Raw genomic sequence first — 50,168 nt, 5'->3', positions numbered from 1 at the left:
TCGTAGACCTTCATGACTTCCTCGGGCGGAGGAGGCGGCGTCACGGGCCAGGGCCTGACCTCGGGACTCGTCAACGGAAGGGTATCGGCCCGGCTCTTGATTTCCACTTCCCGTTTCTCATTCGCCATCGTTTTACCTCCCATTCTTTCGTCACAGGAGTGATTTTCCTCAATGTGTCCGGATAAGAATCCGCAATGCCCTCCTCTCGAAATCAACCCCTCCGATAAAAAACATCTTCTGTGCCTGCCCCTCCGCATCACCCCCCATTTTCGCCCCGTCACGATTTCCGGTTGATCCGGTTGCCCCGTCTCTTCAGTTGACCGGCTCCACACGGGTCTTCTCCATCGGCAACGGCATGCCGCGGGCGGACCGGGCCGCTTCTATAATGTCGCGGGCGACCAACTCCAGGGCTTCCCCGAGTTCCCAGTAATCGTTCCGTAGGCAATTGATATAGAAGTTGTAAAGCATTTTTCCCAACCTCTCGCTGCTCCCGTAAGCCAGAAAATGTCCTTCCGCGACATTTCTCCGGTGGGTTATCAGCAGAAAAGCATCGATATCCATTCCTTCCTGCCCGTCGAAATGGATATCGTCCACTTTCCCGTCGACGATATGGATCGTGGCCTCTCTCATCGGGAATCCTCCTCATGCCATGCGACAAGTGCGCAACATTACTACCCACACGGATGCACCAGTGGTATTTTTAAAAGACAAGATCCGTGCCAGGTAAAAAAAAATGGCGGGACACTCCTGGTGCATGTCGGCATTTTCGTTTTTTTATCCGCCGTTTATCGACCAGGCAGATCGGAATGGCTGAAGGGAATAACCTTTACGAAGGGAAACGACGACGTTCGGAATCGGACCCCTGGTTTCCGGAGACCATTGAAAAAACGGGGAATTACAGATTCAGGCGAATGTACGGATCAGGACCCGGCGATTCCCCCTTTTCTACCGCTCTCCGGGATTATCCAACAAACCATGGCGGCGGATCTTGCTGTACAAGGTGCTCCGGCTCACCTTGAGTCGGCGGGCGGTTTCATGCTTGTTCCAGGACGACTCTTCCAACGCCCTCAGGATCATCCTCCGCTCCATCTCGCCGAGGGAGATTTCGGCGGAGCCTCCTTCGGTTTCCTTCAAGAAAGGCGGCATATGCCGGAGAGAGATCTCTTCCCCCTGGCAGAGAATTACGGCGTAGCTCAGGGCGTTCTCCAGCTGGCGGACATTCCCGGGCCAGTGGTATTCCATCAACGCCTGCATGGCGTCGGAACCAAGCCTCGGGAGTTCCCTCCCTTCCTTCGCCCCGAACCTGGCGAGGAAATGCCGGGCAAGGAGTGGAATGTCCTCCTTTCGTTCGCGCAAGGAAGGAAGGTTGATGGAAAACACATTCAAACGGTAATAGAGGTCGTCACGGAACCGACCTTCATCAGCCTCACGGCGCAGGTCCCGGTTGGTCGCCGCAAGCACACGTACATCGACCTCGATCGTCTGTTCTCCGCCGACCCGCTCGAAGCAACGGTCCTGCAGGAACCGCAGCAGGAGGACCTGGGTGGCCAGGGAGATGTCCCCGATCTCGTCGAGGAAGAGGGTCCCTCCCTGGGCCCGCTCGATTCTCCCCTTTTTCTGGCGGATTGCGCCGGTGAAGGCGCCCTTTTCATGGCCGAACAGCTCGCTCTCCAAAAGGCTGGGGGAGTAGGCCGAGCAGTTGGCGACCACGAACGGTCCGCTGCGGCGATAATTCTGCCTGTGGATCGCCTGGGCCACAAGTTCCTTTCCGGTGCCGTTTTCCCCCGTGATGAGAACGGTGGCGTCGGACGTGGCAACGAGGTCGATAAGATCGTAGATTTCCCGTATCTTCTTGCTTTGGCCGACGATTTCCCCCCGGGATGGGGGTTCCCCGGGATCTTTTCGAAAGCGTCCTGTTTCCGATTCGTGGAGAACGAGGCTCCGGATGTGCCCTGCGGTCTGCGCGAACAGCTCCTGGAAGAAGCGCAGATCTTCAGGGAGGTATCCCGTCGCGGTTTTCGAACCGAGCAGGAAATACCCGATGCATTCCTGGCGGACAATGACGGGGAGGCCGAACCAGCTCGGATAGGGCTCCGCTATTCTTTCGAGAAGGGGGTGTAAATCCCGGTCGTCCGCCGAGGTGACGACACGGGGATCCTTCATCGCCCGGAGATGATGGGCGAACTCGGCCGCTTCCCTCCCCCTTTCCGGATCCTGCTGCAGGACCGACAAGGGGTTGATCGCCTCGGGGCAGCATTTCTCATGAGAAAAGAACCGTTCGCCGCTTGTCTCGAGAAGCAGGAAGATCGAATCGGAATCGGGGAAGATCTCCTCCGCGAAGCGCTGGAGAAAAAGGATGAGCCCGCGCAGGGAGCTTTCGGCACCCACGCGCCGCGAAACCTCGAATAGCGTTTCCAGCTGGTGCTGCGTCTTCTGAAGTTCCTTGGAACGGAACGCCAGCGCCTCCTCCATTTTCCTCTTTTCGGTGACGTCGCGCTCCATCCGAATGACGAGTTCCGCCTCGCCCGTATCGCCGATGAGGGGATAAGTATGGATGTGCAGCATCCTTTCCTGGCCGTCGGAATTGAGATACACCTTGTCGCACTGGGCGGGACGCTTGCTGGCCGCCGCGATCCTGACGGGGCAGACGATTCCATCCTCCCAGCATGGAGACTTACGGTTCAGTATGACCTCGTAGCACGGCCTGTCGAGCGTCTCGTCGAGTGCGTGTCCCGTCCGCGAGAGAAAGGAGGTGTTGGCCTGAACGATACGATGCGTCGCGGGATTTACGACGACGAGATTGTCGGTGATGTTATTGATTATTTTTTCGCTGAATTCCTTGGCCGAACGGAGTTCGGACTCCACCTGTTTCATGCGCGAGATGTCGGTCACTATGCCTACCGATCCCAGGAAGGAATCGTCGACCATCAGCGGGGCGGCCGATACCAGGCCCACGAGATATTTCCCGTTCCGGCTGCGGAAGTTGAGCTCGTAAATGTCCGACGTATCCTTGCGGCGACGGTCGAGCTGCTCCTGCATCGCGGTTTTCGATCCTTCGTCCATCAGATCGAACAGCGACCGGCCGATGATTTCATCAGGCCCGAACCCCAGCATGCCTGCTAGCCGGCGGTTCGCGAATGTCACCCTTGCTTCCCCGTCGGTGATGAATATCCCTTCGCGGGCGGCCTCCACGATGGCGTGATATTTCTCCTCGGAGGTCTTGATACGATTTTCCAGCGCCTTCCTGTCGGAAACGTCCCTGCCGTGCTCGATCGCCTGGAAGACCGTCCCCTCCGCATTTCTCACGGGATAGGCATGGATTTCGAAATGTCTCCGGCGACCGTCGGGCAGCTGGAGGATTTTTTCCCGAAACTGCGGCTCTCCCGTGTCGAAGAGATCCCTGACATGGCATTCTTCGCAGGCGGAATCACGGCCGTAGAAAACCCCGTAACATCGCATGCCGATCGTGCTCTCGGGGATTCGTCGATGGATTGCCATCAGCGCCCGGTTGGCCATCACGATCCGGTAATCCCGGTCGTAAACGACCAGCGGGTCGGTGATGCTGTCCAGAATCCTTGCCAGAGACACTTCATGCGGGGGAGCGACGGGCATTCCCGGTCTCCGTGGATCGAACGCGAAGGTTCCTGCGATAGTTGCTGTTGGTTGGGTGAACGCCCGGCTATATCGATAATATTATATTGACCCCGGCCAATATGCCACCGTTCCTTCCCTCTTTGTATACGAATCGTGATAAAGGCGGGCTACCTGATCCGGACTCCGATGTCGTCTCCACCGGGAGAGGTCACGTTTGAATCGATGTTCGTCTCCAGTATCCCGTTCGGCCCTGCCGACAGGACCCAGACGGGGATCGGCGGATCGGACGGAAGCGTGAAGTACAGCGAGTTTATGACGTACGGTCTTCCCCAAGGGTCCGTCGGGAGCCGGGCTGCGTACGGCCCTTTCCAACGATTTTCTCCCGCGTCCGGGTACCCGTGCCCGTTCCGGAGCAGGTGCGTGTCCAGCCGGCTCCAGGCATCGCCGGCCCGGGCCCAGCCGGCCGCGATACGCAGGAAGGCGTCCGTCGGAGGCACCGCCCCCGTGTAGAGGCCGCCGTAACTCGATGTGTTGTCCAGCCGATTGGGCCAGCGCCCCAGGTCCTTGTAGGCGGCGGTCACGGCGTCGGCGATCGCCTTCCCCTCGTTCCGCGCCCGGACCGCCTGGGAGTCACGGACGTACCCGGAGAACAGGGGTATCAGGGCCGCCGCAAGGACGGCGATGCCGGCGAGAGCCAGGATCGTTTCCCTGCGGCCAAGCCCGCTATCGGCGGCCGGCCCGCGATCCCGGCTCCGGAGAGTATCGATCATCCGCCTGCTGCGCGCGTTTGCCGAATCGGGGGGAAGCGACTTCACGGGCGGTGCCGGGAGAGCTTCAATAAGAGCGGGAAACTATGAAATCCGAAAGCGACATGAGGGCCGCGCGGGCGTTCGTCGGCGGGAGGGTCGATAGAAGCCGTTTCCCCCGGTCCACGTAGGCCCGGGCCGACCGGACGGTATATTCAAGCCCTCCGTTCCGCTCGACGAATCGCGCAAGCAATGATATCTCCCGCTCAGTTCGCTTCTTCTTCGCAAGGAGCGCCGTCACGCCCTTGCGATCCCCCGGGGTTGCCGTGCGGAGGGCGTGGATCAGGGGCAACGTCACTTTACCCTCGCGAAGGTCCTGGCGGGGCCGTTTTCCCAATTCCTTCTCGGTGCCGGTGTAATCGAGGATGTCGTCCATCAACTGGAATGCAATGCCTACCGCCTTGCCGTAATCGAACAGCCGCCTGCGGTATTCGTCTCCGGCCCCGGCAAGAACAGCGCCCGTTTCGCTCGCCGCCGCGATAAGCGAGGCCGTCTTGTTGAATACTACCCTGAGGTAATCCTTCTCGGCGATCCCGGGATCGCCGGATTTCATGAGTTGGAGGACCTCCCCCTCGGATAGGGAAACCAGCGTCCGCGCGTAGATTCCCAGCACGTCGATGTCGCCGTCATCCGTCATCAACTGCGAGGCGCGCGCGAACAGGAAATCCCCCACCAGTATGCTGACCGAATTTCCGAAAACTATGTTGGCGGAGGGCCGGCCCCGGCGCACCTTTCCAAGGTCGACCACGTCGTCGTGCAGAAGGGTCGCCGCGTGCATGTATTCGGTGACCACAGCCATGACGGTCCGGCGGTGGCCGGTGTAGCCGCAAGCCTCGGCGGAAAGCAGAAGTACCGCCGGCCGGAACCTCTTGCCGCCGGAAAGGGTGATGTGCTCGCCGACGATCGGTATCAGGGAAACGGGGGACTTCAGGTTGGATAGCAGCGCCCGTTCGACCCGGCGCAAGTCACCGCGCAGGTAACGGAAGACCCCGTCGATGTCGAACGGCTTGTCCCCCATGGGCAAAAATGAATCTACTCCACGGGGTTTCCCGCTGTCAACCGCACCAGGCTTCGGGTAGCATTGATGGCATGTACAAGCGGAAGGATGCGTATTATCTTCAGGCCAAGAAAGAGGGATACCGGTCCCGGGCCGCCTACAAACTCGTGGAGATCGCCCGGAAGGAACCGGTCGTCCGACCGGGAGATTTCGTAGTCGACGCCGGGGCAGCGCCCGGCGGATGGAGCCAGGTGCTGCTGCCGCTCGTGGGGAAGAAGGGCAAGGTGGCGGCCGTCGACATCCTGCCGATGGAGCCACTGCCGGGAGAAAATTACCGCTTTTTCCAGGAGGACCTCTCCCTTCCATCCCTGCCCGGCCGTATCCTCGAATTCTTCGGGCGGAAGGCGGACGCCGTCGTCTCCGATGCGGCCCCGAACACATCCGGAATCGCCTTCACCGACCAGGCCAGGTCGGCCGAACTGGTGCGGGTCGTGCTGTCACTTGCGTGCCATGTACTGAGGGAGGGCGGCTCCTTCCTCGCCAAGATATTCGAGGGCAGTGAAGCCGATGAAGTGTTCAGGGAGCTTCAGGCGGAGTTCGAGAAGGTCCGCAGGATCCGCCCCGCCGCGACCCGAAAAGAATCGTTCGAGCTATACCTGCTCGCCAGGGGATTCCGGGGACCTACTTAAAAACAGGGACGTACTTAAAAACAGGGACGTTCCTGAACTTTTTCCTCCTTACAAAACAAAAAAAGTTCAGGAACGTCCCTGTTTTTAAGTACGTCCCTGTTTTTAAGTACCTCCCCGGTTCCCCGCATCCGTCTCCCCGTCGTCCATCGCATCCGTTCGCGAGTGTTCCTTCAGGCAGGTGGAAAGCCTGCGGTGGGCGTCCCGCAGCTCTTCCAGGCGCTTTGCGTTCAGAAGCGCCAGGGCGCATTGCTGGGCGAAGATTTCAAGGTCCCGGATTTCCTCCGGCCCGAAACACTCTTCCCGTTCGCAGTACACATGGAGCACCCCTATCGAACCGTTTCCTCCGGATCTCAAGGGAAACGTCGCCGAGGAACGATATCCCCTGCGGTGCGCTTCCTCGCTACATGGAGTGAAATTGGAATCTTCGTATATGCACCGGCTGATATACGGTTTTCCCGTCAGGATGGAAATTCCCGAAGGACTCCTGCCTTCCGGGGTGACGTCCCAACGATCCGCGATCGTATCCAGGTAGCCGTCATCGAAGCCCCGCGAAGCGACAGGGCGTATCGTGAAGTCGTCCTGCGCCAGTCCTACCCAGCACATGCGGTATCCCGTCTCCACGATGGCGTCGCAGGCGATTTCAAGCACATCCCTGTAATTCGCGCCGGCGAGAATCCCTTCGTTCATCCTGCGCAGCGCCATCTCCCTCCTCAATCCCATCCGAAGCTTCGATTCGATTTCCCGCAGCGAAAGGTTGGCCTCCGTCAGTTCCAGGGTCCTCTCCACCACGCGCAACTCCAGTTCGTCGTGCGACCTGCGAAGCTCCGCCTCGATCCGCCTTCGTTCGGAGAAATCGCGCGCGATTCCCACAGTTCCGACGATACGTCCGCTATCGTCCCGAATCGGAACCTTGATCGTTTCAAGCCAGAACGACCTTCCCCTGGAGTCCAAAAGGGGTTCTTCCAACCGCGTCATACGCCCGGACCTCATAACCTGCCTGTCGTCGGCCCGATACCTTTCGGCCAGGTCCTTCGGCCAGAGGTCGAAGTCCGTTTTCCCCACAAGGTCGTCGGGATTCTTTCCGCAGGCTAACGCGAACGGCCGATTGACGGCGATGTAACGGCTTTCCACGTCCTTGAACCACGCTATGTCGGGGATGCTGTCCAGCAATGCCTTATTACGCTTATGGATTTCGACAAGCCGCCGGTTCGTGCCAAGCAGCTCGGCGGCGCACTTGCCCAGTTCCGCGTCCAACCTGAAGTCGGCGTCGTCGTTTCGGATCTGTCCCGGCGATTGCGGCGATCCGTATTTACCTGAATATCCCATGGATATTCCTATCGTGAATTTCCCTCATATCGCCTTAAATATACAAAATAATTTCAGATATCAATAGGGGATATTATTACCCATGCAGATAAATGGCGACTGTCACATATAAAAAACGGCATTTTTTGACTTTTTATCTCTCGGGTGGAAAAAAACTCAGGAACGTCCCCGTTTTTAAGTACGTCCCCGTTTTCAGGGCTGGCCCTTATAAACGCATGAAAGGGCTTCCTTGATGTGGCGGACGGGGAGGAGAGTGAACGGGTATTTCGCCGGAAGGCGTTCGGCGTTGGATGCAGGGAGAATGACTCGCGTAAATCCCATCCGTGCGGCCTCGTTCAGGCGGGGCTCAGCCATCGGGACCGCGCGGACCTCGCCTCCCAACCCCACCTCTCCGAAGGCGACGGTGCCGGCGGGGATTACCTTGTCCTTGAAACTCGCCGCAACGGTGCAAAGAATCGCAAGGTCGGCCGCGGTTTCGTCCAGCTCGATTCCCCCCGCGACGTTCACGAAGATGTCCTGGTTGTAGAGGGAGAATCCCGCCTTACGCTCCAGGATGGCGCAGAGAAGGATAACGCGATTCGTATCGGCCCCGAGGGTCGTCCGCCTGGGCATGGCAAGGAAGGACTGCGAAGCGAGCGCCTGGACTTCCACCAGGAGCGGCCGCGTCCCCTCGATCGCCGGGAACACGATCGTGCCCGACGCTTCCTCGCTGCGCTCGGAGAGGAACAGCCCCGACGGGTCCGCCACTTCGGCCAATCCCGTCGAGCGCATCTCGAACACGCCTATCTCGTTCGTGGATCCGAACCGGTTCTTGACGGCCTTCAGGATGCGGTACGGATGTCCCTTCTCCCCCTCGAAGTACAGGACAGTATCCACCAGGTGTTCGAGGACACGCGGACCCGCGATCGTCCCTTCCTTGGTCACATGTCCCACGAGGAAGACGGACATCCCCGACTTCTTTCCGAAGAAGACCAGCCGCCCCGCGCACTCGCGGACCTGGCCGACCGACCCGGGCGCCCCCGGCAGGTCCGAAGTGAACATCGTCTGAATGGAATCGATCAGTAGCGCAACGGGCGAAAGCTCCGCGGCGATCGCCATCACCCGCTCGACGGAGGTTTCGGACAGGAGGAATATCTCTTTTTCGTCGACGCCGAGCCGGGCCGCCCGCAGTTTCACCTGCGCTTCCGACTCTTCGCCCGAGACGTACAGGACCGGCTTCCCCTCGCGGGCGATTCCTTTCGCCGCCTGGAGCAGGATCGTGGACTTGCCGATCCCGGGGTCTCCGCCGATCAGGGTGGCGGACGATGGGACGACTCCTCCGCCCATCGCCCGGTCGAACTCTCCGATCCCGGTCATGATGCGGATTGCCGCCGAACCGGAAACCTCCGTCAGACGCACCGGCTTCGACGCCGGAAACGCGTCGACGTCCACCCGGTACTTCGGCTCCGCCGGGGCAACCTCCTCGACGATCGAACCCCACTTCCCGCAGTCGGGGCAGCGGCCGAGCCACTTCGGCGATGCGAACCCGCAGGATGTGCAGGCGTAATCCACCTTCACCTTCGCCATTTCGCCGCCACCTCGCGCGCCACTTCGTCGAAAGTCGCCTTCCCCGACCGAACGATGCGTTTCACGTCGTCGTACTCCGGCACAGGCCGCACGGTCCCGTCGGGAAGCTCCGATTCCTTTACCCGGACCCGCCCGAACCTGGTTTCCACCGTCCCGATCTTCCGCGCCAGCTTCAGCCGGTCGCAGGCGTGATACCGAAGGCCGATGGCAGTAGACAGCGAGAAGACCGCCGCGGAGACCAGTTCGAGCCTCTCCTCCGGGCACAGGATGCGCAGGACCCAGCCGGGACGATTCTTTTTCATTGTCGCGGGAAGGATGGCGACGTCCAGCGCACCGGCTGCGAACGACCGCTCCATAAGCAATTCGAAACGCTGCGGGTTCATGTCGTCGATGTTCGCTTCCACTTCGAGCACGCGGTCCCGCCCTTTTACCCCTCCCGCCGCTTCTCCTTCCACGACGCGCAGAATGTTCGGCCGCCCGGGGATCTCGCGGTGGCCCAGCCCGATGCCGACCCCGCCCACCGTCATCTCCGGCGGACGCGCGAAGGAAACCTCGAAAGCGCGAAGCAGCGCGGCGCCCGTCGGGGTGACCATTTCGCCGTCTCCTTCGCCGAACCTCCATGGGGCGCCGGTCAGCAGCTCCAGTGTCGCGGGGCCGGGAACGGGAAGCTTGCCGTGCGACGACCACGCCTCGCCCGATCCTCCGGGCAAAGCCGAACAGTATGCAGCGGACGGTCCGGCGAGGTCGAACAGAAAACAGGCTGCGGCGATGTCCACGATCGCGTCGACCGCCCCCACCTCGTGGAAGTGCACCTTCTCCTTTTTCGTTCCATGCACCTTCGCCTCCGCATCGCCCAGCAGGTCGAAGCAGGCGACGGCGCGGGACATCGCGCCTTCGGGAAGGGACGATCTCTTAAGCAAGGAGACGATATCCGGAAGATGCCTCGGCGTGACCTTGCGGGAGGACAATTTCACGCCGAACCGCGTTCCGGCAACACCGGCGGAAGAAGCGTGCTCGACGGAAACGCGATATCCGCCGACCGGCAGCCCCCGCAACGCGCGGCGCAACTCCTTCTCCGCGCCTGAAAGGGAAAGCAGGGCCGCGCACGTCATGTCGCCCGCGATCCCGGAGAAGCAGTCGAAGTAGAGGATTTTTTTCATCTCTTTTTACCCGCTGAATCGAAAATACCATTTCGCGCGGAAAATGTCTTTTTCCCAAGGATCCACCAACTCTCCTCTCGCCGATACTTGCACCGGGTAATTTCGGTTTTTAAATTTGGATTGCCGGCCATAATATGTTATACATGTATTACAAATGGAGGCCCGGAGATGATAGCCGTCCGCTTGAGCCCCGAAATCGAAGCCCGGTTGGAGAAACTCGCCAAGGCGACACGGAGGACCAAGTCGCACTACATAAGGGAAGCGCTCGTTCGATACCTCGGAGAACGAGAGGAGACATTGCTCGCCCTTGCCCGCATCGAGACCGGCGAAAGCGCATCATCCGGCGAAGCCGCCTGGAGCACATTATCCGGCCATGCGAGGATCGACCGGCGCAGCCTGGCCATGCATCGGGCCATCGCGGAAAAGCTGCTGTTAAATCCGGGCATCCTGGAAAAAGCGAAGGAGAACATCCGGCGATGGCGCCGGCAGGGCGTGAACGAGTACTGCATGGAGGAGTGGGAGGTAATCCTGGCCAAGGGGGTGGACGAAGTCATTCGTTTCATCCGCAGCGAATCCGAAGACGCGACCCGCCTGCGCCACTCCACACCGTTTGCCGGAGTGTTGACGCCGCGGGAGAGATGGAAATTCTATGAAAAGATCCGAGCTTGAACACATTATCCGGGCGGCTTCGGTCATCGCGGACGACCCGGAAATAATCGTGATCGGCAGCCAGGCGATTCTGGGGCAGTTTCCGGACGCCCCCGCCCCACTGTTGATCTCCATGGAAGCGGACGTGATCCCCAGGAACAGGCCTGAACGGTCGGAGCTGATCGAAGGATCCATCGGCGAAGGCTCTCCGTTTCACGAAACCTTCGGCTATTACGGAAATGGAGTCGACTTCAACACCGCCGTTCTTCCGAAAGGATGGAAAAACCGGCTGGTACGGATTCAAAACAACAACACCCGGGGCGCCGTCGGGTGGTGCCTCGAAGTTCACGACCTTGTCATGTCGAAATATGCCGCCGCGCGTGAAAAGGACCTTCAATTCAACGGCGAAGTCATACGCGCAGGCTACGTCGACAGGAATCGGCTGATGAAGAGGCTGAAGGAGATGCCTTTGCCTTCGTCCGGCAAGAACCGCATTTCCGGTCTCGTCGAGCGGGCTTTCGCCCGGTAAGCCAACTGTTCCCTACCGCCGGCCCGCGGAATTTCGTCCCCCACGCCCGACGGATACCTTGCAACCGTTCGAACGCCGGTCCTGAGCGCGCACTTCCGCGAGGACCTCAAGCATACTACCTAAAATTGTTTGATAACCGGAAACGGTTGCGATAGACTCCTGCCAGCATAGCATCGATCATATACATTCATTCTATTGCCGGGTACGGGTTCGATGAAAAGGAATCGCTTTCCTTTCAGTTGCAATCCCCCTGTAAATACAGCTCCAACTCGTAAACCAACATGAAATGTCGACCACTTATCAATCATGCAAAAAGAAATCGTCACAGCGGAGGCGCGGCATGAACCATGGGAGATACCGGTCCTCGTTAACTTTCCTGATTTCGATAATTCTGTCGTTCGTTACCCTCACCGGCTGCACTACGTCGAAAATCATGCCCCGTTACAACGGAGTTATGTATGAATCTCCTGATCTCGCACTCGCCGCCCGCCAGAAAGATCTCGATTCATGGCTCAAGCAAATAAACAGGACGGAAAAACCGAAGATCGGGTCGGCTTTGATCGTAATCCCTTCGGGGCCGTACATCGAAAAACAACTTGTATTGCAGACGCTGCATGGCCCTATGACGGAAGGGCAAAGAGAAAACATGATGAAATACTTCGTAACGACGGAGCTTCAATTCGCAAATTTCTTCAAGGCCGCTATCGCGAAAAGACAGATCTTTGAAATTTTCAATGCCATAACCAGCGAAAACCCCGACAAGGAATCATTTACGGAAGATTGCCTGATCTCGGCAGGGCGGCTGGAGCCGGACGACAAATCCGGATGGTACATCGTGAAAAAGGGGGATGCTTCCCGGGTGAAACATCCCATCGGTTACCTTACGCACGATCTGCCCCCGATTCCCAGGGTAGTCCGCTGGCTGGATTCCGTCGAAAAAATATCAAGGGGGAAATGATGCGGACGCGCCTCGAAAACGCGCCTGCCCTCCGGAACGCCATAAGGGGGGCGCTGCTTGTTCTCCTTCTTTTCACGATGACCCCGGCATGCGCGTCGAGGCAGTTTGCCGAAGCGCCGGCGCGAACTTTGGCCGAATACCGGCACCGGCAAGTGCGGGAAGGGATTACGGTCGCAATCGATCCGGTCGCGGAAGAAGCCCGGGCGAAGGATTTCTTCGGATTTAATCTCATTCAATACGGGGTATTCCCGGTTTACGTGACGATCACCAACAATAGCGGGCAACCCGTCCGGCAGAGCAGGGACATGTTTTTCCTTCGGAACATGGACGGTACAAGGCTTAAACCCCTGTACGACCACGAAGTGGCGCTGCCCGAACTCAAGAAGAGGGTGGAATCGGCAAGGGTTGCAAATGTCGTAAGTTTCGGGTTGATGGGATTGCTGGCGCCTCCGAACATGGATCACGCCGACATGAACGAAATCGACTTGAACATCCGGAAAAAAGCGCTGAAAGACAGGATGGTATTCCCGGGCGAAACCAACTCGGGCTTCATCTTCTTCTACACGACGTATCCGAAAAACATCGAGCGAGTCGAATTGCTCGCGCTATCTCTCGCGAGAATCGGATCGGGAGAGTTGACGAACCGGATCGAATACGATTTCCCTCTGCAAGGGATAAAAACAAAACTGGAGGTACCCCGGCATGAGCCGGAAAATTGAACACCCTGCTGATTGTCGGCCGTCCCTTCGATCCCTCGAATCGAAACTGCTGGCTGCGGCGTGTACTTTAATGGTGGTGGCAGCGCTCGGACTTCCCGGATGCGTCGTTCATCACAACGTGAGAGAGAACCTCAAAATAACGAAACCTTCTTCAGGAAAGATCCCCTTGCGGGCGGGACTGTACGTCAGCGGCGCGTTGAAAAACCTTAAACCGCCCTCCGGAAACAGGTTCCACGAGATCAACCTGGGGGAAGGATTGGCGCGGGGGGCCGAGAAGGCGTATCGTTCCGCATTCGCCGAGGTATCGATCATCGACGATTCCGTGACGGACATCGGCCGATTGAACGTCGACGTCATTGCATCAGGACAGGTGATGGAAGCGCGTTACCGTGACATGAAAGACTTGCGGCGGGTGTGCACGACGACGATCAAGTGGACCATCGCCGATAGAAAAGGGAATGTCATCTACGAAAACACGATCACCGGAGAAGGAGCGACAGATGACACGTTCAAGGCTCATTTCGGGGAGTGCTTTTCGATATCCCTGGAAGATCATTTCAACCAGTTGCTCGCGCACCTGACCTCGGTGACTTGGTGGCAGGGGCTGAAGAAGGATTAACCGGGACCGACGGACTTCTTTCCCTCGCCTCGTTGCGCTAAGATACGGCGGTGAACACCTTGAAAGCGAACAATAAGGAAAATCGAATCCGGGGCGCGGAGGCGTTATGAACGGGAAAATGAGATTCCTGGCACTATTGCCGTTGGCGATGTTCCTGCTGTGCATTACGCCGGGTTACGGGCTTTGCGCGGATGCGGCTCCGCCGGTGCTGGACCACGCGGGGTTGCAGGCTCTCGTCAAGGAAACGCAGCGGGAAAACCAGTCGCCGAGGGAGCTCGGGCTCGTATGGTGGATCCCCACGCTGTACTGGCGCGCATCCATTGCCGCCTCCGATCCTAACGCCAGCAAGGACCAGTTGGAGCAGTTCGACAAGGTTCTCTCGCCGTACACCCTGGTCGCGGCGGTACAGGGGGAGATGGGGCCCCTGGGAGGCGTCATGTGGAAATCCGAGGACATCCTGCGCTCCAACCTGGCCCTGGTCGACCGCAACGGGAAGGAATACCGCCCCATCGCGATCAGCGCCGTCACGCCGGATGCGAGGAACCTCATCTCAATCCTCAGGCCCGTGATCGCGAACATGCTCGGCCCGATGGGCGAACATCTCTATTTCGTGTACTTCCCGAGCCTCACGGACGGGAAAACGCCGATCGCCGATCCGCTGGCGGAGGGTTCCTTCGCGATCCGGCTGGGCAAGGAAACGCACAAGTGGCGCCTTCCGCTCGGGGCGCTGCTTCCCAAAAAACAGTGCCCGGTGGACGGCGAGACATTCAGCGGCGCGTTCAAATATTGCCCCTTCCACGGGAAAGAGCTGGTCCTCGCGCCGGCGAACCGATGAGATATCGTCAGTCCCGGCCGATTTTTTCGAGCAGGTTCCTCGCCGCCGCGGCGAAAAATCCCCTTAGTTCCTCAACGTTCAACGGCCGGACCATCCGCGGAAGGATGGAAATGCTTTCGACCTTGGAGAAGGCCACCGCGAGCCAATAGTCGTCCAACCCGACGTGCTTCTTCTTTGCCGTCCCGATCAGTAGCGGAAGCGGGACGAGATCGCGATCCATGAAAAAAACGTCGACGAAGTCTGTGAGGATCTCCATTAAGAACTACGCAGCCATGCGAAAATAAAGTTCCCAAAGCCGACGAACGTCGGACCGCAGGGAAAGACGCGGCAGGTATTCGCGGATTAACCGGAATGGAACGGTACCCACCTCCTTTGCCGTTCCCTCGTTAAGGAGACGGGATAGGTAAAGCACGAAAAAATCCTCCGTGGCCCAGCGATCCTTTGGAACGTCGTAGTCCCACAGAAGATGCGGGAGCACTTCGATGTCGAACAATGTCTTGCCCATAACGCAATTCCACACAGGGAAATCTCTCATACAAATCATGTATGATTCGATATCCCATCGAGCGCGACCAAACGTTGGACTGTCGGGGCAATGCGTCCGGGCAAAAAGCAGCCGACCCGGGTGGATTTACAGCCGGTTGATCACAGAGGAAAGGACGCCTGCGCCGAAGCCGTTGTCGATTAATGCCCGGCCGGATCGGCTCGGAGTGAGCGGCATTCAGGACTCGAGGTCCTTGAACTGCCGGAAGAAGGCGCGTGCGTAGAAGCGCGCCCGGTGCGGCCACACGGGCAGGAAACGGGCGGTGGGCATCAGGCGATCTTCCGGAGGATCAGCTCGTTCAGCGAGACCCCTCTCCTTTTCGCTTCCAGCTCGAGTCTGCGACGAAGATCCTCCGGGATGCGAAGCGGGAACCGCCCCTTGAACTTCTTTTCGACGATAGGCTTGGGGATCGGACGCCCCGCCTTTTTTGCAGCGGAGAGCCAGAGGGAGGCAGCGATCTTCACTTCCTTGATAGCTTCTTCCTCTGTCTCTCCGAACGCAGAGCAGCCCGGGAGTTCCGGCGCAGTGGCAATGTACCCCCGATCCTCGTCGCTGTAAGCAACGACAATCGCGTACTTCATCCTTCTTCTCCCAACTGCTATTTCTCGATCACTGTCAAGAGCTGCCTAACCTGGTACGGCTTGGCCATCCCCTTCCGATCCTGGAAGGTGTCGATGACCCCTGACGCCGGTTTTAAGGAATGTGGGACGATCGCACGGAGGGGCTTCTCTCTTTAGCTGCCCCGGTATGCATACTTTTGAATCGTATCAGGGGCAAGCGGCTAAAGGAAGAAGCGGGACGCAGGGAACGAAGATGAGGTTCTAAGATGCGGCTCTGAACGGCCGGACGCGGGCCTCGATCTCCTTTCCCGCAACCCGCCTGGCCACGCGCAATTCGTAGTCCGCCTGCAGAGTCAGCCAGATCTCCGGCGAGACGCCGAAGTAGCGGCCCAGCCGCAGCGCCGTATCCGCCGTGACGGCCCGCTTGCCGTTGACGATCTCGCTGATCCGCCCCGGCGGCACGTCGATGTCCCGGGCCAGCTTGTTGATGCTGACCCCCAGCGGTTTCATGAACTCTTCGAGGAGGATTTCTCCAGGGGGAATGGGTTCCAGCAGTTTCTTGGGCACAACGGCCTCCTTCTCGGTCTTCCGGTTTGCTCGTCTTCCGGGATCAGTGGTAATCCACGATCTCCACGTCGTAGGCGTCGCCTTCATGCCAGCGGAAGCAGATACGCCACTGGTCGTTGATCCGGATACTGTGCTGCCCTTTCCGGTCCCTCTTCAGCGATTCCAACTGATTCGCAGGCGGGACGGCCAAGTCGTGCAACGTCTTCGCCCGGTGCAGATAGAGGAGCTTGCGGCGCGCCGGACGTTCGAAGGCCCGGAAGCGGATCACCGGTCGATCGTTGAAGAGCATTTCCGTTTCCTTGCTCTTGAAGGACTTGATCACGGTTTCCGCCTATTCTCCTTCGAGTATTACGTATCGCAGTATAGCCCAGCGCGGCAATTGCGGCAAGGGCTCCGCGCGCAGGTGCGGAGGCCCCACAAGAGGGCCGAAGGCTGAGCACGGAGACCGGCGCTCACGCGCCTTCCATCGCGCACGGCGTGATGCTCCGGCTCTTGACCTTGATCGTCGGGGAGCCCTCTGGAGGGGGCGGCGGGCCGTACGGGCGGCCCACGAGCGGCGTCCCCCGTGCCCGGTGTACACTTCCTTGGCAAAGTCCTTCTGCACAGGACCCGCCGGATCGGGATCTCCAGGTACACCCGCGTGTCGCCGCAGGGAAGATCCCGGACCCGACGGACGTTGTGGTCGTAGAAGGAAAAAAGTATCTGTCAATATTTTTCAGAAAAACGCACGATTTGCCGGTAGAAATACGTCCTGAAATAACGTTGTCGGGTGGGTCGTTCTATACGAACGGGGTGGAAAACGCGTGCTGCTTCGGGTCGGGATTACAGCCGGTTGATCACAGAGGAAAGGACGCCTGCGCCGAAGCCGTTGTCGATGTTCACGACGGCGACGGTCGGGGAACAGGAGTTGAGCATCCCCAGCAGGGCCGAGACACCGCCGAAGCTCGCTCCGTAGCCGACGCTGGTGGGGACGGCGATGACGGGCTTGTCGGTAAGGCCACCGACTACCGAGGCGAGCGCGCCTTCCATGCCGGCGACCACGACGAGGACCCGGGCGGAGAGGAGCGCCTCTTTCTGAAGAAGAAGCCGGTGGATCCCCGCGACGCCGACGTCGAAGAGCCGGTCGACCCGGTTGCCCAGGAATTCCGCCGTGACCGCCGCCTCTTCGGCGACGGGGATGTCGGATGTTCCGGCGGTAACGACAAGGATCGTCCCATTACCGATAATCTTCGGTTTGCCGGAACGGATCACCGCGCAGCGCGCCTCCGGGTGCAGGACCGCCTCGCGGAAGCTCTTCCGTATCGCCTTCTGCTTTGCAGGGTCAAGGCGCGTGACGAGGACGCCCGCGCCGGAGCGCCGCATCGCCCGCGCGATGGCGACGATCTGCGCGGCGGTCTTCCCTTCGCCGAGGATCACCTCGGGCACACCCTGGCGGATCGACCGGTGATGGTCGACATGCGCCATGCCGAGGATCTCGAAAGGAAGGGAGCGCATCTCCCGGAAGGCGGCTTCCGCCGACGTCTTCCCTTCCGAGACTTCCTTGAGCAACCTGCGCAACCGTTCCGCCGTCATTCCTTATCCTTCCCCGGCTCCGCCGCCTGCTTCTCGCCGATCTTCTCCAGCGCCTCTTCCCCTTCCCGCTCCGTCTTTAGATGCACGCGGATTTCCTTGATCGCGCGGTCGGAGGAGTGCACGACCGTGAATTCCGCGCCCGGGACGGCGAACGTGTCCCCCACGGCAGGAATCTTTTCCGCCAGCGAGATCAGCATCCCGCCCACCGTCGAGTAGTCGCCCGCGGGGAGGGGAACGCCGATCTCCTCCTCGAAGCGCCGGATCTCCATGCTTCCGCGCACGAGGAATTCGACCGGCGATATTTTCTTATGATATTCCGTCCCCCTGTCGTATTCGTCCTCGATCTCCCCGACGATTTCCTCCACGACGTCTTCCGCCGTCAAGACCCCCGTCACGCCGCCGAATTCGTCGACGGCCACGGCGAAGGACGTCTTCTCCGACTGGAAGTTCCGCATAAGCTCGTCGATCGGCATCAACTCCGGGACGAAGAGCGCCTTGCGGAGCAAGGGCAGGACCGGCGCGTCGGGGGAGCTCCCCACCAGGTCGAAAATGTGGACGTATCCGACTACCCTGTCGATCCGGTCCTTGTACACGGGATAACGCGAGTATCCGCTGCGCGAGGCAAGCTGCGCCGCCTCGCGGCAGACCGCGTCCTCAGGCAGGGCCACGACCTGGGCCAGCGGGCGGAAGATATCGGCGACCTTCTTTTCCCCGAAACGGAAGGCGCGGCGCACCATCACCCGCTCGTGGGGCTCCACGTCCGACCCCGCCCGGCTCGTCTGGAGGATCAGCCGGAGCTCCTCACGGGTAACCATGCCGCGTATAGGCGGAACCCCGCCGAACGGGCTGGACAGGAGGCGCGCGAAGAAGGAGGCGGCGGCGACGAACGGATAAAGCGCGATCCCCGCGTACCGCACGAACCTCGCCGCGCCCCCGGCCAGAGCGTCGGCGCGGGGCTGGACGAAACTTTTAGGAACGATCTCCCCGAACAGGATCACCAGCGGCGTGACCGCTGCGACCGCCAGCAGCTCCGCGCGGTCCCCGAAACCGGGCAGGAAATGCGACGTCGCGATGATGGTGGAAAGGACCACGAACAGGTTCGTCCCCGTGAGCGTCGTGGAGATTGCCTGTTCGGGGCGGGAAAGGAGATCCAGCGCGATCTGCGCACCGCGTTCCCCCCGCCTCGCCCGCTCGGTGAGCTTGTGGGGATCGGCGCAGACGAGGACCATCTCCGCGCCGGTGAACAATCCCTCCATCAGGAGGCAGAAGGCGATCGCAGCGGCGAACTCGATCATATCTTCTCCTCCCCGGCCGCTTTACGCACCCCGACCTCGACGATGCGGATCCCTTTCAGCCGCTCCACGGTGAATCGATGGGTTCCCAGTACGATCGAGTCCCCCCTGCCGGGCAACCTGCCGAACTCGTGAAGCAGCAGGCCGGCTACGGTGTCCCATTCCTCGTCCGAAAACTCCGCGCCGAACTCCTTGTTGAGCCGGCGGACCGAGGTTTTTCCCAGCACCCGGAAGGCGCCGTCCGGAAGGGAGACGATCTCCTTCTCCTCCCGATCGTGCTCCTCGCGAATGTCGCCGAACAGCTCTTCAAGGACGTCTTCCAGCGTGACGATCCCTTCCAGTTCCCCGAATTCGTCCACCACCAGCGCGAGGTGAACTTTCAACTTCTGGAAATCCCGCAGCAGGTACGGCAGCTTCTTCGACGCCGGCACGACCAACGGGGGTTTCACGAGCGTCCGCCAGTCGACCTCTTCCTTCCCTTCTCCCATCGATTTGAGGAGCTCCTTGAAATGCAGGACGCCGGTGACGTTCCGGCGCTCGCCTTCGTAGACGGGGATACGGGACCGTCGATACCTGCGGAACTGGGCAAGGAGTTCCGGGTAGGGCAGGGATACCGGGACCATGAACACGTCCGCGAAGGGGGTCATGATCTCCCCCGCCCTCTGCTCGGTCAATTCGAAGATGTTGTGTATGAGTTCCTTCTCTCCGGGGTCGATCGTGCCGGTTTCCTCCCCGACGTCCACCAAGGCGCGGAATTCCCTTTCCGAAAGTCCCGGGCGGTCCCCGGCGAGCGTCCCTCCCCCGAACAGGCGCAGGATGGCGGAGGCCGCGTTTTCCAGGAGGTAGCGGACGGGAGAAACGATCCGCGAGAAGACCCCGAACGGGCGGACGGCCAGGAGCGACCAGGACTTCGCGCGCGGCCAGGCGATACACTTCGGGGCGATGTCCCCGAGGATGAGAATCCCCGCCGTGCCCAGGAAAAGCGCCAATACCTCCCCGTGCGCGGGGAACTGCCGGATGAGGAACGCCGCGATCAGCGTGGAGATCGCCACGTTGGCGATCTCGTTGCCGATGAAAATCGTCGCGATGAGCTTCCCCGGCGCCTCGAGCATCTTCTCGATGGCCCCCGCCCTCCGGTTGCCTTCCTCCTTCCATTTCAGGAAATCCACGCGCCGCAGCGCGAAGAACGCCGTCTCCACCGAGGAGAAGAAGGCGGAAGCGCCGAACAGGAAGATCAGAAGCATGAGTTTCATGGCAGGGATCAGTTGCGGCTGCGCCGGGAACGCTTGATGCCCGGAGCGATCGGCCTGGATAAGGAGGGAAAGTGGGTGAAGCCGCGCGGAAGCCACGCGCCCGCCATCCACGTTCCGTCGGCGCGGCGCACCCGGACGCCTCCGCCCTTCGTCACCACTCCGATCGGGAAGACGCCCGCCGGAAAATTGCGCGCGGCCCGCCTGAAGGACTCGTACTTGTGAGGACGCACCGCCATGAGCAGCTCGTAGTCCTCCCCGCCGGCGAGAAAAGACGCGAGCGGATTTTCCTTGAGTTCCGCCGCGGCTTTTCGGAATTGCGTAGAGAGGTGAAAGGACTTCTCGTCCAGGACGGCGCCCATCCCTTCCGGTTTCAGCAGGTGCGACAGGTCCTGAAGCAAACCGTCGGAAAGATCGATCATCGCCGACACGGCTCCGCACCCGGCGGCCGCCGTCCCCTCCCTCCAACGAGCCGAAGGCATCAGGTGGCGGCGCATCGCCGTCCGCTTCCAACCGGATGGATTGCGGGGACGCCCACCGGAGAGAAGCTTAAATCCCAGGCGCGACCAGCCCGGCTCACCGGTGACGAAGAGGATATCCCCGGGCCGCGCCCCGCGGCGGGCGGCCGTTTTCCCGGCGGCGGCTTTTCCCATGACGGTCAGAGACAACACGATCTTCTCCCCCCGGCAGGTGTCGCCGCCCATAAGGCGGATCCCCGAAGGACGGGCGGCCCGGGCCATCCCGCGAAAAACGGATGCGAGGAATTTTACGGAAGCGTCGGGCGGCGCAGCCAGCGCGGCAAGGTAGCAGACCGGTGAAGCTCCCATCGCCGCGAGGTCGGAAAGATTGGCGGAGAGCGCCCGCCAGCCGATTTCCTCGGGGAGGAAGTACCGGAGATCGAAATGCGTCCCTTCCAACAGCAGGTCGGTCGAGAGGACCACTTTCCCCCGAGGCGAAAGCAGCACCGCGCCGTCGTCCCCGATGCCGATTTCACCCGGACGGGCCTTCCCGCCGTACCGCCGTCTTACCAGGTCGATGAACCCGAACTCGCCGAGGTCCCGCAGGTTCCCCGGGGAGGGGTCGTCGCGTTTCACTTGGTTTTCCGATCCCCCGCCTTCCGGAAGGGATTTCTGCGAAGCGCCTTCTCGACAACGTCGTCCATGCTGCCGACCAGAGTGAACGTGAATTGCCGCGCCTCGTGCTTCGGGATCTCTTCGAGGTCCTTCCTGTTCTGCTCGGGAACGATGATACTGGTGATGCCTGCGCGCAAGGCCGCCAGCGATTTTTCCTTCAAGCCCCCTATCGGCAGGACTCTCCCCCGCAGGGTGATCTCCCCCGTCATCGCCACGTCCCGCCGCACGGGGATCCCGGTGAGAGACGAGATCAGGGCCGTGGCTATCGTGATACCCGCGGACGGGCCGTCCTTCGGGATCGCCCCCGCCGGTACGTGGATGTGTATGTCGTAATTGGAATGGAAGTCCCTGGCCAGCCCCAGCCGGGACGCCCGCGACCGGGTGTACGTGATCGCCGCCTGCGCGCTCTCCTTCATGACGTCGCCCAGGGAGCCGGTTATGGTGACCGCCCCTTTCCCCCTGACGAGCGACACCTCGATGAAGAGGATATCGCCGCCTGTGGGCGTCCACGCCAACCCCGTGGCCACGCCGACCTCGTCCTTCTCCCCTTCCGTTTCGGGAAGGAACTTCGGCACGCCCAGGAATTTCGACAGGTTCTTCGGCGTTATGGAAAACGGCCCCTTCCCCCCTTCGGCGATCTTCCGCGCGGTCTTCCGGCATACCTGGGAAATCTCTCTCTCCAGGTTCCTCAGGCCCGCTTCCCGCGTGTACTGGTGGATGATCGCCAGGATGGCCTTGTCGGTCATCTTAAGCTGCCCGTCCTTGACGCCGTTATCCTCCCTCTGCCGCGGGAGGAGGAAGCGCTTGGCGATGGCCAGCTTGTCGACGTCCGTGTACCCCGACAGGTGGATGATCTCCATCCGGTCCTTCAGGGCCGGAGGAACGGGATCGATGATATTCGCGGTGCCGATGAACAGCACCTTGGAAAGGTCGAACGGCACGTTCAGGTAGTTGTCACTGAAGGCGAAGTTCTGCTCGGGGTCGAGCACCTCCAGCAGCGCAGCGGAGGGGTCACCGCGGAAGTCGGCCCCGAGTTTGTCGATTTCGTCCAGCATGAACACGGGGTTCCGGGTCCCCGCCTGTTTCATCCCCTGGATTATACGGCCTGGAAGCGCGCCTACGTAGGTGCGGCGGTGTCCGCGGATTTCGGCCTCGTCCCTGATGCCTCCCAGCGACATCCGGATGAACTTGCGGCCCATGGATCTCGCGATCGACTTCCCCAGGGAAGTCTTCCCCACGCCCGGCGGACCCACGAAGCAAAGGATCGGCCCTTTCATTTTGTCCTTGAGCTTCCGGACGGCGAGGTACTCCAGTATCCGCTCCTTGACCTTCTCGAGGTCGTGGTGGTCCTCGTCCAGGATCTTCTTCGCCTTACCGATGAGGATGTTGTCCTTCGTTTCCTTCTTCCACGGAAGTTCGACCATCCAGTCGAGATAGGTCCGCACCACGGAAGACTCCGCCGAGTCCGGGTGCATCCCTTCCAGGCGCCGGAGCTGCTTTTCGGCCTCCTTCTGCACTTCCTCGGGCATCCCCGCCGTTTTGACCTTCTCACGAAGCTCGTCGATCTCCTCCGTCTTGCCGTCGAGGTCGCCCAGCTCGGTCTTGATCGCCTTGAGCTGCTCCCGAAGGAAATACTCACGCTGGCTCTTCGACATCTCCTCCTTGGCCTGGCTCTGGATCTTGGCCTGCATGTCGGCAAGCTGGAGCTCGCGCGAAAGGAGGTTGTTCACAAGCGTCAGGCGGGCGAAGGGGTCGGTTTCCTCGAGGACGCCCTGGGCCTCCTCGATCTTGAGCCGAAGGTTGGAAGCCACGAGGTCCGCAAGGACGCCGGGGTTGCCGATGTTCTCGGTGACCATCAGGATCTCCACCGGCATGTTCTTCAGGGAGAGGATCTTCTCGATCTTCTCGCGGGAAGCGCGCATCAGCGCTTCCACCTCGAGCGGCCCTTCCTTCACGGGCGGCTCGACGATCCGGTCGATGCGGACGCGGACCGTGGGCCTGGTCTCGAGGAATTCCAGGATACTCCCCTTCACGACCCCCTGGATAAGGATCTTCAGCCGGCCGTCCGGAAGCTTGAGCATCCGCATTATCATCGCGACGGTGCCGGTGCGGTAGAGATCTTCCACCTTGGGTTCCTCGACCGCGGGATCCTTCTGGGTCGCAAGGAAGATGTGACGGTCCCGCGACAACGCCTCCTCCACCGCCGCGATCGAACCCTCCCGTCCGACAAATAGAGGCAGGGTCATGTACGGGAAGATGACGATGTCCCGCACCGGGAGCAGCGGCAGCACCGAGGGAATCTCGGGAGCAGCCTCCTTCGGTTCGCTTCCCTCTTCGATCGGCCGGGGAAGCGTCGGCTTCTCTCCTTCCGGCTTCTCGGCGGGCAGGATTTCCGGCTCTTCGCGCCTGGTCGGTTCATCCGCCATGTCGGTCGCTCCCCCTCACTGGATTCACTTCTCTTCCTCGGATGCGATCGGGATCCGCAGCTCCCGCCCGCGCCGGTCGGGCACTTTTGGCAGGGACAGGACCAGGACCCCCTCCTTCAGGACCGCCGTCATTCGGTTGAGATTCACGGAGCCCGCCACGTCGAACGCCCGGTGGAACCTGCCGAAGATCCGCTCCAGGCACAGGTAGGAGGCGTCCTCCCCCGCATTGTCCGGCGGTTTCTCCCCGCAAACTTCGATGCGGGAGCCGCGCACACGTACCTCCACATTTTCACGGGACACACCCGGCAGCTCCATCCGGATGACCACCTCCTCCGCCGTTTCATGCACGTCGGAGGGCGGGCTTTGTGCGGTTTCGTCGGAAATGTCGACGACCGAAACCTGGCCCAACGCGCAGGCGCTGGCCCGGATTTCCGTTTCGCCCACGATCCTTTTTTTCGTGATTCGGCTCAACTGATCCTCTCCTTCTTCAGAAAAGCGCGCAACCCCGGCCCGATTTCCGGGTCCTTGAGCGCGAAGGCTATGTTGGCCATGAGGAACCCGAGCTTGGTGCCCGCGTCGTACCGCACCCCCTCGAATGCGTACCCGAGGACCCGCTCCTCGGAAAGCAGCGCGCGTATGGCGTCGGTGAGCTGGAGTTCCCCCCCCGACCCGGGTTTCGTCGCCTGCAGGGCGGGAAAGATCAGCGGCGGAAGGATGTAGCGGCCTATGATCGCCAGGTCCGACGGGGCCTTTTCGGGCCTGGGCTTTTCGACCATGTCCGTGATTTCGTACACGCCTTCGCCGATCTTCCTGCCTTCTATGATGCCGTAGCGCGAGACATGTTCCCGGGGTACTTTCTGGATGGCAAGGACCGCCCCGGCGCTGTACTTCATATAAATATCGATCATCTGCCGGAGAACCGGCACCTTGGAGTCGATGACGTCGTCCGACAGTATCACCGCGAACGGCTCCTCCCCGACCAGGTCCATCGTTCGCAGGACGGCGTGGCCAAGGCCCAGGGGAAGGTTCTGCCGGACGTAGAAGAAGTCGCCCATGTCGGATATGGAGCGGATGAGGGAATGCAGTTTCCCGTCCCCTTTCTTCGCCAGCGTCGCCTCCAGTTCGAAAGAAACGTCGAAGTGGTCCTCGATGGCGTTCTTCCCCCGGCCGGTGACGACGATCATGTCCCGGATCCCCGAGGCCCTCGCCTCCTCGACGCCGTGCTGGATGAGGGGCTTGTCCACGAGCGGGAGCATTTCCTTGGGTGAAGCCTTCGTCGCCGGAAGGAACCGGGTTCCGAAACCGGCAGCCGGAAAAACCGCCTTTCGTATCATCCGCTTCCCTCCTTGCCCGGCGAAGATTTATTCCCGCGAAACCGGAGGAAGAACGACTTTACCGCCTCACGATCCCGGGTCCAAGTCATTTCAGGAAGGTTCCTCCTGAAGGTCTCTCCGTAGCTTCTCGAAAACACCCGTCGGTCGAGGATAGCCACCGCACCGAAATCGTCTCCCCGCCGTAGAAGGCGGCCGACCCCCTGCCGCAGCGCCAGAACGGCTTCGGGGACCTGGTAATCGGCGAACGGGTCACCGCCGCGCTCCCGGACGGCCCGGATGCGGGCCGACACCACGGGATCGGCAGGCGGAGCGAAAGGGAGCTTGTCGATGATGACGCACCGCAGCGACTCGCCCGGCACGTCGATCCCCTCCCAGAATGTTCCCGTCCCGATCAGTACCGCGTCTTCCTCCTCGCGGAACGCCCGCAGCAGGTGCGTACGCGGGGCCTCTCCCTGCACGTACAGCGTGAACGGAAGGTCTTCACGCAACGCCTCATCCAGCGCACCCAAAGTGCGGTAGCTGGTGCACAGGATCAACGCCCCCCCGCCGGAAGCCGAAAGGATCGCGGCGACCTCCCCGGCGGCGGCTGCGGGAAACCCTTCCTCGCCCGGGTCCGGAAGTCCGGAAGGCACGTACGCCAGAGCCCTGCGCGCAAAGTCAAACTCATTATCCACGATGAGTTCCTTCGCATCAACAGCGCCCAGGCCCACCCGTTCCCGGAAATAGGAGAGGTTACGGGAAACGGAGAGCGTGGCGGACGTCAGAAGGAACGGGACCGATTCGCGCCACATGGTCGCGGCGAGCACGCCGGATACTTCGACGGGGGTGCGGCAGAAAGCGACGGAATGCCCTTTCCGCTCCCCCCATGCCACGGTGCCGCCGGGATCGGGGGAGCGCAGCGCGGAAAAATCCTCCACGAAGGAGCGCGCCCGACGGGCCAGCAGATCCGCGTCCCCCGAGGGAAGACCGACGGAATTTCCCCCGGCGTCCCGGCCTGCCTGGCACGCCGCCAGCGCCAGGCAAAGCTCCTGCCCTGCGCGGGAAAGGTCCTCCGAGCGCCGGTCGAAGGATGCATCTGCGGAAGGCTCGGGCAGGAAGAACCTCCCTTGCGCCTCTCCGGCGGAACCGAACAGCATCTCCGCTGCGCGCCGAAGCGCTTCCGCGGCGGGAAGCGCGGGACGCCAACCTTCTCCCGCCTTGCCGCAGGACCGCACGATGTCGCGGCAAAGCTCCTGCGCCCTCCACAGGGAAACAGTCACGCCGAAGAAAGAGGAGGCGACTTCTTCCATGCCGTGAGCTTCGTCGATGACGACGGCGTCGGGCAGCGGGAGGATGTCCGGGGCGCCTTCCGCCTTCGAGCGGAGCGCCAGGTCCGCGAAGAACAGGTGATGGTTGACGACCACGAGGTCCGCCTCGGCGGCCCGCCGGCGGACTTCCATGAGGTAGCACCGGTCCGACTCCGCGCACGCGGAGGCGTCGCACATCTCGGAGCGGGCGTTGACCTCGTTCCATGCCCTGAAGTCTTCGGGGATCCCCGGGCACTCGGAGAGATCCCCCGTGCGCGTGGTTTCGGCGAAAGCGCGCATCCGGTCGAAGAGGCTCGCCTCCCGGGCGAATTCGAAGAGCGGCTGGACGGAGAACCGCTTCCATCGCCTGCGGCAGAGGTAGTTGGCGCGCCCCTTGACCAGGACGCAGGAGAACGGGACGCGCAGCGCTTCCCGCACGACGGGGATATCGTTTTCGACCAATTGCTGCTGAAGCGTTTTCGTGCCGGTTGACACGATCGCCTTGCGGCCGGAAAGCACGACCGGAACGAGGTAAGCGAGGGTCTTTCCGATCCCCGTGGCCGCCTCCGCCACAAGGATCCCGCCGCGGGCGATCGCCTCCGCCCACGCTGCGGCAAGCCGCACCTGCCCGGGTCTCGGCTCGAACCCCGGAAGCGCCCGCGAAATCCCCCCCCCGGGATCAAACGCCCCCCGCACCTCTTTCGCCAGAACTGAAGTCACCGGCGCCAATTGCCAACCGAGTAATTATGGAAAGAAGGTGAATTTGCGTGAGTGCCACCGATCCGGGGTGCCCTCAACACCCAGGAACGCCGGTGATCGGATGCCTGACGGGCGAGCCGCCGAGGCGGGGTGCCCCTCGCGGGGGCCTGTAGCAACGAAGCGGGAGCCAGGGAGGGCGGGCCGCTCCTGCGCATCCATGCGCTCGCGGCACGCTGCCGTCCATGGCAGCGAGCGAGGATGCTACGGAGCCGTAGTCCGGCCATGGACGGCCGGGCAAGGCGTCCCCCGCGAGGGGCACCCCGTGAGGCGTGCGTAGCCCAGCCGGCGCTTTTCACGCTCACGATTCGGGCACCGGGACGAAGTTCCCAAGCTCGACCTGAAGCAGGAACACCTTCCTGCGCATGTCCCCCGCGGTCCCGAACTGGAAGGTCCCGGTAACGCCGCGGAAGGTTTTCAGGCGCGGGATCCTGTCGCGCGAAGCTTCAGCGCCCGTGCGGGCCTCTTTTCCGGTCTCGAGGCGGTACGCTTCCGACAGGAGCGCGGCCCCGTCGTATCCCATCGCCTCGAAGCGGGACGGAGCGGAGCGGAGCGCCTCCTGGAAATTCGCCCGGAACCTTTCCCCCTGCGTGCCCGGAATAGCGTCGGCGTAATCGACGGAAAACACAGATCCCGCCACGGCGTCCCCTGCCTTCCGGATCAGCTCTTCGTCGTTCCATCCCGAGAACCCGGCCAGCGGCAGGTAGACGTTGTAGTAGCGAAGCTGCGACGCGACGAGGAAAACCCGGTCCCACCGGTCGGCCACCACGACCGCTTCCTGCTTGAGCCTCATCGCCTTTCCTTTTTCCTTCGCCCTCGCGTCGCGGTGGAACGCGGATGCCCCAACCGCTTTCTTGATAACATCGGTGAAATCCTTCAGGTCGGGAGCATAGGAGACGCTGCGGCTCACCCGGATGCCGGTTTCCTTCGCCGCCGCCGCCACCGCCTCCGAGAAACCTTTCCCGTAACCGTTCTCCGGGTAGAGAAGAAGCAGGTTCGACATGCCGTTTCTCTGAAGATGGGCAAGCACCGCACGCGCCTCTTGTATCGGGGAAAGGCCGAAGCCGTAGAGGAACGGCTTCTCGGGAATCGCCTTCTGCCCGAGATAGAGAACCGGGGGAGATTTCGGCCCGACGGCGACACCGACGGAGCGGCCTTCCTCGCCCGTCAGCGGGCCGAGAAAGCCGATCACGTGCTTGTCCCCCGCCCCCGCGAGGAACTCCCTGCGCGCTCGCTCCGGATGTCCGCCGGTATCCACCCAGCGCAGACTCGGCATGGTTGATTCCGTCCCTTTTTCCCGCGCATGTTTGAGGGCGACTTCCGCCCCCGAGAGGACGGCGAATCCCAGGTCGCCGAGTTTTCCGCTCAACGGGAGGAGCCCGACGATTTTCGGACGGGTTGCGACGATCTTTTCCAGGCGGTAGAGCTGCTCCGCCGCCTCGGACCCCCTGGCGCCGCCGAGGCGCGCCGACTTTTCGAGGGCGAACGCCCCCATCCCGGTGAATCCTTTCCGCGCGGCCAGTTTTCCAAGGGTCAGGAACAGGTGGGCCTTTACCTGCGCTTCTTCCTCGCCTTCGGCCGCCTCCCGGAGGGCGGGGATGTCCGTGAACCCGTCGATCAACGTGTCCCTTTCGGCGCGGATATTCGCCGCATCTTCCGGCGTGCGCGCCGCCGCGACGGCGCGGCGATAGAGGCCCAGGGACTGGGCGATCCTGCCGTCTTCCGCGTCCGCGCGGGCCATGAACGCGAGCAGCTTCGGGGGATCGGCGTATATGTATCTCTGCTCCAGCAGGTAAGCGGCCACCTGGCGCGCCTCGGACCGCCACTGCATCCGGCGGTAGACACGGAACTTGAGGTCCATGGCGGAAAGAGAAAGGAACCGCGCGCGGGAAAAGAGGATGGCCTTGTCGGCGGCGGAGAGTGCGGGCTCCAGGTCGCCCCGGGCGAGCAGCAGTTCACCCACCCGCATCCATACGAATCCCTTGCGCTCGTCGTCGGGATAGTTGTATGCGAGATCCAGAAAGAGGGACAGGGCTTCCTCCGGCTTCCCGGCCTGGAACTCCCGTTCCGCGCGCCAGAACGGAAGGATGGGCATCGAACGGGCGGCGGCGGCGACCGCGGGACGCGGGACGGGAACGGTATCGGAAGAGGAAGCGGCGTACGGCGCCTGCCCGTGCGCCGCCGCACACCATAAAGCCAGGTTGAGGATGAACAGGGCGCCCGCCAAACGGCGCTTCAACCGAAGATCTCCTTGACCTTCTCGAAGAAGGAACGGGACATGGGGCCGGGCGGCTCGCCCGATACCTGCTGGAATTCGAGGAGCAACTCCCTCTGCCGCTTGTTGAGTTTCTTCGGGACCTCGATAACCGCGCGGATCACGAGGTTGCCGCGGCGATGGCCGTTAAGGACCGCGACCCCTTCCCCTTTCATGACGAACTGCTGCCCGGACTGAGTGCCTTGAGGAATCGTCAGCTTCTTCTTCGCGGACAGCGTCGGGACATCGATCTCATCCCCCAGGGCGGCTTGCGAAAAGGTGATCGGCACTTCGCAAAGCAGATGCTCCCCCTCGCGCACGAAAATCGGATGCTCGCGTACGGAAATCACCACGTAAAGGTCCCCGGGCGATCCGCCGCCGGGAACGGCGTCTCCCTCCCCCCTGAGCTTGAGCCTCGTGCCGTTGTCGACCCCCGCGGGGATCCTCACCTTGAGCGTGCGGCTTTCCTTCACCGTCCCGCTGCCCGAGCAGCGGGGGCAATACTCCTTGATGACCTGTCCGGTCCCGCGGCATCGGCCGCAAGTGCGGGTCATCGTAAAGAATCCCTGCTGGACGGAAACCTGCCCCCGCCCGTTGCACGCCGCGCACCTCTCGGGACGCGTGCCTTTCCTCGCTCCGCTCCCCGCGCACTCCTGGCAGCCCGCGGTCCGGGGGACGACGATCTCCTTCTCCGTTCCGAAAGCCGCTTCCTCGAAGGCGACCTCCAGGTTGTAACGCAGGTCCGCGCCGCGCCGCGTTCCCGGGCGGCCTCCGCCGAAGATCGAGCCGAAACCGAAGAAATCGTTCAGGATGTCTTCCACGCCGCCGAAATGGAAGTTCCCGAAGTCCCCGAAGCCCTGCCCGGCAGGTCCGGCGTGCCCGTACGCGTCGTACTGTTCCCGCTTGGCCGGGTCGGACAGGACGGAGTACGCCTCGTTGATCTCCTTGAACTTCTCCTCGGCGGACTTGTCCCCGGGATTGCGATCGGGATGGAACTTGAGCGCAAGCTGGCGGAAGGCTTTTTTCAGGTCCTCGGGACCGCTGTCGCGTGTGACTCCAAGGACTTCATAGTAGTCGCGCCTGGCCACTTCAGTTATCCGTATCCGGGCTGTCGGGATCCCGGCCGTTTCCCCGTCCCGCGGCCGGCGGCGCCTGCGCCACGATCACCTGGGCAGGCCGAAGAAGGCGGCCGTTCAGCAGGTATCCTTTCCGGGCCTCGGACAGGACCGTCCCCTCCTCTTTCCCCTCGCACGCGGTCTGCGCGATCGCTTCGTGCCTGGCAGGATCGAACGCCTCGCCTTCCGCGGAGAGCTGTTCCAACCCGAATTTTTTCAGATCGGAAAGCGCCTGGTCGTATGTCAGCCGGACGCCGGCCTGGAGCCCGTCTATCGACCCCGACGCGGCGGCCTGGGCCATGGCGCGCTCCAGGTTGTCGAGGAACGGCAGAATGGCGCGAAGCAGTTTCTCGTTGCCGAAGGCGACGAGAGATTCCTTTTCCCGCGCCGCGCGTTTCCTGTAATTGTCGAATTCCGCGGCAAGGTACGCCAGGCGTGTTTTCAGCTCCTCGAGCTCCCCGGATGCTTCGGGAGCGGGAGCGGCTTCCTCGCCTTCCGCCTCTCCGGTGACGGGCGCTTCATCATCCGCGCGCGATTCCGTCGGACTATCCTTCTTCCTATTGTCGTTCTTCATGACGCTTTCCTCTCCTCTCGATACCATAAAAAAATCCGCAAGGGGGGGAAGAACCGGTTTTTCTTTTACCGATGCTCGAAGGTCGAGCTCAACAGTCTTGCCGAGTATTCCACGAGGGGGATGATCCGCGAGTAATCCATGCGGACGGGGCCGATCAGCCCTATACTGCCCGTCATCGATTCCCCCAGCCGGTAGCCGGAGGCGACCACCGAGATGTCGGGGAGGCCCTCCACCGGATTTTCCGAACCGATCGATACCTGAATGGCGTCGCCCTCGAGCGTGCGGTCGAGCAGACGGACGATGACGCTTTTCTCCTCGAATGCGCGAAGAATGCGCTTGAGCTTCTGGACGTCCTCGGCGAACTCGGGCTGTTCAAGGATGTTCGCCCTTCCCTCCACGTACACCTCGGTCGGGCTGCCCTCTTCGAGCGCCCTTGCGCCGAGACGCAACGCACGTTGCATAAGGCGGTCGTACCGGGCCTTTTCCCGCTTCATCTCCTGAAGGATCTTTCCGCGGAGCTCATGGAGGGAGATGCCGTCGGCGAGCTCGTTCAGGTAAGCGTTGATTTTCGCGATATCGTCGCCCGACAGGCCCGCTTCGCCTTCGATGAGCCTGTGCTCGACCCAGCCTCCCCTGGTTACGATGACCAGCAGGACCTTGTCGGCTCCCGCCCGCAGCAGGCTAAGGGACCGGAGCGGCTGGCTCGAAAGCCGGGCGACTACGACCACGCACGCCTGGCGGGAAAGGGTCGAAACGAGGCGGCTCACCTGCCGCACCAGCTCGTCGGCGGACCCTCCCGCTTCGCCGGCCATCCGCTGGAGCTGGTCGCGCTGCGGCCTCGCCAACTGGCGCCGCGCCAGGAGATAATCGACGTAGTACCGGAATCCCGTCCCCGTGGGCACGCGTCCCGCCGAGGTATGCGGCTGGACGAGGTAGCCCATCTCTTCCAGGTCCGACATGATGTTTCGGATCGTCGCCGGGGAGAGATGCTGCTCCATCCTCTTGGAAATCGTGCGTGATCCTACCGGCTCGGCGGTTTCTATGTAGTCTTCCACCACGTAGCGCAGCACCTGCGCCCCGCGGTCGTCCAAAACTCCGGTCACCTTCGCCTACCGTTCCAACGGATTAGCACTCCGCCCTGCCGAGTGCTAATCCCAATGTAACAGCGCGGAATCCGGGGTGTCAAGGAGGGCGGCGGCGGGAGGTCAGCGGTAATCGCTGACCAACCCGATGGCGATGTCGGCGACGTTCGTGCCGGTGGCACCGGTGACCGCCAGGTCGGACAGAGCGGCGAAAAACGGATACGCGTCGTTGTTTTCCAGTTTTTCGGCCGGTGAAAGCCCGATGGACGCGGCCCGGGCGCAGGTCTTCCCGTCCGCATACGCTCCCGCGGCGCCTGTCGGCCCGTCGATCCCGTCGGTCCCTGCGCACAGGACGGCCAATGCACTCTCCCCTGCCATTTCGATCGCCGCCGAGAGGGCGAATTCCTGGCAGCGCCCTCCTTTTCCCCCTCCTCGAACCGTCACCGCCGTCTCTCCTCCCGCGATCAGGACAATTTCCCTCCCTGGAGGGGCGGACGCGGATGCCCGCTTGAGTTCGGACACGAAGTCGCGGGCGCACAGGCGCGCTTCACCCCGGAGGAATCCGGGAAGGACTCGCACATCCGCGGACCCAGGACGTTTCGCCGCCGCACAAGCCGCCTCAAGAGCGGCCCGGTTCGAACCGACCACGGCGCAGGAGACCCGGTCGAACGCCCGATCGCCCGGTTTCGGCGCATCAGGAAGGTTCCCCGCCGCTCCCGATTCAAGGCGCGAGCGAACCGGATTGGGCAGCATCGCGAGGATGCCGCGCCGGGCGACGATCTCCAACGCATTTCCGGAAATCGTCGTATCGGGCGAAAACGGTCCCGAGGCGATGACGGATGGGTCGTCGCCGGGCACATCGGACAGCAGGAGCGCGAAGACCCTCGCGGGAACCGCCGCGAGCGCCATGCGCCCGCCTTTGACGCGGGACAGGAGCTTCCGTACCGTGTTGATCTCCGATATGTCCGCCCCCGCGTTCATCAGTAGCCGGGACGTCTCATCCTTGTCCGCGGGTGATATCCCATCCGCAGGGAGCGAGATCATGGAGGAGCCGCCGCCGGAAAGCAGCGCGACGACGAGATCTTCCTCACCGGCCACGGCGAGAATGCGAAGCATCTCCTCCGCCGCTTCCCGGCTCCCCCCGTCCGGAAACGGATGGCCCGCTTCGACAAACCGAACGGGCCCCGATTCGCCTCCCTTACCGCGTGGAACGGCAAGGACGCCGGCCTTGATCTTCTCCCCCAGTATCCCGATCGCGGCCTCGCCCATCGGGCGTCCGGCTTTCCCTCCGCCCACGAGGCAGATGTTCCGGATCGCGTTCCACCGCACGAAAGACGATTGCTCGCTCCCGCGGAGGGAGATCCCTTCAGCGGACCGCTCCAGCGTCTGCCGCACGAGCCGCCCCGGCTCGACGGCCTCCACCGCCGCCCTGAATATCTCCTCCAAAAAACATTTCGCCGAGGCGGTCATGCGTCCGTGAGGATCATTGTCGTTCGAACTGGTTCGCTACATGTATCAAAGTTGTATGGACGTGCGACAGCCGGAACACATGTAAGCCGAAAGGGGGAACTTATCGATGGGGCGGGTGAACGTGAGGGACGGGCAGCCGGAGTCTGGATGTCTCCACGCGGCGGCGTGCGCTCCGAGTGAAGCCATGGAGGGCTTGGCCGCTCCTGCGCATCCATGCGCCCGCGGCACGCTGCCGTCCATGGCAGCGAACGAGGAGCCAGCCGCAGCGCAGGCGGACATGGAGGTCCGCCAAGCGTAAGCCGCGGGGAGAGCATCCAACTCCGGCAGGGACCCGTCCTCATGGAGATTCGATAATATTGGTAAATTTCAAGGCCCCCTCGAGGCATAGCGAAATCCAGATGAGGTGCGGATATTCGAACGTACTTTAGCATCAACGGACGCGGTCGCCGTCGAGGCGGGACATGCCTTTTTGGAGGGCGTACTCCCTGGCAGCGGCCCATTCCGCGCGGGTGGTCCGCCGCGCGATTTCCGGAAATGAGAACGCCCGGCCGCACGGCCTATATTGGTCCATGAGGTTAAGGTACGTGTCGGTACCGATTTCGCCGGCGAGGAAATCCATCACGCCTCGGGTCGTCGAGGCATCGGCCGGCATCACAAGGTGCCGTACGAGGAGGCCTTTCCGCGCGATCCCGTGCCGGTCGAGGATCAGCGGCCCCACCTGCCGGGCCATCTCCCGAACCGCCGACCGCACCGCATCGGGGTAGTCGGGAGCCTCGCAGTACCGGTCTGCCGCCTCTGTGGAAAGAAACTTGACGTCGGGCATGTAGACGTCGATCAAGCCTTCGAGCTCCCGAAGCGTCTCGACCTTCTCATATCCGCCGCAGTTGTAAACCACCGGCATTGACAGCCCGATGGCCTTCGCTGCGGCAAGCGCTTCGACGATCTGCGGAGTCACGTGGGTGGGCGTGACAAGGTTAAGATTATGACAACCGGATTTCTGAAGGGAAAGAAAGACCGCCGCCAGGGATTCGGCGTCGACCTCCCTGCCCTCTTCATGATGGCTTATGTCGAAATTCTGGCAGAAGGCGCAATGGAGATTGCACTGGGAAAAGAAGACGGTCCCCGAACCGCGTATGCCCGACAAGGGCGCTTCTTCGCCGAAATGAGGGCCGAATGAAGTCACCCTTGCGAACCTCCCCGTCCGGCAGACGCCCCTTTCGTCCGCAATCCGGTCGACCCGGCAAATTCTCGGGCACAGATCGCACGATGAAAGCCGGGCCGTCAGCCGCCGCGCCCGCTCCGAAATTTCAACGCGATCCACAGGAATTCCCGCCGGCGGATCCGCCCGCCAAAACCGCCTTCACCGTTGCAACACCTCGGTGAGCTCCACGATGTCGCCCGCCGCTGCGCCCGTCCGCCCGATGACTCCCGAGGGCAGCTCCAGCGCTCCGGCTGCCTTCCGATAATACCGCGTGATCCGCGCCTGCGGCATCTCCGGATGCAGTCCGAGGATCCGCCCCTCATTGTCGATGAAGATGACGTCGATGGAAAAGGACATTCCGAACGTGTGGACGATGCGACAGGGGGCTATCCACAATCCTTCCCCTTCCTCCAGCGCAGGCCGCCCGAGCAGGCCGCGTCCCCTCGACAGGAACGTAATCGCGCCCGCAATCCGCTCTCCCAGGACATTGCCGCGGCTGCGGTTGAATGCGATCACGCGGAACCGTCACCCCCGTTTCGCATTGTCGAGAACTTCCCGGACCTTCCGAAGGAGGGAATGGGGCGTAAACGGCTTCTGGAGGAAGGCGATGCCGGCCTCCAGCACTCCGTGGCTCACGATGGCATCGTCCGTATAGCCCGAAATGTAAAGGACCTTGATCCCGGGCCGGTGGGGAGCGAGCGAATCCGCAGCCTGGCGGCCGCCCATGTTGGGCATAACGACATCCGTGAGGATCAGGTCGATGGGGCCGCTGTATTCCCTGCCGATCTTCAGGGCTTCGGCGCCGTCGGCCGCCGCGAGCACGGTGTAGCCGTGTTCAGTTAGAACCGTCTTGATCAGGGATCGCACCACATCCTCGTCTTCCACCAACAACACGCACTCGCTTCCGGGCTGAAGTTTCGACTCCCGCTTATCCTTTTTCGTATCGGCAGGCATGCATACGCGGGGGAAATATACCTTGAAGGCGGTCCCCTTCCCGAGCTCGCTGTCGACACGGATGTACCCGCCGCTCTGCTTGACGATGCCGTAGACGGTGGACAGCCCCAGGCCCGTTCCCTTCCCCTTCTCCTTCGTGGTGAAAAAGGGCTCGAAGAGACGCTTTTTCACGACGTCGCTCATCCCTTCTCCCGTGTCGCTGATGGCCAGTATGGCGTACTCTCCCGCCTTGAAAAACGGGTGCCGTTTCACGTACGCGTCGTCCAGCGTAACGTTATCCGTTTCTATTGTGACCTTTCCGCCCCTGGGCATCGCGTCTCTCGCGTTGACGGCGAGGTTCATGATGACCTGCTCGATCTGGCCCGGGTCCACTTTCACGCTCCAGAGGGCGGGACGAAGTCCCGTCACCAGGTCGATGTCCTCGCCGATCAGGCGCCGCAGCATCCCGTTCATGTTGTCGACGACCGCGTTAAGGTCGAGCACTTTCGGTTGCAGGACCTGTTTTCTGCTGAAAGCCAGCAACTGACGCGTCAGCGACGACGCGCGTTCGCCCGCCTTCTGTATTTCCTCCACCTCCCCCCGCAGGTTGGAACCGGCTTCGAGCTTCATGAGCAGCAGGTCGGAATACCCCCGGATCGCCGTGAGGAGATTGTTGAAGTCGTGCGCCACGCCTCCCGCCAGCCGCCCCACGGCCTCGATCTTCTGCGACTGCCGAAGCTGCTCCTCGCTCTCGTGGAGCGCCTGCTCCATTCTTTTCCGCCCGGAGATGTCCTCCAGGATTCCGACCATGCCGACGATGTTCCCCAGGGAATCCCTCATCGGAGCCGTGGAAAGACGGACGTCGACCAGGGTTCCGTCTTTCCGAAGGCGCCGGGTTTCCACACCCGAGATCCCGCCTTCCCTGACGGTTCGGCCCTGGAATTCGCGGAATTCCTCCTTCTTGTCTTCCGGAATGATCGGAAGGAACCGGCCCATCGCTTCCTCGCGGCTCCAGCCGAAGACCTTCTCGGCCATCGGGTTCCACATCGTCGTGATCCCGTCCTTGCTCACGGCGGTGATGGAAACGGGAGAAGCCTCCACCAGCGAGTGAAGCTTGCTGTACGTCGCATGGATCTCCTCCTCCGCGGTTTTTCTCGCCGTTATGTCCCGGATGATCCCGGTGAAAAAAACCCCTTCCCCCGTATTCCAGGTAGCAAGCGACAGTTCGAGGGGAAATTCCGTTCCGTCCTTGCGAAGCCCGTGCAATTCGATCGTTCTGCCGATGACCCGTGGCTCGCCGGTGGCCAGGAACCTCGCCATCCCTTTCTCATGGGCGGAACGATACCGTTCGGGAATCAGCAGGGTAAGCTCCCTTCCCGCCAGGGATTCGCCGTCGTATCCGAACATATTCAGGCCGCCTGGATTGACGAAGACGATACGGCCCCGGGAATCGGCCGAAATGATCGCATCGGGTGCGGTGTCGGCGATCACCTTGAAACGCCGCTCGATTTCCCGCTGCTTCTCCTCGGCCTCCTTCCGCTCGGTTACGTCGAGCAGCAGTCCGTCCACGTAGGAGAAGTTTCCTTCCTCGTCGTAGATCAACTGGCGCCGGTCGGCGACCCACCGGGCGATTCCGTCCCTGTGTAAAACCCTGTACTCGACTCTCAGGACCTTCCGCCGTTGGCGCACCGCTTCACGGAATACCTGCTTGACGCGCTCGAAATCGTCGGGGTGGATCAGGTTGCGCCAGCTGACGGAGCCCATCATCAGTTCTTCCGGAAGATACCCCGTCATGCGTTTCACGTCGGCGCCGATGAAGATCAGGGACCAGTCGCGCAGCCCCCTGTAGACGACGCCGGGAAGGTTGTTCATCAGGGATACCAGACGGCTGGATATCTCCTTCTGCTTGCCGGCCACTTTCGAATGGTGTACGGCTACCGTAATACCACGGGCGACAGCTTCCGCGACTGCGACCTCGGAGGTGGTCCAGGCGTGCGGCCGTTCCAGGCAAAGATAGAGATATCCCCCCAGGTCCTGCCCGTTGCGCAACGGGACGCCGAGAAACGCTCCCAGGCGCAGCCGATCCGTCTTTTCCCTCCGGACTCCGTTATAAGTAACGGCACGGATGTCGTTTACCACGACGTTTCCCCCGAAGGAGCTCAAACTCAAATCGGCGATGCACCGGTAGACGGATATATCGGGATCGGAGGGAGGGAAACCGGGTTCGCAGTATTCGTCCACCCATTCGGGCTCGCCGAAGATCCGGACCGCTACACGGCACAGCCCGAGGGTCCCGCAGATGTCCCGCATGGCTTCTTTCAGCATCGCCTCGATATTCGGCTCCCGTAGCACCAGCATGCCGATCCGGCTCAATAACCCGAGCCGCCTTTCGTCGAGATCCCTCTCTTCCTCCAGCCTTTTCGCCGCGGTGATGTCCGATATGTAATGGATAGCTCCCGCCAGGTTCCCGTCCCCGTCGAACACGGGATCGACGGTCACCCTGAGCCACTTCTTTTTTTCCGGCACCTCCATCTCGGCGGATTCCCGCCTATGGCTGCTTTTAACGCGCTCGAAAAGACAACCCTCTATCGGGTGGTCGGTATTGTGGATAAGCTTGTGGCAGATGTGCCCGATGATCTTCTCCCTGGGGGCTCCGACCAGGTCCTCCATCGCGGCGTTGACCCAGGCGAACCGGAATTCACGGTCTACGACGGCGACCGCCTCCGGCATGGAGAAGAATATTTTTTCCCACTCGAAATCTTTTGACGTCACTCCCTTACCTGACGAATCACGGATTCGCTTTCCTTGTAGATAATCGGTGGCACCTATCGTAAAGGCATCCTTTTATTTTTAGCACATTGCTTGAAACGACGTAGACAAAATTGCAAAAAAAATTTGGATACGGACCCGTTCGCAAGCAGGATATGTCCTTGCCTTACATGAAAAAAGCAGACATAATTTCGGGACCCAGCAAATCCGGCAAGCGCCGTTGCATGCTCCATGCGAGGTACCCGTTCTTCCGGCCATGCTGCATCCGCCGACCTTCGGAGCAAACCGAAAAGACCTTGCCGTAACGGGCAATCGCGATTTCAACATGGGCATTCAAGATCATTAAAAGGAGGTTTTACCATGCGAGCAAGGCAGATCCTCCCGCTCGGAATTGCGCTTCTGTTCGCCGTGACGGTATTTGCGCCCGCTCCCGTACTGTCCGCGGACCCGATCAAGCTCACGTATGCCAACTTTCCCCCCGCCCCGACTTTCCCATGCGTGCAGATGGAGCATTGGGTGAAGGAGGTGGAGAAACGGACCGGTGGCAAGGTGAAGGTGCAGACCTTCCCCGGAGGGACGCTGCTGCCCGCCAAGAACATCTTCGACGGGGTGATCTCGGGCCTGGCGGACATCGGCAACTTCGCCATGAGCTACCAGCCGGGGCGTTTTCCGGTATCCGAGGCCGTCGATCTCCCACTGGGCTTCACGAACGCCCGGGTCGCAAGCCTCACCCTTTACGACCTGATCGAGAAGTACAAGCCGAAGGAGTTCGAGAAGGTCAAGATCCTCACCCTCTTCACATGCCCGCCGATGAACATCATGACGAAGACGCCGGTCAGGTCGCTTGCGGATCTCAAGGGAATGGAGCTTCGCGTCGCAGGCACGAGCGCGGAGATAATCAAGCGCCTGGGCGGCATCCCGGTGGCCATGCCGCAGTCCGATACCCCCGAGGCTCTCCAGAAAGGAGTCGTCAAGGGGCACGTGTCGTCCATGGAAATCCTCAAGGACTTCAAATTCGCGGCGTACACTCCCAACGCAACCGTCGCGAACCTGTCCGTCGTCACCTTCGCGGTGGTCATGAACAAGGAGAAGTGGAACTCCCTCCCCGCGGACGTGAAGAAGGTGCTCGACGACATGCGGCGCGACCATGCGATGTGGACGGGGAACTATGTGGACAATCACGTCGCGGAATCGCTCGATTGGTCGAAGAAGAACCATAACCTGCAGCTGTTCAGCCTGTCGGCGTCGGATACGGCGACCGTGAAGGGTCTTCTCCAGCCGATGGTCGACGACTACGTAAAACGGATTTCCGCCCAGGGCCTCGACGGGAAAAAGATCGTCGCAGACGTAACTGCGCTGAAGAAGAAGAACGAGCAGAAGAAAAAGTAGCCCGGCGCCGGACGGCATGGAACGTTTCGCCGCGGAGCTGCGGAAATACCTTATGGTCGCCGGGGGCGTGGCGCTCATCGCGCTCACGCTCCTGGCGACGTTGAACGTGGCGCTGAGGATCTTCCGGGCCCCGGTGAGCGGCACGTACGAGATCGTTTCCTTCCTCGGGGCGATCGTCACCGCCGGGGCACTTGGCTATACCCAGAAGCGGAAGGACCATATCGTCGTCGACATCCTGTCGGAAAAATTCCCTGCCCCTGTCCGGCGCGTACTGGACGCCATCAGCTTCGCCCTCATGCTGGTCCTGTTCTCCATAGTCTCCTGGCAGACCTTCGTGCTCGGAAAGCGCCTGATGCAGACGGGAGAGCTTTCCGAGACGCTGAAGGTCGCCTATCACCCGTTCGTTTTCCTGGCCGCCCTGGGGTTCGCCGTGCTTGCGCTTACCCTGCTGCTCGACCTGCTCGAGACATTTTTCGCAGGCAAGGATGACCGGAGGTGAGCGGCCCCGTCGCCGGCTTGTACGGCATAGCCGCCATGTTCTTCATCCTGTTCTTCCTGCGGATCCCCGCAGCATTCACCATGGCGCTCGTGGGATTCGTCGGCATCGCGCTCATCACGTCCATCGATGCCGCCTTTTCCATGGTCGGCGCCGAGATGTGGAACATATTCTCCAATTACGGGCTGACCGTTATCCCCCTCTTCATACTCGTGGGTGAGATCGTCCACTACGCCGGCTACAACTTCAGCCTCTACGACGCGACCTACAAGTGGTTCGGCCACTACCGCGGCGGCCTGGCCATGACGACTATCATGGCGTCCGCCGCCTTCTCGGCGATTTCCGGCTCCAACACGGCCACCGCCGCCACGATGAGCGCCGTCGCGATCCCCGCCATGAAGGAGTACAATTACCACCCGAAGCTGAACGCGGGGGCCGTAGCGGCCGGCGCGACGCTGGGCGTACTCATCCCTCCCTCCATCGTGCTCGTCGTGTACGGCCTCTACACCGGGCAGTCCATCGGCAAACTCTTCTTCGGCAACGTCATTCCGAGCGCCATCCTCACCGTCGCGATCCTGGGCACGGTGGTCTGGATCTGCCGGATGCACCCCGACTGGGGGACGGCCGGACCGCGGTTCAGCTGGAAGGAGAGGATGAAGGCGCTTCCGGAAGCGATCGACATCCTGGTGCTGTTCGGGATCATCATGTACGCCCTTTTCACCGGGGTCGTGACCGCCACGGAAGCCGCGGCGGTAAGCTGCTTTTTCGGCCTGGTCATCTGCCTCGCGCGCCGCAAGCTGACCTGGAAGAAGTTCCTCGACTCCATGACCGACACCCTGCGCATTTCCTGCATGGTCTTCATGATCGTGGCGGGGGCCGTGATATTCGCGAGGTTCCTGACGCTCACCCGCCTCCCCTTCGAAGCCGCGGACTGGATCCAGACGCTCGCGCTGCCCAAATGGATGGTGCTCTGGGTGATCCTGCTCTGCTACATCGTCGGCGGGTGCGTGATGGACGCGCTGGCATTCCTGCTCGTGTCGCTGCCGATTTTCTATCCCCTCGTGATCCAGCTGGGATACGATCCGATCTGGTTCGGCCAGGTGATAACGATCGTCACGACGATGGGATCCATCATGCCGCCGATCGGCATATGCTGCTACGTCGTCTCCGGGATGTCGGGCATCCCCCTGGCCACCGTATTCCGTGGTAGTTTCTATTACATGCCTTCGTACATCGTCTCCATAATCATCCTGATGATTTCCCCCTACTGGACGGTCCTGGTGTTGTCCGACCTCGTTAAGTAGCCTCCGGAGCATCCGGTGAGCGCCAAGGCTCGCATCCTGATGCTGGGAAACGAGGCGATCGCCCGCGCCCTGGTGGAGAACGGCTGCTCCGTCGCCGCCTCCTACCCGGGAACTCCCGCATCCGAGATCCTCTCCGCGGCCGTGCGGTGGCGGAAGGAATGCGACGTCCCCATGCACATCCAGTGGGCCGTTAACGAAAAAGTCGCCCTGGAAATCGCCTACACCGCCAGCATCGCCGGGCTGCGTTCCGCCGTCAGCATGAAGCAGGTGGGGCTGAACGTCGCATCCGATCCCCTGATGAGCGCCGCCTACACCGGCGTGGAAGGAGGTTTCCTGGTTATCAGCGCCGACGATCCGGGGCCCCATTCCTCCCAGACGGAACAGGACAGCCGCCTGCTGGCGATGGCTGCGAAGGTCCCCGTGCTCGACCCGTCCTCCCCGGCGCACGCCATGGAACTTGTCGGGATCGGCTACGAACTTTCGGAGACGTTCCGCATACCGGCGATGCTGCGCCCGACCACCAGGGTGTGCCACGCATGCCAGGACATCCTCCCGGGGATACCGGGGCCGCTGCGGCGCAACGCCGATTTTCACAAGTCCCCTGAACGCTGGGCGGCCACCCCCGCCTACCGGTACGAGCTTCACAGGAAACTTTCGGAAACGCTTTCTTCAGTCGCCGCCTGGCCGCGCACCGCGCCGTTGCGCCTGAACCCCGGCGCGACAGGCCCGCTCGCGGTGGTGGCTTCGGGAGTCGCTTCGGCTCATGCCGAGGAGATCCTTCGCGAATCCGGGCTTTGGGACCGCCTGCCGTTCTACCGGGTGGTCCAGCCGTACCCGCTCCACACGGCGTTCGTCATCCACCTCCTCGGCGCCCACGATGAGATCCTGGTGCTCGAGGAAACCGAGCCCGTGATCGAGATGCAGCTTGCGGACAGGCGCCGGGTCAGGGGCAGGATGACGGGCGCGGTGTCCGAGGCGGGGGAGCTTCTCCCTGAAATAGTCGAGCGCGCGATCGCGCGGTTCGCGGGGCTTACCGAAAAGCCGGAAACGCCCGCCGAAAAGGGCGTAGGACGCCGGCCCACCCTATGCGCGGGGTGCCCCCACCGCTCGAGTTTCTACGCCATAAAGAAGGCTGCGCCGCGGGGGATCTATCCCAGCGACATCGGTTGTTACACGCTCGGCCTTAACCTCGGAGGGGTCGACACGGTACTCTGCATGGGCGCCGCGGTGAGCCAGGCCGCGGGGTTCTACCAGGCGTACCGCCTGTCGGGGAAGAAGGTCGACATCGTCGCCACCATCGGCGACTCCACCTTCTTCCATGCCGGGATACCGCCGCTCGTCGACGCGGTCGTCCAGGGCGCCCGTTTCGTGCTGGTGATACTCGACAACTCCACGACGGCGATGACGGGATACCAGGCCACCCCTGCAACAGGCGAGGGAGCGGCCGGCGAACCGACGGTTCCCGTCGACATGGAGGCGATGGTCCGCGGGTGCGGGGTGGAATTCTGCAAGGTGGGGATTCCGGGCCGCATGCCGGAATTCACGAAGCTCCTGAAGGAAGCTATCGCGTTCAGCCACGAGCGAGGACCGGCGGTGGTCATCGCCCGCGAGCCGTGCGTGATGGACCGGAAACAGGCCGGTATCCCGAAGCCGCGGCGGAAGGTTCGCGTCAACGAGGAATGCGACGGCTGCCGCCATTGCACTGAGCAGTTCGAGTGCCCCGCCCTCGTCTACGACGACGGGGGGCAAAGGGTGTTCGTCGATACCCTGCAATGCACGGGGTGCGGCGTATGCCTCCACGTATGTCCCCGCGGCGCGATCGTGGAAGAAGGACCGATGGGAGAAAATGCATGAGCGGCGGGGCGGTCCGGGGAAATTTCGGCGGGCAGCAGATAGTCGTTAGCGGCGTAGGCGGCCAGGGGGTTCTCTTTGTCACCCGGCTGCTGGCGGACGCTGCGATCCTGCGGGGGGAGCCCGTCCTCACGTCGGAAACCCACGGCATGGCGCAGCGCGGAGGGATCGTCGTCTCGCACCTGAAAGCGGGCGCCTTCGCGAGCCCGCTGGTGCGGCCGGGGAGTGCCGACGGGCTTATCGCGCTGAAGGATGAGTACTTCTCGCTGCACAGGGGATTCCTGAAGCCCGGCGGCTGGATCGTGGTCAATTCCGCGCGGGGGGGCGCGCCTGAAGGAGGCGAGAATGCCCACGCAGTGGATGCCGACGGACTGGCGCGGGAGTCGGGCGCTTTCCGGTCGGCCAACCTTGTCCTCCTCGGCTTCGCGCTTTCACGTCTCGGCGCGGCCGATCATGGAGGGCGGCTCTTCTGCTCGCCGGATGATATCCGGGAAGCGCTCCGACACAGGGCCGGTGGAAAGGAGAGCCTCGTCGCGGCGTCGATCTCGGCCCTTGCCCTTGGAATCCTGCACGGAAAGCGATAAAGTCTTTCACCGGCATGCTGAAACGGTTCCCACCGAAATACGGTTCCCCCGAAGAGCTGGCGCCCCATCAATTGAAGGGCCTGCAGTGGACGGTGTCCCACGCCTGGAGGAATTCCACTTTCTATCGGAAGAAGCTGGAAGAAGCGGGCATGACTCCGGAAAGCATAAGGGCGCTCGAGGACTTGTCGCGCCTCCCCTTCACCACCTCCGAGGACCTGCGGGATGGATACCCCTTGCCTCTGTTGTCCGTGGAACCGCGGGAGATCGTCCGTATCCATTCTTCCTCCGGCACGACCGGAAAGCGGAAGATTCTCGCCTACACGCAGAAGGACATCGACGACTGGCTCTACATGTTCGCGCGCTGCTACGAAATGGCGGGGCTCTCCAGGGAAGACCGGGTGCAAATATGCGTCGGGTACGGACTGTGGACGGCCGGTGTGGGGTTCCAGCTTGGGGCCGAGCGGTACGGCGCCATGACGATCCCGGCGGGGCCGGGAAACCTCGACCTCCAATGCACGTTTCTCCAGGACCTTGGAACGACCGCGCTTTGCTGCACCGCCTCGATGGGGCTGCTACTCGCCGAGGAAGTCCACAAACGCGGAATCCGGGACCGCATCCGCCTGCGCAAGATAATCCTGGGAGCGGAGCGAACCAGCGACGCCATGATCGCCACGATCAAGGAACTGCTCGGCGTGGAAGAGGTGTACGACATTCCCGGGCTTACCGAGCTGTACGGGCCGGGCACCGGGCTCTCCTGCCGCCACGAGACGGGGATCCACTACTGGGCCGACTTCTACATTCTGGAAATCCTCGACCCCGAGACCCTTCTCCCCGTCGCTCCCGGGGAAATCGGGGAGATGGTCTACACGACGCTGGGGAAAGAAGCGGCGCCCCTGATCAGGTACCGCTCGCGCGACCTGACCCGTCTCGTCGACGGGACGTGTCCGTGCGCCTGCATCCTCCCCCGCCACGACAAGATCCTCGGGCGGTCCGACGACATGGTCGTCTTCCGGGGCGTCAACATCTACCCGGGCCAGGCGGACGAGGTGCTTTCGAAATTGGAGGGCATCGGGAGCGAGTACCAGATACTGTTCGACCACGGGGAAGACGGAAAGGACTACATGACCGTCAAGGTCGAACGGGCCGGCAACCTTGACGAAGGGTATGACGCCGCCCTCTCCCGCGCGATCACCGGCGGCATGAAGCGCAACCTCATGGTGTCCTGCACGGTGGAAATCCTGCCGTACGGATCCCTCCCGCGGTCCGATAGAAAGACCAAGCGGATCTTCGACAACCGCCGCTACTGAAACCGGGAATTTCAATTTGAGAAGACCACGTATTCCCGCCGGAACCGCCCGCTTCGCCGCAGCGGCGGTATCGGGCCTTGCATGGATCCTGTCCGCGGCGGTATCGCATTCCCTGGAAGGCCCGCTCGCGGTGAAGAATTCCTTCCCTCTCGTTTCCGTCCTGGACGCCCCCTATCCGGAACAGGCCGGGTACCGTGATTCCCTGTCCATCGGCCTGACTCACTCCAGCGTGGACTTCATCGAATCCGATGGCGGGTTCGAATTCCTTATCGACGCGGAGGTGACCGAGCTGGAGTTCAGATACAAAAAAACCGTGTCGGGGTCGTTCGAATTCGGCGTCGAAATTCCCCTGCGCACCTTCGGCAGCGGGTTCCTGGACAAGGGGATCGACAATTTCCACCGCGCTTTCGGCATCGAATCGGGGAAAGCCGGCGAATCGGCGAACCGGTTTTTCTTCGAAGCGAAGAAGGACGGGCAAACGGCGGTCCGGGGGGAAAGCGGCGGGATCGGGCCGGGAGATATAAGGGTAACCGTGAAACGGTCCCTTTTTTCATCCGGCGGATTCGCGGCGGCATTGATGGCGGACGTGGAATTACCCACCGGAAACGCGAAGAAGGGATACGGGAACGGAAGCCTCGATGGAAAAATCGCCTTCCTTGCGGACTGGAAGGCCGGCGACAGGATCGTCATCCACGCAAACGCGGGCAAGGTTTTCGCCGGGGACATCAGGGGTTACGTTCGCCTGCCTGTAGACGATTACCGATACGCCGCGCTGGCGCTCGAAGCAGCGCTCTCGGCGAGGAGCAGCGTCGTGGCCCAATATTACATCCAGGACACTCCGCTCCCGCAGGAAGGCCTGATCTTTCCCTCCCTCAGGAAAAAGCCGGCGCTCGCGTCCCTCGGTTACCGGTACGCTTCGGAAAGGTACCTTTACGAATTCTCCGTCACCGAAAACATCAAGCCCGCCTTCGCGCCGGACCTGATGCTCAACCTGACGATCCGCCGGAACCTGTCGAGGTAGAGTTGCACGGAGGGATTCAACCCCCCGCGCCGCGATCCCTCCGAAGGGCGACAACCTTGTAAAGGAACGCTTCCATCGCTTGCGGGTCGCGAAGCCGGCCCTCCTCCTCCACGGGCACGCGCGGGAAACGTTCCATGAACGCCTTCGTGAAAATGCCCGTGCCCGCTCCCGTCGCATTCCCCGCATCGTCGAACACGTCGATCCGTCCCATACCCGAACAACTCGGAGAATTTTTCTTGCACACGTAACCGCAGAGACCGAGAGGTTCCATCTCCAGCAGGCGCACCTTCAACCATTCCGACATTCGTTCCGTGTAGTCAGTTCCGGTTTTCACGCCGGCGAGCCGCGGGGTTGCCGGATCCCCCTTGAGATTCATGGGCTCCCTGGGAACGGATAGCCCGCACCCGACTTCCGGGCAGACAGGAACCCACCGGGCGATCTTTTTTAGTTTTTCAAGCAGAAACGGGTCCAGCTTGTGCCTGCCGTCGTAGCGTACCCTTTCCCCGAGCAGGCAGGCGCTGATCAATATCGGCACTTGTTTCGGCATCGGATTTTACCCGTTGCGCTCCTTTCTCCGGGAATCCACCTTCCCTCCATGCCGGTTCAGACATATAAAACACATTCTCTCTTATATTCCCATCTCCCTAATAACATGGACAAACTTAATATTTTTTCGTTATAGCCGATAAGAGAGTATGAAAATCCCGTCAGGGGGGTGGGATACCGATGTTTTTCCGTAAAAACAGCAAACCGGCGGACCAGGGGGCGGAACGGGTTGCGGCGCTCGAAGGGGAAGTGACAGCCCTTAAGGGGGAATTGAACGCCCGCGACGACGATATCGGGCACCTCAACCAGAAGCTGCAGGAGAAAGATGCGGACCTGGCCAAACAAGCGAAAAATATCGTACTGGAGGGGCAGCGCGCTGTTGCCCTGCGAAAGCACATCGAGGAGCTTCACAAGCTCGCGAAAAGGCTGACATCGCTCAAGAGCCTCGACGAGATATACAAGTTCGTTGCGGACGCCTGCGCCAACGTATTCGAGTTCGACAGGGTGAACATCCTAATCGCCGACGAATCGGGAGAGTGGCTGCGGTGCGTCGAGACGCGCGGCAACCTGGGCGAGCCTATCGAAAGCATCAAGGTCCCGATCCACCCCGACGCGGGGGCCCTCTACTGGTCCTATGCCGACAGCGCCGTCATCATTCTCGACCTGGGAACGAAGGAAGCTCCCAAGGAAGTCCCTCCCAAGTACTACATCAAGAAGCCTTGGTCGGAGATCAAGGCTTTCCGGTCGCAGTCCTGCATAGTCGGAGCGCTGCTGGGACGTGAAAAGCCCGTCGGAATTTTCGCCATCGACAAGAAGCTTAAGAAAATGCGCGTGACCGAGGACGACATCGGTCTCGTGAAACTGCTGCGGGACATCGCTTCCTACGCGATCCAGAACCTGCAGACGGTGGCGGAGCTGAAAGTCCACCAGGAGGAGATATACGACCTGATACAGAACGCGATCGGCCAGGCGACCAACGGAAGGGAAAAAGCGGGCAGGATGGGCGAGGTCAACAAGGAGCTTATGGAATCCTCCAAGAAGATCGCGGGGATCACCGCGACGATCGGAGACATCGCCGACCGGACGAACCTGCTGTCCCTCAACGCGGCCATTGAAGCGGCGAGGGCGGGCGAGGCCGGGCGCGGGTTCGGCGTCGTGGCCTCGGAGGTGAAGAAACTCGCCGAGCAGACGCACCATTCGACACGGGAGATCGGCGTAATCATCCAGCAGATCACTTCCGAGATCAAGGATTCGGGCACCACGATGCATGACGTGGTCGCCGCCCAGAAGGAGCTGATCACGTCCATCGAGACGCTCAACTGCAAGGCGAAGAGCCTGGTCTGAGTACCGCGCTTCCTACGTCCCAAGCACCCTGCCGTAGAGGGATACATCTTGCGGGCTACGCACGCCTCACGGGGTGCCCCTCGCGGGGGACGCCTTGCCCGGCCCGCTTCTGCCCGGACATCGTGTCCGGTCCGAAGCGGTCCGCCTCGGCAAGCTTTCGGCGCCATCCATGGCGCCTCAACCTCGCTATCCGCTCGGCGCTTGCCTCGGAGCTCGAACCCTTTGCATGTATACAACTCGTTGGGTTCTCGCTCCATGTCCGGCTGCGGCTCTTACTGCTCCTCGCTCGCTGCCATGGACGGCAGCGTGCCGCGAGCGCATGGATGCGCAGGAGCGGCCCGCCCTCCCTGGCTACCGCTTCGTCGCTGTAGGCCCCCGCGAGAGGCACCCCGTATCGGCGGCTCGCCCGCGGATCGCACCGCGATGGCTGACGACCCTGCATACAAACCTGCGCGCTTGATGGAAGACAGCCCGGATGGTGCGTAACGCCGAGTGGGGGGGCGGAGCAACGAGGAGCCGCGGCGGAACCGACTGTATCAGGCGTACCAAGCGAATTGATAAACCTGCTTTGCATATCGATCAGGGCGGAAGACAACTGGGAGATAACCGCTGGGCACGTGCTGCATTGGGCAGGGGAGCCGCAGGCGACGAGTGCGCACGGCCCCCCCGAGGCGTAGCGCCTGCGGGCGTCACGATGACGGACAACCGTAATTCGGGCAGGGATGCCGGGGCGCGAGCCGGCCGGGCATAGCCCGCATTTCTCACCAAACTTCTACTGCGGGCTAGCGTGTGCTTCGCGCGGCTTACCTGGGGGGGGCGTCGAAGCGCAGGATGATGCTGATTCGCCGGTTCCGCGGATCGTTCGGATCCTCCCTGATCAGCGGCTCCGTCGCCGCATAACCGGAAACCCGCGCAAGCCGGTCGGGATCCAGCCCGTTCGCTTCGAGCTCCTTACGGGCAGCGGAGGCCCGCTCGGTCGAAAGCTCCCAGTTCGTGAACCGGTTCGACGCGTAGCTGCTCGCGTCGGTGTGCCCTTCGATGAATATCTTGTTCGGCACTTCCTGGATGCTTTCGGCGATGACCTTGAAGATCTGCCGGGCGACCGGAGTGGGCGCGGAACTGCCGCGATCGAAGATCTGCCCCCCCGCCATGTCGACGAGCTGGATCCGCACCCCGCCCTCGAACACCTCCACCATGACGTGGTTCTTCACGCCGGCGAGCCGCTCTTCCGTATCCCTGCGAAGCTTGTCGCCCAGTTGCTCCCGCGTCACCTTTTTCTTCCCCCCGGGGCCGTAAGGATCATTCGGCACCGAGATCTCGCCGCCGGTTTCCTTCAGGATAGCGGCATTCTTTTCCATGAACGAGATTCCGCTCTTCTCGAACAGGCTGAAGTGCTTGAAGTAGGTTGCGACACGCGCCCGCTTTTCGGGCGCCGCCATCGTGATCAGCCACAAAAGGAGGAAGAACGCCATCATCGCCGTCACGAAATCGGCGTAGGCGACCTTCCAGCTTCCCCCGTGTCCGCCATCTCCCCGGGACCGCTTCTTGACGGTCTTGATGATGATCTTGCTCTTCGCGCTCACTTCGGCACCGACCGGATCGCTTTTTCGAGCTCGCCGAAGGTGGGCTTGTCGTCCCCGGGTATCGCACGCCGGCCGAATTCCACCGCCATCTGCGGCGCCGAGCCGCCCACGAACGCGACGAGGGCGACCTTTACGACTTGGAAAAAGACCTCGTTTTCCTTCGCCTTGTGCTCCAGGTT

The 50,168-nt window shown here is 61.9% G+C and carries 47 protein-coding genes (1 of these 47 only partly in view); 15 read left to right on the top strand and 32 right to left on the bottom strand.

Going from position 1 to position 50,168, the window contains the following annotated elements; genetic code table 11:
* Positions 1–312 precede the first annotated feature (312 nt).
* The 4 genes from HY896_03430 to HY896_03415 all read right to left on the bottom strand — a co-directional run bounded on the left by HY896_03430 (position 313) and on the right by HY896_03415 (position 5,418).
* Positions 313–630, bottom strand: coding sequence for a hypothetical protein (locus HY896_03430; GenBank protein MBI5575399.1), 318 nt, complete (start codon positions 628–630; stop codon positions 313–315).
* Between the two features lie 315 nt (positions 631–945).
* The gene (locus tag HY896_03425) at positions 946–3,612 is read right to left on the bottom strand and encodes a sigma 54-interacting transcriptional regulator (GenBank protein ID MBI5575398.1); all 2,667 of its coding nucleotides are present in this window, start codon (positions 3,610–3,612) and stop codon (positions 946–948) included.
* A 149-nt stretch (positions 3,613–3,761) separates the two neighbouring features.
* Complete coding sequence (locus HY896_03420) at positions 3,762–4,364, bottom strand: type II secretion system protein GspG (protein MBI5575397.1); 603 nt, start codon at positions 4,362–4,364, stop codon at positions 3,762–3,764.
* 64 nt (positions 4,365–4,428) lie between these two features.
* Positions 4,429–5,418: a polyprenyl synthetase family protein gene (locus tag HY896_03415; GenBank protein MBI5575396.1), complete on the bottom strand. Its 990-nt coding sequence runs from the start codon at positions 5,416–5,418 to the stop codon at positions 4,429–4,431.
* A 71-nt stretch (positions 5,419–5,489) separates the two neighbouring features.
* Between HY896_03415 and HY896_03410 the strand changes: the two genes are divergently transcribed.
* A complete protein-coding gene (locus HY896_03410) occupies positions 5,490–6,086 on the top strand; it encodes an RlmE family RNA methyltransferase (protein MBI5575395.1) in 597 nt (198 codons plus the stop codon).
* A 102-nt stretch (positions 6,087–6,188) separates the two neighbouring features.
* Here HY896_03410 and HY896_03405 read toward each other — a convergent pair whose 3' ends face one another.
* The 3 genes from HY896_03405 to larC all read right to left on the bottom strand — a co-directional run bounded on the left by HY896_03405 (position 6,189) and on the right by larC (position 10,138).
* A complete protein-coding gene (locus HY896_03405; GenBank protein MBI5575394.1) occupies positions 6,189–7,412 on the bottom strand; it encodes a PAS domain-containing protein in 1,224 nt (407 codons plus the stop codon).
* Between the two features lie 192 nt (positions 7,413–7,604).
* Entirely contained in the window at positions 7,605–8,978 is a 1,374-nt protein-coding gene (gene radA / locus HY896_03400; protein MBI5575393.1) for a DNA repair protein RadA, read from the bottom strand.
* Positions 8,966–10,138, bottom strand: a complete 1,173-nt coding sequence (larC, locus tag HY896_03395; GenBank protein ID MBI5575392.1) for a nickel pincer cofactor biosynthesis protein LarC — start codon at positions 10,136–10,138, stop codon at positions 8,966–8,968. Before larC ends, radA begins: the two co-directional genes overlap by 13 nt.
* 168 nt (positions 10,139–10,306) lie before the next feature.
* Here larC and HY896_03390 point away from each other — a divergent pair, with 168 nt between their 5' ends.
* The 6 genes from HY896_03390 (at position 10,307) to HY896_03365 (ending at position 14,446) form a co-directional block, all read left to right on the top strand.
* Positions 10,307–10,807 carry a ribbon-helix-helix protein, CopG family gene (locus HY896_03390; GenBank protein MBI5575391.1) on the top strand — a complete coding sequence of 167 codons (501 nt, stop codon included), beginning with the start codon at positions 10,307–10,309 and terminating at the stop codon, positions 10,805–10,807.
* Positions 10,788–11,315, top strand: coding sequence for a hypothetical protein (locus HY896_03385; GenBank protein ID MBI5575390.1), 528 nt, complete (start codon positions 10,788–10,790; stop codon positions 11,313–11,315). Before HY896_03390 ends, HY896_03385 begins: the two co-directional genes overlap by 20 nt.
* A 340-nt stretch (positions 11,316–11,655) precedes the next feature.
* Entirely contained in the window at positions 11,656–12,273 is a 618-nt protein-coding gene (locus HY896_03380) for a hypothetical protein (protein MBI5575389.1), read from the top strand.
* Entirely contained in the window at positions 12,273–12,992 is a 720-nt protein-coding gene (locus HY896_03375; GenBank protein ID MBI5575388.1) for a hypothetical protein, read from the top strand. Before HY896_03380 ends, HY896_03375 begins: the two co-directional genes overlap by 1 nt.
* Complete coding sequence (locus HY896_03370) at positions 12,976–13,611, top strand: hypothetical protein (protein ID MBI5575387.1); 636 nt, start codon at positions 12,976–12,978, stop codon at positions 13,609–13,611. The genes HY896_03375 and HY896_03370 overlap by 17 nt, the downstream gene beginning before the upstream one ends.
* A gap of 106 nt (positions 13,612–13,717) precedes the next feature.
* On the top strand, positions 13,718–14,446 hold the full coding sequence (locus tag HY896_03365) for a hypothetical protein (GenBank protein ID MBI5575386.1): 729 nt from the start codon (positions 13,718–13,720) through the stop codon (positions 14,444–14,446).
* A 7-nt stretch (positions 14,447–14,453) separates the two neighbouring features.
* Here the strand turns inward: HY896_03365 and HY896_03360 are convergent, their stop codons facing one another.
* The 22 genes from HY896_03360 to HY896_03255 all read right to left on the bottom strand — a co-directional run bounded on the left by HY896_03360 (position 14,454) and on the right by HY896_03255 (position 38,567).
* Positions 14,454–14,702 (bottom strand): hypothetical protein, encoded by a 249-nt coding sequence (locus HY896_03360; GenBank protein ID MBI5575385.1) that lies wholly within the window; start codon positions 14,700–14,702, stop codon positions 14,454–14,456.
* Between the two features lie 6 nt (positions 14,703–14,708).
* Complete coding sequence (locus HY896_03355; GenBank protein ID MBI5575384.1) at positions 14,709–14,951, bottom strand: hypothetical protein; 243 nt, start codon at positions 14,949–14,951, stop codon at positions 14,709–14,711.
* A gap of 308 nt (positions 14,952–15,259) precedes the next feature.
* Entirely contained in the window at positions 15,260–15,571 is a 312-nt protein-coding gene (locus tag HY896_03350; GenBank protein MBI5575383.1) for a type II toxin-antitoxin system HicB family antitoxin, read from the bottom strand.
* 240 nt (positions 15,572–15,811) lie between these two features.
* The gene (locus HY896_03345; GenBank protein MBI5575382.1) at positions 15,812–16,204 is read right to left on the bottom strand and encodes a HigA family addiction module antidote protein; all 393 of its coding nucleotides are present in this window, start codon (positions 16,202–16,204) and stop codon (positions 15,812–15,814) included.
* A complete protein-coding gene (locus tag HY896_03340) occupies positions 16,161–16,439 on the bottom strand; it encodes a type II toxin-antitoxin system RelE/ParE family toxin (protein ID MBI5575381.1) in 279 nt (92 codons plus the stop codon). Before HY896_03340 ends, HY896_03345 begins: the two co-directional genes overlap by 44 nt.
* A gap of 26 nt (positions 16,440–16,465) precedes the next feature.
* Positions 16,466–16,819: a transposase family protein gene (locus HY896_03335; protein ID MBI5575380.1), complete on the bottom strand. Its 354-nt coding sequence runs from the start codon at positions 16,817–16,819 to the stop codon at positions 16,466–16,468.
* A 120-nt stretch (positions 16,820–16,939) separates the two neighbouring features.
* Positions 16,940–17,689, bottom strand: coding sequence for a nickel pincer cofactor biosynthesis protein LarB (larB, locus tag HY896_03330; GenBank protein MBI5575379.1), 750 nt, complete (start codon positions 17,687–17,689; stop codon positions 16,940–16,942).
* Positions 17,686–18,984, bottom strand: a complete 1,299-nt coding sequence (locus HY896_03325) for an HlyC/CorC family transporter (protein ID MBI5575378.1) — start codon at positions 18,982–18,984, stop codon at positions 17,686–17,688. Before HY896_03325 ends, larB begins: the two co-directional genes overlap by 4 nt.
* Positions 18,981–20,234 carry an HlyC/CorC family transporter gene (locus HY896_03320; GenBank protein ID MBI5575377.1) on the bottom strand — a complete coding sequence of 418 codons (1,254 nt, stop codon included), beginning with the start codon at positions 20,232–20,234 and terminating at the stop codon, positions 18,981–18,983. The genes HY896_03325 and HY896_03320 overlap by 4 nt, the downstream gene beginning before the upstream one ends.
* A gap of 8 nt (positions 20,235–20,242) precedes the next feature.
* On the bottom strand, positions 20,243–21,325 hold the full coding sequence (thiL, locus tag HY896_03315; protein MBI5575376.1) for a thiamine-phosphate kinase: 1,083 nt from the start codon (positions 21,323–21,325) through the stop codon (positions 20,243–20,245).
* Positions 21,322–23,790 (bottom strand): endopeptidase La, encoded by a 2,469-nt coding sequence (gene lon / locus HY896_03310; protein ID MBI5575375.1) that lies wholly within the window; start codon positions 23,788–23,790, stop codon positions 21,322–21,324. Before lon ends, thiL begins: the two co-directional genes overlap by 4 nt.
* 24 nt (positions 23,791–23,814) lie before the next feature.
* The gene (locus HY896_03305; protein MBI5575374.1) at positions 23,815–24,261 is read right to left on the bottom strand and encodes an Hsp20/alpha crystallin family protein; all 447 of its coding nucleotides are present in this window, start codon (positions 24,259–24,261) and stop codon (positions 23,815–23,817) included.
* On the bottom strand, positions 24,258–25,124 hold the full coding sequence (gene galU / locus HY896_03300) for a UTP--glucose-1-phosphate uridylyltransferase GalU (protein ID MBI5575373.1): 867 nt from the start codon (positions 25,122–25,124) through the stop codon (positions 24,258–24,260). Before galU ends, HY896_03305 begins: the two co-directional genes overlap by 4 nt.
* On the bottom strand, positions 25,121–27,130 hold the full coding sequence (locus HY896_03295; GenBank protein ID MBI5575372.1) for an ATP-dependent DNA helicase: 2,010 nt from the start codon (positions 27,128–27,130) through the stop codon (positions 25,121–25,123). The genes galU and HY896_03295 overlap by 4 nt, the downstream gene beginning before the upstream one ends.
* A gap of 337 nt (positions 27,131–27,467) precedes the next feature.
* A complete protein-coding gene (locus tag HY896_03290; protein MBI5575371.1) occupies positions 27,468–29,405 on the bottom strand; it encodes a penicillin-binding protein activator in 1,938 nt (645 codons plus the stop codon).
* Positions 29,402–30,508, bottom strand: coding sequence for a molecular chaperone DnaJ (gene dnaJ / locus HY896_03285; GenBank protein MBI5575370.1), 1,107 nt, complete (start codon positions 30,506–30,508; stop codon positions 29,402–29,404). Before dnaJ ends, HY896_03290 begins: the two co-directional genes overlap by 4 nt.
* A 1-nt stretch (position 30,509) precedes the next feature.
* A complete protein-coding gene (locus HY896_03280) occupies positions 30,510–31,109 on the bottom strand; it encodes a nucleotide exchange factor GrpE (GenBank protein MBI5575369.1) in 600 nt (199 codons plus the stop codon).
* A 65-nt stretch (positions 31,110–31,174) separates the two neighbouring features.
* The gene (hrcA, locus tag HY896_03275; GenBank protein MBI5575368.1) at positions 31,175–32,212 is read right to left on the bottom strand and encodes a heat-inducible transcription repressor HrcA; all 1,038 of its coding nucleotides are present in this window, start codon (positions 32,210–32,212) and stop codon (positions 31,175–31,177) included.
* A gap of 102 nt (positions 32,213–32,314) precedes the next feature.
* Positions 32,315–33,637 (bottom strand): DUF4147 domain-containing protein, encoded by a 1,323-nt coding sequence (locus tag HY896_03270; GenBank protein ID MBI5575367.1) that lies wholly within the window; start codon positions 33,635–33,637, stop codon positions 32,315–32,317.
* Positions 33,638–34,091: 454 nt separating this feature from the next.
* The gene (locus tag HY896_03265) at positions 34,092–34,988 is read right to left on the bottom strand and encodes a radical SAM protein (GenBank protein MBI5575366.1); all 897 of its coding nucleotides are present in this window, start codon (positions 34,986–34,988) and stop codon (positions 34,092–34,094) included.
* Between the two features lie 33 nt (positions 34,989–35,021).
* Complete coding sequence (locus tag HY896_03260) at positions 35,022–35,378, bottom strand: DUF192 domain-containing protein (GenBank protein MBI5575365.1); 357 nt, start codon at positions 35,376–35,378, stop codon at positions 35,022–35,024.
* A 9-nt stretch (positions 35,379–35,387) separates the two neighbouring features.
* The gene (locus HY896_03255; protein MBI5575364.1) at positions 35,388–38,567 is read right to left on the bottom strand and encodes a PAS domain S-box protein; all 3,180 of its coding nucleotides are present in this window, start codon (positions 38,565–38,567) and stop codon (positions 35,388–35,390) included.
* 357 nt (positions 38,568–38,924) lie between these two features.
* Here HY896_03255 and HY896_03250 point away from each other — a divergent pair, with 357 nt between their 5' ends.
* Genes HY896_03250 through HY896_03220 form a run of 7 tightly spaced genes read left to right on the top strand, consistent with a single transcriptional unit; the run spans position 38,925 to position 46,516 of the window.
* A complete protein-coding gene (locus HY896_03250) occupies positions 38,925–39,953 on the top strand; it encodes a TRAP transporter substrate-binding protein (GenBank protein MBI5575363.1) in 1,029 nt (342 codons plus the stop codon).
* A gap of 16 nt (positions 39,954–39,969) precedes the next feature.
* Positions 39,970–40,452, top strand: a complete 483-nt coding sequence (locus HY896_03245; GenBank protein ID MBI5575362.1) for a TRAP transporter small permease — start codon at positions 39,970–39,972, stop codon at positions 40,450–40,452.
* Positions 40,449–41,753, top strand: coding sequence for a TRAP transporter large permease (locus tag HY896_03240; GenBank protein ID MBI5575361.1), 1,305 nt, complete (start codon positions 40,449–40,451; stop codon positions 41,751–41,753). Before HY896_03245 ends, HY896_03240 begins: the two co-directional genes overlap by 4 nt.
* A 39-nt stretch (positions 41,754–41,792) precedes the next feature.
* Positions 41,793–43,607 carry a 4Fe-4S binding protein gene (locus HY896_03235; GenBank protein MBI5575360.1) on the top strand — a complete coding sequence of 605 codons (1,815 nt, stop codon included), beginning with the start codon at positions 41,793–41,795 and terminating at the stop codon, positions 43,605–43,607.
* Entirely contained in the window at positions 43,604–44,188 is a 585-nt protein-coding gene (locus HY896_03230) for an indolepyruvate oxidoreductase subunit beta (GenBank protein ID MBI5575359.1), read from the top strand. The genes HY896_03235 and HY896_03230 overlap by 4 nt, the downstream gene beginning before the upstream one ends.
* A 14-nt stretch (positions 44,189–44,202) precedes the next feature.
* Positions 44,203–45,495 (top strand): phenylacetate--CoA ligase, encoded by a 1,293-nt coding sequence (locus HY896_03225; protein ID MBI5575358.1) that lies wholly within the window; start codon positions 44,203–44,205, stop codon positions 45,493–45,495.
* 16 nt (positions 45,496–45,511) lie between these two features.
* The gene (locus HY896_03220; GenBank protein MBI5575357.1) at positions 45,512–46,516 is read left to right on the top strand and encodes a DUF3187 family protein; all 1,005 of its coding nucleotides are present in this window, start codon (positions 45,512–45,514) and stop codon (positions 46,514–46,516) included.
* 16 nt (positions 46,517–46,532) lie between these two features.
* Here HY896_03220 and HY896_03215 read toward each other — a convergent pair whose 3' ends face one another.
* Entirely contained in the window at positions 46,533–47,063 is a 531-nt protein-coding gene (locus HY896_03215; GenBank protein ID MBI5575356.1) for a DUF523 domain-containing protein, read from the bottom strand.
* 179 nt (positions 47,064–47,242) lie between these two features.
* Here HY896_03215 and HY896_03210 point away from each other — a divergent pair, with 179 nt between their 5' ends.
* On the top strand, positions 47,243–48,406 hold the full coding sequence (locus tag HY896_03210; GenBank protein ID MBI5575355.1) for a hypothetical protein: 1,164 nt from the start codon (positions 47,243–47,245) through the stop codon (positions 48,404–48,406).
* An 803-nt stretch (positions 48,407–49,209) separates the two neighbouring features.
* On the opposite strand, the gene HY896_03205 is transcribed toward HY896_03210, so the two are convergent.
* Positions 49,210–49,989 carry an OmpA family protein gene (locus HY896_03205; GenBank protein ID MBI5575354.1) on the bottom strand — a complete coding sequence of 260 codons (780 nt, stop codon included), beginning with the start codon at positions 49,987–49,989 and terminating at the stop codon, positions 49,210–49,212.
* On the bottom strand, positions 49,986–50,168 hold the end of the coding sequence (gene motA, locus HY896_03200) for a flagellar motor stator protein MotA (GenBank protein MBI5575353.1). Its footprint extends 675 nt past the window's final position; only the last 183 of its 858 coding nucleotides appear in the window; the start codon falls outside the window, past its right edge; the stop codon is at positions 49,986–49,988. Before motA ends, HY896_03205 begins: the two co-directional genes overlap by 4 nt.

The sequence above is a fragment of the Deltaproteobacteria bacterium genome (assembly GCA_016218975.1).
GTDB lineage: Bacteria > Desulfobacterota > Deferrimicrobia > Deferrimicrobiales > Deferrimicrobiaceae > JAENIX01.
This window is presented reverse-complemented; position numbering and strand designations above follow the sequence as displayed.

Excerpts from the sequence above, each read along its gene's own strand:
- HY896_03430 (MBI5575399.1), bottom strand. The coding sequence starts at position 630 with ATGAGAGAGGCCACGATCCATATCGTCGACGGGAAAGTGGACGATATC.
- HY896_03425 (MBI5575398.1), bottom strand. The coding sequence starts at position 3,612 with ATGCCCGTCGCTCCCCCGCATGAAGTGTCTCTGGCAAGGATTCTGGAC.
- HY896_03420 (MBI5575397.1), bottom strand. The coding sequence starts at position 4,364 with ATGATCGATACTCTCCGGAGCCGGGATCGCGGGCCGGCCGCCGATAGC.
- HY896_03415 (MBI5575396.1), bottom strand. The coding sequence starts at position 5,418 with ATGGGGGACAAGCCGTTCGACATCGACGGGGTCTTCCGTTACCTGCGC.
- HY896_03410 (MBI5575395.1), top strand. The coding sequence starts at position 5,490 with ATGTACAAGCGGAAGGATGCGTATTATCTTCAGGCCAAGAAAGAGGGA.
- HY896_03405 (MBI5575394.1), bottom strand. The coding sequence starts at position 7,412 with ATGGGATATTCAGGTAAATACGGATCGCCGCAATCGCCGGGACAGATC.
- radA (MBI5575393.1), bottom strand. The coding sequence starts at position 8,978 with ATGGCGAAGGTGAAGGTGGATTACGCCTGCACATCCTGCGGGTTCGCA.
- larC (MBI5575392.1), bottom strand. The coding sequence starts at position 10,138 with ATGAAAAAAATCCTCTACTTCGACTGCTTCTCCGGGATCGCGGGCGAC.
- HY896_03390 (MBI5575391.1), top strand. The coding sequence starts at position 10,307 with ATGATAGCCGTCCGCTTGAGCCCCGAAATCGAAGCCCGGTTGGAGAAA.
- HY896_03385 (MBI5575390.1), top strand. The coding sequence starts at position 10,788 with ATGAAAAGATCCGAGCTTGAACACATTATCCGGGCGGCTTCGGTCATC.
- HY896_03380 (MBI5575389.1), top strand. The coding sequence starts at position 11,656 with ATGAACCATGGGAGATACCGGTCCTCGTTAACTTTCCTGATTTCGATA.
- HY896_03375 (MBI5575388.1), top strand. The coding sequence starts at position 12,273 with ATGCGGACGCGCCTCGAAAACGCGCCTGCCCTCCGGAACGCCATAAGG.
- HY896_03370 (MBI5575387.1), top strand. The coding sequence starts at position 12,976 with ATGAGCCGGAAAATTGAACACCCTGCTGATTGTCGGCCGTCCCTTCGA.
- HY896_03365 (MBI5575386.1), top strand. The coding sequence starts at position 13,718 with ATGAACGGGAAAATGAGATTCCTGGCACTATTGCCGTTGGCGATGTTC.
- HY896_03360 (MBI5575385.1), bottom strand. The coding sequence starts at position 14,702 with ATGGAGATCCTCACAGACTTCGTCGACGTTTTTTTCATGGATCGCGAT.
- HY896_03355 (MBI5575384.1), bottom strand. The coding sequence starts at position 14,951 with ATGGGCAAGACATTGTTCGACATCGAAGTGCTCCCGCATCTTCTGTGG.
- HY896_03350 (MBI5575383.1), bottom strand. The coding sequence starts at position 15,571 with ATGAAGTACGCGATTGTCGTTGCTTACAGCGACGAGGATCGGGGGTAC.
- HY896_03345 (MBI5575382.1), bottom strand. The coding sequence starts at position 16,204 with ATGAAGGCGACGCCTACGACGTGGAGATCGTGGATTACCACTGATCCC.
- larB (MBI5575379.1), bottom strand. The coding sequence starts at position 17,689 with ATGACGGCGGAACGGTTGCGCAGGTTGCTCAAGGAAGTCTCGGAAGGG.
- HY896_03325 (MBI5575378.1), bottom strand. The coding sequence starts at position 18,984 with ATGATCGAGTTCGCCGCTGCGATCGCCTTCTGCCTCCTGATGGAGGGA.
- HY896_03320 (MBI5575377.1), bottom strand. The coding sequence starts at position 20,234 with ATGAAACTCATGCTTCTGATCTTCCTGTTCGGCGCTTCCGCCTTCTTC.
- lon (MBI5575375.1), bottom strand. The coding sequence starts at position 23,790 with ATGGCGGATGAACCGACCAGGCGCGAAGAGCCGGAAATCCTGCCCGCC.
- galU (MBI5575373.1), bottom strand. The coding sequence starts at position 25,124 with ATGATACGAAAGGCGGTTTTTCCGGCTGCCGGTTTCGGAACCCGGTTC.
- HY896_03280 (MBI5575369.1), bottom strand. The coding sequence starts at position 31,109 with ATGAAGAACGACAATAGGAAGAAGGATAGTCCGACGGAATCGCGCGCG.
- HY896_03250 (MBI5575363.1), top strand. The coding sequence starts at position 38,925 with ATGCGAGCAAGGCAGATCCTCCCGCTCGGAATTGCGCTTCTGTTCGCC.
- HY896_03245 (MBI5575362.1), top strand. The coding sequence starts at position 39,970 with ATGGAACGTTTCGCCGCGGAGCTGCGGAAATACCTTATGGTCGCCGGG.
- HY896_03235 (MBI5575360.1), top strand. The coding sequence starts at position 41,793 with ATGCTGGGAAACGAGGCGATCGCCCGCGCCCTGGTGGAGAACGGCTGC.
- HY896_03230 (MBI5575359.1), top strand. The coding sequence starts at position 43,604 with ATGAGCGGCGGGGCGGTCCGGGGAAATTTCGGCGGGCAGCAGATAGTC.
- HY896_03225 (MBI5575358.1), top strand. The coding sequence starts at position 44,203 with ATGCTGAAACGGTTCCCACCGAAATACGGTTCCCCCGAAGAGCTGGCG.
- HY896_03215 (MBI5575356.1), bottom strand. The coding sequence starts at position 47,063 with ATGCCGAAACAAGTGCCGATATTGATCAGCGCCTGCCTGCTCGGGGAA.
- HY896_03210 (MBI5575355.1), top strand. The coding sequence starts at position 47,243 with ATGTTTTTCCGTAAAAACAGCAAACCGGCGGACCAGGGGGCGGAACGG.